Annotated in this window: 57 protein-coding genes and 2 tRNA genes (2 of these 59 running past the window's edge); 22 read left to right on the top strand and 37 right to left on the bottom strand. The window is 58.9% G+C overall.

The window, feature by feature from the left end; translation table 11 throughout:
• From WYS_RS09885 to cas1, 7 genes are all read right to left on the bottom strand, one after another.
• Positions 1 to 252, bottom strand: partial view of a fibronectin type III domain-containing protein gene (locus WYS_RS09885; RefSeq protein ID WP_394296332.1) — the 5' portion only. 615 nt of this gene lie to the left of the window's left edge; only the first 252 of its 867 coding nucleotides appear in the window; the start codon lies at positions 250 to 252; the stop codon falls past the left edge of the window.
• A 417-nt stretch (positions 253 to 669) separates the two neighbouring features.
• Positions 670 to 1,071, bottom strand: coding sequence for a hypothetical protein (locus WYS_RS09875; RefSeq protein WP_019178008.1), 402 nt, complete (start codon positions 1,069 to 1,071; stop codon positions 670 to 672).
• 271 nt (positions 1,072 to 1,342) lie between these two features.
• Positions 1,343 to 1,657, bottom strand: coding sequence for a hypothetical protein (locus WYS_RS16100; protein ID WP_147654325.1), 315 nt, complete (start codon positions 1,655 to 1,657; stop codon positions 1,343 to 1,345).
• A 72-nt stretch (positions 1,658 to 1,729) separates the two neighbouring features.
• Positions 1,730 to 4,600, bottom strand: a complete 2,871-nt coding sequence (locus WYS_RS09865; protein WP_019178006.1) for a hypothetical protein — start codon at positions 4,598 to 4,600, stop codon at positions 1,730 to 1,732.
• Positions 4,601 to 5,009: 409 nt separating this feature from the next.
• The gene (locus tag WYS_RS09855; RefSeq protein ID WP_019178004.1) at positions 5,010 to 5,585 is read right to left on the bottom strand and encodes a hypothetical protein; all 576 of its coding nucleotides are present in this window, start codon (positions 5,583 to 5,585) and stop codon (positions 5,010 to 5,012) included.
• 132 nt (positions 5,586 to 5,717) lie between these two features.
• Positions 5,718 to 5,903 (bottom strand): hypothetical protein, encoded by a 186-nt coding sequence (locus WYS_RS09850; protein ID WP_147654324.1) that lies wholly within the window; start codon positions 5,901 to 5,903, stop codon positions 5,718 to 5,720.
• 632 nt (positions 5,904 to 6,535) lie between these two features.
• On the bottom strand, positions 6,536 to 7,762 hold the full coding sequence (cas1, locus tag WYS_RS09845) for a CRISPR-associated endonuclease Cas1 (RefSeq protein ID WP_019178002.1): 1,227 nt from the start codon (positions 7,760 to 7,762) through the stop codon (positions 6,536 to 6,538).
• Positions 7,763 to 8,696: 934 nt separating this feature from the next.
• On the opposite strand from cas1, the gene WYS_RS09840 reads away from it, so the two are divergent.
• Positions 8,697 to 9,584 (top strand): tyrosine-type recombinase/integrase, encoded by an 888-nt coding sequence (locus WYS_RS09840; RefSeq protein ID WP_236993858.1) that lies wholly within the window; start codon positions 8,697 to 8,699, stop codon positions 9,582 to 9,584.
• A gap of 39 nt (positions 9,585 to 9,623) precedes the next feature.
• Here the strand turns inward: WYS_RS09840 and WYS_RS09835 are convergent.
• Together WYS_RS09835 and WYS_RS09830 are read right to left on the bottom strand one after the other, a co-directional pair.
• Positions 9,624 to 9,696, bottom strand: a tRNA-Val gene (locus WYS_RS09835).
• Positions 9,697 to 9,817: 121 nt separating this feature from the next.
• Positions 9,818 to 10,171, bottom strand: coding sequence for a hypothetical protein (locus tag WYS_RS09830; RefSeq protein WP_019178000.1), 354 nt, complete (start codon positions 10,169 to 10,171; stop codon positions 9,818 to 9,820).
• A 179-nt stretch (positions 10,172 to 10,350) separates the two neighbouring features.
• On the opposite strand from WYS_RS09830, the gene WYS_RS09825 reads away from it, so the two are divergent.
• Both WYS_RS09825 and WYS_RS09820 read left to right on the top strand, forming a co-directional pair.
• Positions 10,351 to 10,596: a hypothetical protein gene (locus WYS_RS09825; protein ID WP_147654323.1), complete on the top strand. Its 246-nt coding sequence runs from the start codon at positions 10,351 to 10,353 to the stop codon at positions 10,594 to 10,596.
• A gap of 18 nt (positions 10,597 to 10,614) precedes the next feature.
• Positions 10,615 to 11,595, top strand: coding sequence for a bifunctional N(6)-L-threonylcarbamoyladenine synthase/serine/threonine protein kinase (locus WYS_RS09820; protein WP_019177998.1), 981 nt, complete (start codon positions 10,615 to 10,617; stop codon positions 11,593 to 11,595).
• On the opposite strand, the gene WYS_RS14995 is transcribed toward WYS_RS09820, so the two are convergent.
• The 4 genes from WYS_RS14995 to WYS_RS09800 all read right to left on the bottom strand — a co-directional run bounded on the left by WYS_RS14995 (position 11,596) and on the right by WYS_RS09800 (position 14,608).
• Entirely contained in the window at positions 11,596 to 12,954 is a 1,359-nt protein-coding gene (locus WYS_RS14995; protein ID WP_019177997.1) for a DHHA1 domain-containing protein, read from the bottom strand.
• 6 nt (positions 12,955 to 12,960) lie between these two features.
• Positions 12,961 to 13,416, bottom strand: coding sequence for a 30S ribosomal protein S15 (locus WYS_RS09810; protein ID WP_026068997.1), 456 nt, complete (start codon positions 13,414 to 13,416; stop codon positions 12,961 to 12,963).
• Positions 13,417 to 13,550: 134 nt separating this feature from the next.
• Positions 13,551 to 13,943, bottom strand: coding sequence for an NUDIX domain-containing protein (locus WYS_RS14990; RefSeq protein ID WP_019177995.1), 393 nt, complete (start codon positions 13,941 to 13,943; stop codon positions 13,551 to 13,553).
• Complete coding sequence (locus WYS_RS09800; protein WP_019177994.1) at positions 13,940 to 14,608, bottom strand: fibrillarin-like rRNA/tRNA 2'-O-methyltransferase; 669 nt, start codon at positions 14,606 to 14,608, stop codon at positions 13,940 to 13,942. The genes WYS_RS14990 and WYS_RS09800 overlap by 4 nt, the downstream gene beginning before the upstream one ends.
• Positions 14,609 to 14,749: 141 nt before the next feature.
• Here WYS_RS09800 and WYS_RS09795 point away from each other — a divergent pair, with 141 nt between their 5' ends.
• From WYS_RS09795 to WYS_RS09785, 3 genes are read left to right on the top strand one after another with little or no spacing between them, the layout of a single operon-like run.
• A complete protein-coding gene (locus tag WYS_RS09795; protein ID WP_019177993.1) occupies positions 14,750 to 15,208 on the top strand; it encodes a hypothetical protein in 459 nt (152 codons plus the stop codon).
• Between the two features lie 57 nt (positions 15,209 to 15,265).
• Positions 15,266 to 15,559: a hypothetical protein gene (locus tag WYS_RS09790; protein ID WP_019177992.1), complete on the top strand. Its 294-nt coding sequence runs from the start codon at positions 15,266 to 15,268 to the stop codon at positions 15,557 to 15,559.
• Positions 15,560 to 15,561: 2 nt separating this feature from the next.
• Positions 15,562 to 15,810 (top strand): hypothetical protein, encoded by a 249-nt coding sequence (locus tag WYS_RS09785; protein ID WP_019177991.1) that lies wholly within the window; start codon positions 15,562 to 15,564, stop codon positions 15,808 to 15,810.
• Between the two features lie 9 nt (positions 15,811 to 15,819).
• Here WYS_RS09785 and WYS_RS09780 read toward each other — a convergent pair whose 3' ends face one another.
• Complete coding sequence (locus WYS_RS09780) at positions 15,820 to 16,182, bottom strand: Hsp20/alpha crystallin family protein (RefSeq protein WP_019177990.1); 363 nt, start codon at positions 16,180 to 16,182, stop codon at positions 15,820 to 15,822.
• Positions 16,183 to 16,298: 116 nt separating this feature from the next.
• Here WYS_RS09780 and WYS_RS14985 point away from each other — a divergent pair, with 116 nt between their 5' ends.
• Genes WYS_RS14985 through WYS_RS09765 form a run of 3 tightly spaced genes read left to right on the top strand, consistent with a single transcriptional unit; the run spans position 16,299 to position 18,249 of the window.
• A complete protein-coding gene (locus tag WYS_RS14985; RefSeq protein ID WP_019177989.1) occupies positions 16,299 to 17,069 on the top strand; it encodes an inositol monophosphatase family protein in 771 nt (256 codons plus the stop codon).
• Positions 17,066 to 17,872 carry an NAD(+)/NADH kinase gene (locus tag WYS_RS09770; RefSeq protein WP_019177988.1) on the top strand — a complete coding sequence of 269 codons (807 nt, stop codon included), beginning with the start codon at positions 17,066 to 17,068 and terminating at the stop codon, positions 17,870 to 17,872. The genes WYS_RS14985 and WYS_RS09770 overlap by 4 nt, the downstream gene beginning before the upstream one ends.
• Positions 17,869 to 18,249 carry a Mov34/MPN/PAD-1 family protein gene (locus tag WYS_RS09765; RefSeq protein WP_019177987.1) on the top strand — a complete coding sequence of 127 codons (381 nt, stop codon included), beginning with the start codon at positions 17,869 to 17,871 and terminating at the stop codon, positions 18,247 to 18,249. Before WYS_RS09770 ends, WYS_RS09765 begins: the two co-directional genes overlap by 4 nt.
• Before the next feature lie 10 nt (positions 18,250 to 18,259).
• On the opposite strand, the gene glmU is transcribed toward WYS_RS09765, so the two are convergent.
• Both glmU and glmM read right to left on the bottom strand, forming a co-directional pair.
• A complete protein-coding gene (gene glmU, locus WYS_RS09760; RefSeq protein WP_019177986.1) occupies positions 18,260 to 19,486 on the bottom strand; it encodes a bifunctional sugar-1-phosphate nucleotidylyltransferase/acetyltransferase in 1,227 nt (408 codons plus the stop codon).
• On the bottom strand, positions 19,483 to 20,784 hold the full coding sequence (gene glmM / locus WYS_RS09755) for a phosphoglucosamine mutase (RefSeq protein WP_049796325.1): 1,302 nt from the start codon (positions 20,782 to 20,784) through the stop codon (positions 19,483 to 19,485). The genes glmU and glmM overlap by 4 nt, the downstream gene beginning before the upstream one ends.
• A gap of 365 nt (positions 20,785 to 21,149) precedes the next feature.
• Here glmM and WYS_RS09750 point away from each other — a divergent pair, with 365 nt between their 5' ends.
• Positions 21,150 to 21,365 carry a hypothetical protein gene (locus WYS_RS09750; RefSeq protein WP_019177984.1) on the top strand — a complete coding sequence of 72 codons (216 nt, stop codon included), beginning with the start codon at positions 21,150 to 21,152 and terminating at the stop codon, positions 21,363 to 21,365.
• Positions 21,366 to 21,436: 71 nt separating this feature from the next.
• Here the strand turns inward: WYS_RS09750 and WYS_RS09745 are convergent, their stop codons facing one another.
• From WYS_RS09745 to ppk1, 4 genes are read right to left on the bottom strand one after another with little or no spacing between them, the layout of a single operon-like run.
• The gene (locus WYS_RS09745) at positions 21,437 to 21,889 is read right to left on the bottom strand and encodes a DNA polymerase ligase N-terminal domain-containing protein (RefSeq protein WP_019177983.1); all 453 of its coding nucleotides are present in this window, start codon (positions 21,887 to 21,889) and stop codon (positions 21,437 to 21,439) included.
• A 45-nt stretch (positions 21,890 to 21,934) separates the two neighbouring features.
• The gene (locus WYS_RS09740; protein WP_019177982.1) at positions 21,935 to 23,500 is read right to left on the bottom strand and encodes a Ppx/GppA phosphatase family protein; all 1,566 of its coding nucleotides are present in this window, start codon (positions 23,498 to 23,500) and stop codon (positions 21,935 to 21,937) included.
• Positions 23,497 to 25,770: a YfcE family phosphodiesterase gene (locus tag WYS_RS14980; protein WP_019177981.1), complete on the bottom strand. Its 2,274-nt coding sequence runs from the start codon at positions 25,768 to 25,770 to the stop codon at positions 23,497 to 23,499. The genes WYS_RS09740 and WYS_RS14980 overlap by 4 nt, the downstream gene beginning before the upstream one ends.
• Entirely contained in the window at positions 25,757 to 27,901 is a 2,145-nt protein-coding gene (ppk1, locus tag WYS_RS09730) for a polyphosphate kinase 1 (protein WP_147654322.1), read from the bottom strand. The genes WYS_RS14980 and ppk1 overlap by 14 nt, the downstream gene beginning before the upstream one ends.
• A 235-nt stretch (positions 27,902 to 28,136) precedes the next feature.
• On the opposite strand from ppk1, the gene WYS_RS14975 reads away from it, so the two are divergent.
• From WYS_RS14975 to WYS_RS14970, 7 genes are all read left to right on the top strand, one after another.
• Positions 28,137 to 29,699, top strand: coding sequence for a PAS domain-containing sensor histidine kinase (locus WYS_RS14975; RefSeq protein WP_147654321.1), 1,563 nt, complete (start codon positions 28,137 to 28,139; stop codon positions 29,697 to 29,699).
• A 74-nt stretch (positions 29,700 to 29,773) separates the two neighbouring features.
• A tRNA-Leu gene (locus WYS_RS09720) sits at positions 29,774 to 29,857 on the top strand.
• 267 nt (positions 29,858 to 30,124) lie between these two features.
• The gene (locus tag WYS_RS09715) at positions 30,125 to 31,459 is read left to right on the top strand and encodes a Fic family protein (protein WP_019177978.1); all 1,335 of its coding nucleotides are present in this window, start codon (positions 30,125 to 30,127) and stop codon (positions 31,457 to 31,459) included.
• A 232-nt stretch (positions 31,460 to 31,691) separates the two neighbouring features.
• A complete protein-coding gene (locus tag WYS_RS15695) occupies positions 31,692 to 32,030 on the top strand; it encodes a tyrosine-type recombinase/integrase (protein WP_238540777.1) in 339 nt (112 codons plus the stop codon).
• Between the two features lie 260 nt (positions 32,031 to 32,290).
• On the top strand, positions 32,291 to 32,833 hold the full coding sequence (locus tag WYS_RS09700) for a hypothetical protein (protein ID WP_019177975.1): 543 nt from the start codon (positions 32,291 to 32,293) through the stop codon (positions 32,831 to 32,833).
• A gap of 527 nt (positions 32,834 to 33,360) precedes the next feature.
• The gene (locus WYS_RS09690) at positions 33,361 to 33,834 is read left to right on the top strand and encodes a hypothetical protein (protein WP_019177973.1); all 474 of its coding nucleotides are present in this window, start codon (positions 33,361 to 33,363) and stop codon (positions 33,832 to 33,834) included.
• A gap of 609 nt (positions 33,835 to 34,443) precedes the next feature.
• On the top strand, positions 34,444 to 35,520 hold the full coding sequence (locus tag WYS_RS14970; protein WP_019177972.1) for a GTP-binding protein: 1,077 nt from the start codon (positions 34,444 to 34,446) through the stop codon (positions 35,518 to 35,520).
• Positions 35,521 to 35,577: 57 nt separating this feature from the next.
• Here WYS_RS14970 and WYS_RS14965 read toward each other — a convergent pair whose 3' ends face one another.
• The 5 genes from WYS_RS14965 to WYS_RS09660 form a co-directional block, all read right to left on the bottom strand.
• Positions 35,578 to 36,177 (bottom strand): PH domain-containing protein, encoded by a 600-nt coding sequence (locus tag WYS_RS14965; RefSeq protein ID WP_081579941.1) that lies wholly within the window; start codon positions 36,175 to 36,177, stop codon positions 35,578 to 35,580.
• A 117-nt stretch (positions 36,178 to 36,294) separates the two neighbouring features.
• Positions 36,295 to 37,398 carry a sensor histidine kinase gene (locus WYS_RS14960; RefSeq protein WP_049796324.1) on the bottom strand — a complete coding sequence of 368 codons (1,104 nt, stop codon included), beginning with the start codon at positions 37,396 to 37,398 and terminating at the stop codon, positions 36,295 to 36,297.
• A 60-nt stretch (positions 37,399 to 37,458) separates the two neighbouring features.
• Complete coding sequence (locus WYS_RS09670) at positions 37,459 to 38,787, bottom strand: MFS transporter (RefSeq protein WP_019177969.1); 1,329 nt, start codon at positions 38,785 to 38,787, stop codon at positions 37,459 to 37,461.
• Between the two features lie 67 nt (positions 38,788 to 38,854).
• A complete protein-coding gene (locus tag WYS_RS09665; protein ID WP_019177968.1) occupies positions 38,855 to 39,202 on the bottom strand; it encodes a DUF1634 domain-containing protein in 348 nt (115 codons plus the stop codon).
• 1 nt (position 39,203) lies between these two features.
• Complete coding sequence (locus WYS_RS09660; RefSeq protein ID WP_019177967.1) at positions 39,204 to 40,037, bottom strand: sulfite exporter TauE/SafE family protein; 834 nt, start codon at positions 40,035 to 40,037, stop codon at positions 39,204 to 39,206.
• 78 nt (positions 40,038 to 40,115) lie between these two features.
• On the opposite strand from WYS_RS09660, the gene WYS_RS14955 reads away from it, so the two are divergent.
• Both WYS_RS14955 and WYS_RS09650 read left to right on the top strand, forming a co-directional pair.
• Positions 40,116 to 40,976: a THUMP domain-containing protein gene (locus tag WYS_RS14955; protein ID WP_019177966.1), complete on the top strand. Its 861-nt coding sequence runs from the start codon at positions 40,116 to 40,118 to the stop codon at positions 40,974 to 40,976.
• A gap of 348 nt (positions 40,977 to 41,324) precedes the next feature.
• Positions 41,325 to 43,577, top strand: coding sequence for a C1 family peptidase (locus WYS_RS09650; RefSeq protein WP_019177965.1), 2,253 nt, complete (start codon positions 41,325 to 41,327; stop codon positions 43,575 to 43,577).
• A 125-nt stretch (positions 43,578 to 43,702) separates the two neighbouring features.
• On the opposite strand, the gene WYS_RS09645 is transcribed toward WYS_RS09650, so the two are convergent.
• The 7 genes from WYS_RS09645 to rsmA all read right to left on the bottom strand — a co-directional run bounded on the left by WYS_RS09645 (position 43,703) and on the right by rsmA (position 50,719).
• Entirely contained in the window at positions 43,703 to 44,281 is a 579-nt protein-coding gene (locus WYS_RS09645; protein ID WP_026068994.1) for a 50S ribosomal protein L15e, read from the bottom strand.
• Between the two features lie 304 nt (positions 44,282 to 44,585).
• Entirely contained in the window at positions 44,586 to 44,996 is a 411-nt protein-coding gene (locus WYS_RS09640) for a hypothetical protein (protein WP_019177963.1), read from the bottom strand.
• Between the two features lie 102 nt (positions 44,997 to 45,098).
• Complete coding sequence (locus tag WYS_RS09635; protein WP_019177962.1) at positions 45,099 to 47,534, bottom strand: DNA-directed DNA polymerase; 2,436 nt, start codon at positions 47,532 to 47,534, stop codon at positions 45,099 to 45,101.
• Positions 47,535 to 47,538: 4 nt separating this feature from the next.
• Complete coding sequence (locus tag WYS_RS09630; RefSeq protein ID WP_019177961.1) at positions 47,539 to 48,729, bottom strand: redox-regulated ATPase YchF; 1,191 nt, start codon at positions 48,727 to 48,729, stop codon at positions 47,539 to 47,541.
• A 97-nt stretch (positions 48,730 to 48,826) separates the two neighbouring features.
• On the bottom strand, positions 48,827 to 49,180 hold the full coding sequence (locus tag WYS_RS09625; RefSeq protein WP_019177960.1) for a hypothetical protein: 354 nt from the start codon (positions 49,178 to 49,180) through the stop codon (positions 48,827 to 48,829).
• A gap of 130 nt (positions 49,181 to 49,310) precedes the next feature.
• Positions 49,311 to 49,775, bottom strand: coding sequence for a hypothetical protein (locus WYS_RS09620; protein ID WP_147654320.1), 465 nt, complete (start codon positions 49,773 to 49,775; stop codon positions 49,311 to 49,313).
• A gap of 146 nt (positions 49,776 to 49,921) precedes the next feature.
• Positions 49,922 to 50,719, bottom strand: coding sequence for a 16S rRNA (adenine(1518)-N(6)/adenine(1519)-N(6))-dimethyltransferase RsmA (rsmA, locus tag WYS_RS09615; RefSeq protein ID WP_019177958.1), 798 nt, complete (start codon positions 50,717 to 50,719; stop codon positions 49,922 to 49,924).
• Between the two features lie 112 nt (positions 50,720 to 50,831).
• Between rsmA and WYS_RS09610 the strand changes: the two genes are divergently transcribed.
• Positions 50,832 to 51,761, top strand: coding sequence for a helix-turn-helix domain-containing protein (locus tag WYS_RS09610; protein WP_019177957.1), 930 nt, complete (start codon positions 50,832 to 50,834; stop codon positions 51,759 to 51,761).
• A 60-nt stretch (positions 51,762 to 51,821) separates the two neighbouring features.
• The gene (locus WYS_RS09605) at positions 51,822 to 52,607 is read left to right on the top strand and encodes a hypothetical protein (RefSeq protein WP_026068992.1); all 786 of its coding nucleotides are present in this window, start codon (positions 51,822 to 51,824) and stop codon (positions 52,605 to 52,607) included.
• Between the two features lie 30 nt (positions 52,608 to 52,637).
• Here the strand turns inward: WYS_RS09605 and WYS_RS09600 are convergent, their stop codons facing one another.
• From WYS_RS09600 to WYS_RS09580, 5 genes are all read right to left on the bottom strand, one after another.
• The gene (locus WYS_RS09600) at positions 52,638 to 53,186 is read right to left on the bottom strand and encodes a DUF655 domain-containing protein (RefSeq protein ID WP_019177956.1); all 549 of its coding nucleotides are present in this window, start codon (positions 53,184 to 53,186) and stop codon (positions 52,638 to 52,640) included.
• A gap of 31 nt (positions 53,187 to 53,217) precedes the next feature.
• On the bottom strand, positions 53,218 to 53,538 hold the full coding sequence (locus WYS_RS09595; protein ID WP_019177955.1) for an RNA polymerase Rpb4 family protein: 321 nt from the start codon (positions 53,536 to 53,538) through the stop codon (positions 53,218 to 53,220).
• A gap of 10 nt (positions 53,539 to 53,548) precedes the next feature.
• Complete coding sequence (locus WYS_RS09590; protein WP_019177954.1) at positions 53,549 to 53,842, bottom strand: 50S ribosomal protein L21e; 294 nt, start codon at positions 53,840 to 53,842, stop codon at positions 53,549 to 53,551.
• 3 nt (positions 53,843 to 53,845) lie between these two features.
• Complete coding sequence (locus tag WYS_RS09585) at positions 53,846 to 55,087, bottom strand: tRNA pseudouridine(54/55) synthase Pus10 (protein ID WP_019177953.1); 1,242 nt, start codon at positions 55,085 to 55,087, stop codon at positions 53,846 to 53,848.
• A 225-nt stretch (positions 55,088 to 55,312) separates the two neighbouring features.
• Complete coding sequence (locus WYS_RS09580) at positions 55,313 to 55,549, bottom strand: hypothetical protein (protein ID WP_019177952.1); 237 nt, start codon at positions 55,547 to 55,549, stop codon at positions 55,313 to 55,315.
• A 418-nt stretch (positions 55,550 to 55,967) separates the two neighbouring features.
• On the opposite strand from WYS_RS09580, the gene WYS_RS09575 reads away from it, so the two are divergent.
• Positions 55,968 to 56,096, top strand: partial view of a metal ABC transporter solute-binding protein, Zn/Mn family gene (locus WYS_RS09575; protein ID WP_049796323.1) — the start only. It continues 1,995 nt past the right edge of the window; the window shows 129 of its 2,124 coding nt (coding positions 1–129); the start codon lies at positions 55,968 to 55,970; the stop codon falls past the right edge of the window.

Raw genomic sequence — 56,096 nt, 5'->3', positions numbered from 1 at the left:
CGGTGGTGACATCGATGCTTCTTCTCCAGAAGTGGTCGATCTGTAAATCATATAGGGGCCGAGATGCGAATCGCCATTGCTCATTGGGGCGCTCCATGTAAGGCTTATTCCTCCAATGTTCGATGTGACCACAAGATCGATTGGAGCAGAAGGCACGGCTTCGCTAGCCTGGACATTGGATAGTGGAAGGAAAGCGAAGAGCAAAATGAAAAAACACAATACGCAAGCTAGCGATTTGATTCCTGAACCCATAAAGCCCACTTCACCTTGTTTATTATCTTTCCGTTCTTATCTCGTGAAGTGAGGGCTATTTTTGGTATATATTGGTATTCTATTGATATTATAGTGATATGTTAGTTGTAATAATATGTTAATGTTCATGGGCCAGTGCTAACCCTGTGTGGGAACTGCTATCCTTCATGCAAGGACGGGTTCGTAGGTTATCGCTTGAAGCTCTCGAAAAAGGTCCGAGAACTCCATCTAGCATTTCCAAGACATCCGGAGAAAATTTGTCCCATATATCACGTGCTTTGAGCGAACTCACCGAGAAAGGATTGGCCGAGTGCATGACCCCCGGGCAATCGAAAAACAGAATATATCAGATAACCGAGAATGGAAAACAGGTCCTAAGAGAGCTTCACAAGATAAAGTGACAATGTTCTTTTCGATCTAATTTGGGCATTCAATCGATTTGTTGCACACGATGCATTTCCAGCTTCGTATATCCGTTTTCGAATCCTCCTCATATTCGAATAGTCCACCGCACCAAGGACATCGAATATCCACCAATTCAAACTCACTGTCGCTCAACGACCCACAAATGCGCAGGAAACGCAACAGCATTTTGTATGAAGCTATAAAATTGCCCAGGGCACCGTAATCTATCAATTCCGCTCGCTCTTCGGCGATTTGCCTATCCAGCTTTGCCAATTGGAGCTGCTTGAACTTCTCCCGCACCTCCGGATCGTCCATCAGATACTGTTGGTCCTTTCGTTGCATCTTGACCGAGGCTATAACGGGAACGGGCTCATCAATCTCTCTAGCATCTTTTACTTCGACATCTTCCACCATATTAATCCTCCTCGAACGGCACTTAGAGCATTGCCTAGCTTTACCTTCCGATGAGCGTGAGTTCCATTCATGTCCGCATTCCATACACCTTAGTCTCATCATATCCCTCAGAGCATTACCGGATGGCAGTTAGCTATCGCCCCTCCCTTGTCCCACGCAGCATTAGGCGGTGCTCGCTCCCACTTAAGCATAAGTGCTTGAGATAGCTGAGATATGCTCATAATGTGCTCATCGCTCATCTCATCATCTCGACCGAATCGCTTCATTCCGCTCAGTCCGTTATGCACAGATGGGCCTCTGGCATGTTGTCCTTGCTTACGAGCTTCTCCTGGCCATCGATGCTTACTTTTGCTTCCTCGTAATCCGGATGCCCTATAATTTTGAGAGCAAGGTGGCTAGATGCCAGTATCCGAGCTTCGTTCATCTCATTGATTTCTGGAAGTCCGAGGATCGGACGGCACTTGCCGCCCCGGCATACCTGGACTTCCGTCCCTCTGAAGGTATCACAACTCACTCGAACGAAGCGAACCAAGATATCCTTACCGCAGGGCACTATGGGAGTAACTCTGGCGACCTCTCTGGACATGATAAAAATATGCGCCTTCTGGGTATATAAAAGATGATTAATTAGAGCGTCTTCGAATATATTTGTTGCCGATTAATCCACTACATTGCGTGATAATCTCAGGGCCTTGAGCAGTTTCTCTTTGGAGCGACTCTGAAACCTCAGGGATTTTCCCTTGCGTATATCTGCTCGCCAACGGAACAGCACTCTCCGTGAGATGCCCATTTTCTCCATAACCCCTGGCTTGACATTCATTATGAGGCCCTGGGCCTCCTGTTCGGCGTCCCCGCCTACTTGTGTGACCCCGTACCTCTGAAGGTCCTCCGAGGTAACCCCAAAGTATCTCGACATCTCTAAGTTCTTGGACTCCTTGCCGATGAACGAGATGGACCGAACCACAATGTGCTTTCTTTGGAGGAAGCCGACGTCCCCATCGAACTTGGATTCGGGGTGAGTTTGGTAAGCTAAGAGGACATCGTCCAATGGTTTCCAGTATTGTTCGCCCTGCATGACCCTGCCGGAGCTATAGTCGATGAATGGCGAGTGGATGGCTTCCTGGGCTTTCTTTCGGAATGGTGCGATGGGTTTCACGACCTTCCCGGAGCGGGGGTCTCGGACATTGGCTGCACCCACGATGGCGAAGTTGAATGGTTTAATCTTATGCCGATAGTCCTTACCCTTATTGATTAAGTTGAGCCGGTTGGCCAGTACAGGTGAGGTGACCGAGAAGTTGGAGACGGCGTAGGTGTCGCCATACTTGTTCCATAGTTCTTTATCCGTGACCAGGCCGTAGTGCTCGTCCAGGATATCTTGCCACACAGATTCAGCCCATTTGTTGTTATCGACCCAGGGGAACGGATTCATTATGTGGCCCAGCCCATGGCTGGATGCTTTGCGTATCATCGGTCTGCCGTCTTTCAATTCATATAGCACGTATCTTTTGGCGGAGATTCCATAAAAGTGCAGGTCCACCGGTGCCTTGGTCTTTTCGTCTGAGTTTTCCTTTTCCAGCTTGAACAACTTGTCCGAGAAGGAGTAGGGAGTGAGTTTTTGGAAGAAAGCCTGTATCTCGTCCACATGCTCAGCGGGCACCGCCATGCTGTCGGTGTCGCAGAAGGCATAGTGTGAACCCCTCCGAGCGAGTAGGGCCTCGGTGATGGCCAGGACCAGACGGGCCGCCCCCGTAATCAGGGTCCCTACAATGGGGTCGAAGTAAGGTCCCGGGTTTTCCGGTTTATCGACCTTGGCCTCGAACGGTTCCTCCGGACCGTATACCTGCATGTCTGCCTCTTCACTACCTTCGTTAATCTGGAGGAAGATGCCGTAGCTGGTCGAGTTGAGGAGTATCTTTACGGCCTTCTGGAGGGAATTGTAATGCTCGTACTTCCCAGGGTCCAGAGTCTTGTCGATGGCCTTCATGTTGGTCTTCAGCTCATGCCGGTAGTCGCCCATCTTCAGAAAGAAGTCGTCCTTTGCAGGGTCGATGCGCTGGCCGCCCACCAAGGCGACAGGTGTTAACCCATCCTGGACCCCCACCGGCTCGAACCTTATCGCCTTCAGTATCTGGGGAGATTTTCCGGTCAGGAGCTTGGAGGCCACCACGTCGGCCATAGTGTACCAAAGGGGCTTTTCCGACGTCACGTGGGCGGTGCCCAAATTGTAGCTCCCCTCGTGAAAGTCACTGCGGACCGTCAGGATGTCACCTTCTGGTCGGACCAAGCATATGACATTCAGTTGCTTCCAGGCCGCTGTCGAACGGAAGCTGTCGATGTGAACTGCGTCTACGAATTGGCGGGCCTCCTCGGTGGCTTCGACCCAAGCGATGTGGTCGCTTATCACGAACTTCCAGATGCCCATGATGATGCACATGGTCGGGTACATACTCAGGAAATCGAGGAGCCGAATCTCCACCGGTTGTAATCGGATGCGCACCTCGGAGCGCCCTCCGAAGTAGGTCCCCATAACCTTGCCCAAGAGCCAGCAGGGGAAATCCGGGTTCTTATCTAAGAATGACTCCACCCCCATGGCTCGCAGGTAGGCCTTCCCGATGGAAGCGGGAGAGGAAAGTCGGGAGACGGGCACATTCAGGTGATAACCTCCGTCACCGGAAGAGTCTAATCCGCCATTCCATTCTCGCATTACCATTTGGAACAGTTGGTTGGTAATCTCTACATCGTTGAGGTTATATCGAATGTATTCCGAAGTGATTTTCCCATGCTCTTTGACCTTATCCTTTTCCTTGGCCACCCCGAACCGTTTGCAGGCAGAATCGAGGGTGTGGGATTCGTTGGTCAAGGCGAAGGTAGCGGTTCTAAGATCGACGAAGTGACCCCGGAACCGGCGGCTTCCACCTCCTTCCCTCCTCTCCCTCTCGGTGAGCGGTAAGCCACTGGTGAACTTGATTTGAGAATAATGACTGTTGACATGTTTCACGACGATGTTAGGATATCCATCAGCCATCTTGAAGGAAAAGCCACCTCTGTTCCTCTCCCGTGCAGGGCTTGACCGTACTGCTATTCTAGAGATATCGAACGGCAGGTTGAACCCGATGCACGGCGCTTCGTTGTCGTAAATCTCCGGGAGGAACACCTGCTCCCTGAACTCGGTGACGGTGATTAGCTCATGATTGGCAGATGCTGCTACTGATTTGAGGATGGACAACTCTCCTTCGTTAACTGCAAGAGGGTCATAGAAAAGCCAGTGGCGCTCTATGACGTCTCTAGTAACCAATGCGGCCGAACCGAACTTAAGCGACTGAATCTCGTCGGCTGTGGTCTCAGCATCAATAACCAGATACCGGTCGAAGGAGGGAGATGGAGCAGCGTTATTACCATTGAAAGCACTCTTTTGGTCCTTGGTTTTGGTAAAGCAGCGAACGGCTATGTCCTTGGTTTCGTGCCTGGGGGTCTCGCCCGCTCGTCCTTCCCGTGGTCCTTCTGAAGTGCCCCTAAGCACAGCCTCCACCGTCCCGAAGAAACTTTTCGGAGAGCCGACGCATTTCCTTCGTAATTTCGCTCACCTCGGAACGCCCCTCATCGTCTGGCGGCAAGAGTGAATTCGATGTCAGGGTCAGCGAGTCCGACATCCCTTGCAGTTGGAATGCTATCTGTTTCTTCGGCGACAAGTTAGTTTTTAACCACTCCGAGTGCCAGTATCTCTGCTTTTTGGACAAGGTCCCATGACAGTTCTTGCACGTGGGGATGGTCGAGGAATGGTGCTTCCTTCCGGCCAGGTGGTGCTGTTCAATGTTGTGTGGGTCTCCCTGATACCCGCAGACCACGCAGTAGTTGCCGGTTTGGACGAGTTGATTATAAGCCCTCATCTCATCGTATCGTGCTGAACGGTTCTTGAGATAGTCGCCGGTAACAGCCATTTAATCACCCAGCCCGTAGATCTCCCGCTCCTCCTCTTCCGGGCGTCTCTCCCAGAGGGAGTAGAGGGTTTCAGGGTCGGTCTCCAGCTCGTAGGCCGTCCCGTCGCTGGCCACTATTTTCCGCCCCACGAAGGGTCTGAGAACCTTGGAATCGTGTGTTCTAAGATAGGTTTTGACTGCATTGTGATACCGCCCTATCAACGAGGCCTGCTGGGTGTCCGGGACTAGGATGTATATCCCTCTTCCACGAGAGTAGATGAGCATGGATACTTCGTTCCTGACGACCTTTTTCGTTTGCCATCGCCCGTTCTTTTTCCGGAAACCATCGATGCTTCTCCGGGCTCTCCTGGGGGTAAGTCCATACTTTCTGGAGGCAGCATCTAGGGAAATTTTGCCAGAGAGAACCCCATAGTAGACCTTTCTCGCCCTTGACCGAACATCCTTATCTGCGGGAGTGAGCTGGTTGTAGCTCTTCTTCGATTCGGGTACTTTCTTGACCTTGCTGAGCGGCTTTTCACCCTTCTTTGGATGTCTCCTGAGTTCTGACAGGGACGCTGTGGGATGTAGCTGGTGCAACCTCCTGATCTGTCGTGCATAAGACGATTCTCCCGCCTGTCTGCTCCAGTCATCGTATGTCGAATGCCGTTGGCTGAATGGTCTAGCGCTTACGCTAATACGCCTACTTGGTGTCATGCCCCATCTCCCGCTTTAAGCCTCGACTATCTTGAGATAGTTCCCACTCACTTTACGATACTGGATTTTGGTGAATGGAGCAGCAGTGATGGCCTTGTCGAGGACATCGATTGAGCTGTAGGGCATTCTAAGAACATACGCCACAGTAACGAGAGTAGGGTTTTCGTTACCATTATCATGTACTTGGTTTATTTCGCTCATTGTGCACCTCTTTGGGGTGTACGCTGCCGGGGGCGAGCCTGTGAAAGCCCCCCGGCAGGTCAATCTGTTTTGCGATTTCCACATCGGGCGTATAGAGTATTTAAAATATTTTCTAAAACAGATTTTTGCAAGGCACTGTCACCGAAAGTTATCTTGCTTCAATCCATGCACCCAGATTGAAACAAATACAAGTCTATCACAACAGGTGTTGGGATGAGTGTATCGATTTCTTCGACCCGGCGTCCCCCCTGCTATAAATTGTTGTTTTCGTTCATTTATTCAGAGGGGAACAGAGGATAATCTTATTGGTCGGACCTATATTCTCACTTATTAATAGCAAACTGTCGATATGACTATTCGTCTTGCTCCTTCGGTTAATACATGCCTACGTTCTATTCCAGAACACCTGTTCCAATTAGGACCATCTATAAAGATAGCCTAGGGGTTTGATGAAAAACCAACCAATATCCAGTAGCATTTTAACAGGTGTTATTATATGATAAGATAGATATAAATCCTAGGCTAGCCATTCTCCATATGTTCAGACACAGACGCCAACACCTGAACTGAACATACGGGCCGGGAGTTTTTTGTTCGCTCCTCCCGGCCCACAAACACTTTTCCCAAAGTAGCTAAGTTCGACCACTTTGCTCTCCTAGCCTACCTCGGACCTTACCGTACACTCGGAAGGACTCGTTGCTCTTCGCTCTCTTCTTTAGGTTGTGCAACGTTCCCTTGCTGAACCCCATCTTCTGCCATTGTGCATAGGTCATGTTCTCAATTGTCTGTCGCAGCTCGGCGGAATCGGTCCTATCCATGTTCGGTGCCGGAGACGCCAAGTCTAGAGTGGATCGTTTTCCGACGATGTAATCGGCCAGTTCCCCGGTCTTCTGGCCGATTACGTAACCCCATTCCCAAGACTTGCCCTTGAAATCCACCTTTGAGGTCAGCACCGAATTGATTTCCTGAAGGAGCTTCTTTACCCCCTCTGGCCGGATACGCAGGACGTAATTGTCGGTGCGAATGAAGTCCTTCTTCTCGAACACGTTACGCTCCAACGCACTGATTACAGCCACGTCGGCCATCCAACGGAACGGTTCCTGTAAGTCATAAGCCAAGGGTGATTTGCCCGGAGCCGTCTCGTGCACGAAGCCTATGTACGGGTCCAGGCCGTTGGCGTTGATGGCTCGCCAGCATTGGGCCTCAATCAGTGAGTAGCCGTAGTTGAACAATGCGTTTATGGGGTCCACGGCGGCCATAGGCCGTCCGGTCTTGCCGAATACTCGGCCTTCGAACTCCCACTTCTTGTCGAAGGTTTCGGCCACGATGAGCCAGTAGTTCCTGGCTACCATTCCTTCGACACCACGAATTTTGGCAATCGAGTCAGCCTCAGGCAGCTTGGATTGATACAGGGCGAGTTCATCGAAGCAGGACTTTTTGGAGTCCTTAAGCTCAGGATACCTTTGGACCATCCAATCCAAGGTCGCTATCGACATCCTAATCTTCGCATCGATGATTTTTCGAGCGATTTCAAGCCTTCGTTCGCTGCTGAAAGCTTGGTACTGAGCGAGACGGGTGCCTCCGGCCTTGGGCTCAGGAATGGTGATGCTTGCCAATAACCGGCCGTCCCAGTTTAAGATGGTAAGCTGTATGTTCTGCTTGGACAGCCACTTTAATGCCTCAAGGGTGATGTTGCCCGAGTGCCCGTAGATCACGATATTGTCGTACTCATCGTACTTGGGCTTTAACTCGTATTCGCAGGGATTGGCTCTCTCGAACTCACACCCGTCCCTGATTAGCAGTCTTGCGTTCTCGACTCTTAGGCTAACACCGTGACCCGATAAGTAAAGAGTTCTCATTCGAATCTGCCCTCCCCTAGCTTGCTAGCATTTTCACTAATTGTGATGACAATTTGTACCACCAAAATCTCCTCCAACTAGCTGTAAAACTAGTATGTAATTGAGGATATTTTAGACTACTGGCTGGTTGAAAAACCCGCCAAAAGAAGAGGTCGGTGTGCTATAGTTTGACAGTGACAAATCGGTACGATAACTACTACCCCGCACAAAAGTGCGAGGGGCCGGATTTGAACCACTTTTAACGAGTCCACTTGAAAATAAGGTTATCAACCACTTTCGAGGCCCAGTTGTGTACCCTCGATAAGCGGTCCCTTATCGGCGTGTCCGGTATCGTAGTGATACCGGACTTTGCGTTCTCGACCGGATTAATTATTAATTCCCCCGCTCGATTAATAATTAATTGCCAGACTGCTTTTTTGACCATAAATCATTTAAATACGGGACTACTAAACAGATTTTGAGATTTAATCGATTGGAAATAATTGATTAATTTCCTAATGAAGTCGAATTCGATCTTTGATCGAAAGAACGACTTTCAATAATGGAACCAGATAAAAAAAGAGAATGACACAGGATTAGCGAAAGCGCTCGCTTTCGAGCTAGGCGCGGGAGCCACGGATGGGAGGGTCGCAGGAGGACAGAAAGCAATCGAAAAAATCCGAATGCTTATCGGCCCAAGTTTTAAAAGAGCGACAACGCCCTCTCGCTCCCGAGGCGAGGATATCATGATGAACAACTCGCCTCCGCTAAACCTCGTTCCTGTCGTAGCAAACGGAAACAAAACAGTCGGGGACGTGGTCCAGCGGATAAACGCCCGAGAGGTAAGACCATGGGTCGATACCCCTTCGTGTGCGCTTATCGACGATACCTGAAACATGCCCGGGCTCGTTTGGGCGAAGGGACGATCGATGAACGTGAGCGCAAACTGCACTTCATGGCATCGATCATCCACAAGCTCTACAGCTCGGGTAAGATAAGCACCTCGAACCCTTCCAAGTTCACGGAGGACGACATCATCGAGATATTCCTGGCGCTGAAGAACCGTGACGTCAAAGGCAAACCGCCGAAGCGCTCCACGCTCAGGAAACAAATGCAGCTGTTGAAGGACGTGTGCTTGGATTGTAAGAACAGAATAGTCGAGGACATGCTTAAGGACGGACGCATACGTATCGGACAGGACAAACAGGAACCGTTCTCCCTGTATCGTGAAGATCTGGTTACGGTCCTCCAGGCTTGCAAGCAAGTTGGTGGCTGGAAAGGCGAGGCCTGTCGTTTCGCCACCGCCATGCTCACCTTTCTTCGCCTGCGACCGGGAGAGCTGCAACTCGCCTCGCTACGGGACCTGGACACGAGGAAATGGACCTTCCTTGTCTCTAATCCGAAAGGAGAATGCATCTACGGCGAAGTGAAGCGCCTGCCGATCCCGGACGTCCTTAAGCCATTCGTCCTTGATTTCCTGAAGGCTAGGCAAGAGATGCTATCGTCCAAGGGCATCAAGAGCGCCGAGCCGCTGATTCCAGCGGTGTCTTGCAAAGGTGTCAACAACTACACTCAGCAGTCTTTCGGCCGGTTGAAGAAGCAGGTTATGCAGGAGGCCGGGATCACTTTCAAGTGGAAGGACTTCCGGCCCACTGGCGGACAGCTCGCCTTGGACGAGGGAGTTCCGATAGAACAGGTATCGCAATCGATGAGGCACGCTTCGACGAAAACTACCGAGCGGTATTACTGCCGCTCGCGAGCTGACCCTGCGTTCGCCAACGTCAATGAAGCGTACAACCGCATGTTCCTTGACGAACTGGCTATAAACGGAAAAACCGTTTGAATTGAATTTCAAAAATAGTTATCTGGATAGAGTGATGAGTGGGCTCAGCCGGATTCGAACCGGCGATCTCCTCCGTGTCAGGGAGACGTCATAGCCACTAGACCATGAGCCCGTTCTTGCGGGATTTTTCCATATATCGTTCGGGTCTATATCCTTTTCGCTCGGTCCAGACTTGTGGATGTCCGACGTGGATTCCTAGAATCAAGGATGACATAGCGCCTCGGAAAGCGAGCTCACTCCCACATCTTGCCCTTTACAAAGGTCAGCTCCACCTTCCCGCACTGCGGGCAAACATGCTTCCCCTTGGTGATGTCGTTGGAGATGTCCTCTCCCACCGGCACCGCCTGAAGGCGGTCGGTCCAGAACTTCCTGGAGAAGTCAGAAGAGCCGTAGAACACCATCTCCGAGCGGCATCGTCGGCACGACTGGGGCGGGTGCCTCTGGTCCCGCAGCCCGAAGCTTTTGCACTTGGGGCATATGGCCGGGGCCATGTAGTAGTCCCCGGCGTTCTGGAAGCCGAAACCGGTGTAAAGGTCCTCGGACCTGAAGCCGCAGGCCTTGCATTGAGCCTTGAATATCTGTCCCATTTTCCCATCCGTTCCCGGCATCGGCGTATCTGCATAAAACTGCTGGGTTCGACCCTGTTTCCGGGAGCCGGGGTGGGCCTCCGGCGCCGGCCGGGAGGGGCGCGGGCGATATAGAACAGGCCGTTGGCGCTCTTTCCAAAACCTATTAATCCACCCCCTATAATTGGGGTTTGATTTGGATGCCAGAGATTTTGCTGTTCACCAAGCCAGGGTGTCAGAAGTGCGATTACATCAAAGAGCGGCTGCCGGCCGGCCTCAAGGTCGCCACGGTGGACACCTCCACCGCCGAGGGGCTCGCCGAAGCGGCGTACTATGAGATCCTGGGCAAGCACACCCCCATACTGGTCGTGGACGACCAGGTCGTCGAGGGAGCGATAAACATCATGACCCGCCTCAACGATCTCGCCGGCAACGGGAAAGCGTGATCTCGGCATCTTCCTGAAATGATCTGCCTGGGCATCGAGGGCACCGCGCACACCTGCGGGGTGGGGATCGTCGACGATAAGGCCAATATCCTGGCCAACGAGCTGGACATGTACCGCCCCGAGAAGGGGGGAATCCACCCGAGGGAAGCGGCCAACCACCACTCTGACGTCGTGGTGCCGCTGATCAAGAAGGCCACCGAGGTCGCCGGCATCAAGCCCCGCGACATCGACGTCATATGCTTCTCCCAGGGTCCCGGCCTGGGCCCCTGCCTGAGGACGGTGGCCACCGCCGCCCGCGCCCTCGCCATATCGCTCCACAAGCCCCTGCTCGGCGTCAACCATTGCATCGCCCACCTGGAGATCGGGGTGGCCAGGAACGAGGCCACCGACCCTGTCCTGCTGTACGCCTCCGGCGGCAACACCCAGGTCATATCCTTCACCAACGGCCGCTACCGCATCTTCGGCGAGACTCTGGACATAGGCATCGGCAACATGTTCGACAAGCTCGGCCGCGAACTCGGCCTCGGCTACTACGCGGGGCCGACCATCGAGAAGCTGGCCCGGGAGGGGGACAAGCTCATCGATCTCCCCTACTCCGTCAAGGGCATGGACCTGGCGTTCTCGGGCATCATGACCGCCGCCCTGGCCCACCGCGCCAGGGGGGCGAGGGTCGAGGACATCTGCTTCTCGGTGCAGGAGACCTGCTTCGCCATGCTGTCCGAGGTTACAGAGAGGGCGATGGCGCACATCGAGAAGAAGGAGGTGCTCCTCGGCGGCGGCGTCGTGCAGAACAAGCGCCTCCGCGGGATGGTCGAGACCATGGCCCGGGACCGCGGGGCCAGCATGTTCGTCCCCGAGCCGAAGCTGTGCACCGACAACGGGGCCATGATCGCCTGGACCGGCCTCCTGATGCACAACGCCGGTGTCCGCATGAGCGTGGAGGACACCAAGGTCGACCAGCGCTTCCGCACCGATGAGGTAGAGGTCACCTGGCGCTGATCACGCCGCCGCTTTCTTCTGGGCCTTCTGCTCCCCTATCGTCTTGTCCAGGGCGTCGAGGAACTCCTCCTCCTTGCCCTTTGGCACCGTGGCCCCCGAGGCGATCTTGTGCCCTCCGCCGACCCCGCCGACCTTAGCGGCGCTCTCGCGCAGCGCGGCGGCGAGATCGATCCCCCTGTCCAGGAGTTCGAAGGTGCCCCGGGACGATATCTTGACCTCCCCGTTGGTGGCGGCCAGGGTGATGGTCGGCTTGTCGCGGTCGCCGAAGTACTGCATGGTGACCCCGCACAGAATGCCCGACAGTCCGAGGTTCTCGTTCCAGAAGTACTGGATGTTCTCCGCCTTGCTGACGCCGTTCTTGACGACCTTGTCCAGGCCTTCCAGCACCTCGGAGCTGTAGCCCTTGCGCAGCTCCCTGGCGCCGTTCATGGCGTCCCGGTCCCCCAGCGCCATCGCCAGCCCGGTGCTCTCGTTGTTGGAGCGGCCGCAGGCGTTCATCAGGCTGGCCAGGTTCTCCGCGTCCATCTTCCAGGAGGGGAAGTAGTACCGCTCGCGGACCACCTCCTCCAGTGTGCTCATGGGGGTGCCCTGAGCTGCCAGCTTGAGCGCGAGCAGGGAGGACAGCTTCATGCGCTGCTCCTCCTTCAGCGAGGCGAGGTCGGCAGCGGCCGGCACGCCCGCCTCTTCCAGGAGCGCCTTGGCGCCCTCCTCGCTGCCGCTGATGCCGATGACATAGGGGTCGGTGCTGTTGACCAGTCCTTCGAGAAGAGGGCCGTCCGGGAGCAGGGAGCCAGGGCGGGCCTCGATGATGCCCTTCTTCGCGCCCTCCTCGAACAGCCATTTGTTCAGGCCGCTCAGCCCGCGAATGGTCTGCCGGTCCCCGGCGATCCCGCCGAACGCCACCGGCAGGAGGTCCCAGTTCCTTTCGTCCACGCTGATGGCGAAAAGCTCGCATACCGCCGAGGCGGAGGCCGAGGTCATGCCGTCGATATTGGCCAGGTGGGGGTTCACATGCACCACCTTCTCTGAATCCCTGAGGGGGAGGTGATGGTCCATCACGATGACCTTGCAGGGGAGCTTCTCCAGCGCGTCCAGCTGCGAGGAGCCCATATCCGAGACTACCAGGAGCTCGGTGTCCGGGTCGACCTCCGATATCACCTTCTCGGTGAGGCTCTTGGTCATGGTGGCGTGGAAGCGCTTCCCGGCCCGCAGCAGCGTCCCGCAGACCACTCCCGCCGAGGATATGCCGTCGGCGTCGTAGTGCGAGATGACCCGGACCTCGGAAAAACGCTCCAGCTCTTTGGTTGCAATAGAAATGCGGGAAAGGAGTTTGTCAGGGAGCTGGACACTAGGGTCCATCCGCCCTCACTCGATCAGCAGCTCAGCGTTGGCGATGGAATACTGCCAGTCGGCAGGGATCCTGCCCTCGCGCTTGTAGTACTTCACGACGCGCCTGATCTTGGACTCCACCAGCTGCATGTTCCTCTTGTTGGCGATGTCCTTCTTGTTCTCGTTCAGGTGCTGCTGCAGGCTGATGGCCTTGCGCATCAGGGCGATGAGCTCGTCGGGAATGGCGGGCTGAAGCTCGTTCGCCTTCAGGATGTCCGACACGGTCGAACCGGTGGCGAGCTTGACGTCGGGCACGGCGTGCTGGTCCCTGAGAATGAGGCCGATGCGGGCCGAGGTGACGCCGTCCTTGCCCATCTTTACTACCAACTCTTCTATCTCTTCCTTGCTGAGGGGCACCCAAGCTGGATTCTCGGTGATCTGCGGCCGGGCGGACCCGGACTTGCCCCTTCTTCTGGCATGCATGCGAGCCATATGATGAACCTCCAATGTAGTGAATCTGTTAGCGTTTAGTGGTGGCGAGGTTAAGCCAATCCCCGTCCTCATATTTATGTTGTTCGAACTCGGGGGCACCCCTGCCAGCAGGCGAGCGCAGGCCTACGGACAGTTCACGCCGACGTGGACGGCCCTGGGGGAGCGCCGCCCTCTCCACGACGCTGAGAGGCGAGCCGCCCCCTCGCCCACTCTATCAGGGGCAGGTATTGGACCCGGGGGAACGACAGCTCCTGCGGGAGGTCCTCGAACAGGCGCCAGTCCATCTCCCCCTGGCCGGCAGCCGCTCCCAGCTCCCCGGCGAAGACGGTGCCCTCCTCGCCCTCCCCGATCGACGCGACGGGGACGAAGTCGCACCCGGTCTCCTCGCGGAACTCCCTGCGCATGGCGTCCTCGTCGCTCTCCCCCTCCTCTACCTTTCCGCCCGGCATCTCCCAGCCTCCCCGGCGGGGGTTGAAGTTCATGAGGAACCGGCCGCCGCTGAACGCTATCCCATACACGTACCTCACGGCTCTCCCACCGCTATCATGGCGTGGTCCTTCTCCATGGGGTCCAGGCGGACCACCTCTCGCACCTTCAGCCCCGCCTCCCGGAGCTGCCGGCGCGCCTCATCATAGGTCCTCTCGGGGTCCTGGGTCACGTCCTCCGACCTCGACTTGATGACCAGAAGCCCGCTCCTGGCCGAGAACGCCTTGTAGTTCCTGAGGAAGATCTGGGCCTGCCCCTTCTGGGCGATGTCCTGGTAGACGATGTCCGCACCGGGGACGCCGAAGGAGTACTCCCGGGGCTTGGTGGCGTCGGCCAGGAACGGCACCATGTTCGGCCGGGACTCGCACACCGGCACCAGGTCGCGGAAGGAGCGGGGGGAGATCTCCACGCAGTATACCGCCCCATCGGTCACGATGTCGGCCACGTGGGACGTGGTCGTCCCGGACGCCGCCCCCAGGTACAGGACCTTGGAGCTCTTCCGGAACGGGAAGAAGGTCCCGCCGGCCCTCAGGTATGCGGCCAGCTTGCTGCGCGTGGGCACCCATTCCCGGTACTCCGCGCCTCTCCAGCTGATCAGCCGCTCCCCGTACACCGCCCTTCCCGGGGCGGAGTTCCTGGTGTACAGGCGCTCCCGGTCGGAGTACACTCCCTCTTGCTCGGTCGCCTCGATGGCTGCCCCGCTCATATCCGTCAAAATAATGCCCTGGCATAAATAGGTGAGGTATCAGCCTCGCTCGAAGCGGCGGCCCGGCATCCAGACCGGGGGCCCTTTGCTGGCCATCTATATGGTGCACCTTTTTATGTTGAGTTGTCAGTCCCTTTACCGTTGGCCGAACAGGACGACAAGGACCGGCAGATCAAGGAGCTCGCCGAACGCATCAGCAGCCTGGAGAGTTCGCTCAGGGACATCACCAGGCCGTATGCCGAACTGGTGGAGCAGCTGTCCCAGTTCCAGGGGGTGGTCCGGAAGTACTTCCGGCTGCTCGACCTTTATCAGAAGCACGGGGTGATCTCCGTGGACGTGATCCTCCCCCAGGTCAAGGACCCCATCTCCAAGGAGATCATGCGCATCCTGCTCGACCACCCCGGCCACAACATCACCCAGATCGCCGACGAGCTCAGGGCCCGCACCGGCTCCAGCTCCCGGAGGATCGTCCGGTCCAAGCTGGAGGAGCTGGTCAAGGAAGGCCTGGTGGTGGAAGAGAGGGGCAGAAGGTCGAACGCCTACAAAGTGTCCGAGCAGGTGATCCGGAAATGGTCAGAAGTGCTCGGATTGACCAAGTAAGGTGAACGCGGTTAACATGCACGAAGAGCAAGAGAACGAGATGAAGGAGGACGCGACATGAGCGACAGCGAGATGCCCACGGAAGAAGAGCTGCGAGGGATATTCAGGGTCTTCCAGGAGGAGCTCCCGGACCTGCTGGGAAAGCTGACCAAGATCCTGTACGGGGCCCAGGAGAGCGAGGACTACGGGAAGGCGGTAGGGGCGTTCTACAAGACCCTGGTGGAATCGGGGATGACCAGCGAGCAGGCCTTCCAGCTCACCCGGGACTACATGAGCAATATGAACATCGGGAACATCGTGAGGGGCATGTCCTCCGACGAGGACAAGCGGAAGGGGCACAAGGAGGATTGAGCATGGACGCCAAGGACCGCGCCGCGGTGCTGGTGGCGGTCTCCAGCGCCCCCGTCCTGAGCGTCAAGCTCTTGGTATCGTACCTCCGCCTCAAGCGGGCGGCCAACCGGGCCAGGGGGCGGTTCTACAACGGGCTGATAGCGTCGGGCATGCCCCCGAGGGAGGCCAACCGCCTCGCCGACGAGTATGCCTCGGCGATCAGCATCCGGAACATGCTCGGCGAGGCCAAGGGGCCGGGCCGGGAGCCCTGATGCCGAGGCCTAGAACCTCTCCAGCTCGATGCGCTCCTCCTCTTCTTCCTGCGCCATGTCCAGGGTGCCGGAGCGCACCTCGACCCTCTTCCCCCTGATGGGCACCTTGAACGGTATCTCTATCCACAGCATGCTACCGTCGAAGGCCGCATCGGTCTCGTCCACGTTCACGGGGTGGGCGAGGAAGTAGCACCCCCCGATGTTGGCGTCCTCGCGGACCGCGCGGATGCACACGCTCGTTTCCGAGACCTCCAGGTCGATGTCCTCCGTCTTGACCCCTGGCAGCTCCATCTGGATCTTGTACCTCTCCCGGTCGTGGTCTATAACCACTATCGGTGATATTATCGGCATGTACTCGTCAGGCATCGCCATCCCGCTCCAGCATGTGATGCTTGGCACTTGCTGGAATAAAACATTTTTTATGGGATGGGCGCGACGCTGGGCCCCGCTCGAACATGTTAAATCGTTGGTGGCGCGTTACACGGACAATGCGAGAGGCGCTGAGGAGCATAGCCATGCGGGTCCGGGACGCGATACAGGACCTTCCCGACGGGTTCGACCGGGGCGAGGAGCTGTATATCGGCGCGGACGGCACCCCCACCTCGGGCATCGACAAGGTGGCCGAGGACGCCATACTGCGGGCGGTCGACGAGCTGGACCTGGAGGCCAACGTCCTGAGCGAGGAGTGCGGCCTGGTGGACCGTGGGTACGAGGATACTCTGGTGATCGACCCCATCGACGGCACCCACAACGCCGTCATGGGGGTCCCCTTCTACAGCGTGTCCCTGGCGCTGGGCAAGGACACCCTTCTGGGCGTCCGCGACGCCCTGGTCCTGAACCTGGTCAACGGCGACCTGTTCCATGCCGAGAAGGGCAAGGGGGCGACCCTGAACGGCTGCGAGCTAAGGGTGCGCTCCAACGCCGGACCGCCGGCCATGGTGTTCTACATGGGGCGGTGCGTGCACCCCCGCACCTTCGAGCTGGTTAAGCGGGCCTCCCGCGTCAGGGCGATGGGGTGCGCGTCCCTGGAGATGTGCCTGGTGGCCCGGGGGCACTTCGACGGCTACTACTTCAACGCGGAGTTCCATGCCAATTGCATAAGGGTGGTGGACATCGCCGCCAGCTCCCTCGTGCTCAGGGAGGCGGGCGGGGAGCTGGTGGACCTGCGGGGGGACAGGCTGGACATGCCCTTCGATCTTGCCGCGAGGAGCAACTTCCTCGCTTACGGCGACGAGAGGACCAAGGAGATATTGTTATGAGGTTGGGGTTGACAGCGAACGCGGAAGTGCCCGAGGCCCTCAAGCTCGCCAGGAAGGCCATCAGCGAGCTGAAGGGCCAGGACCTGGTGCTGGAGTCGGGCATCGCCCGGATCTTCGGGAAGGAAGGCAGGCCCATCGAGGAGATGGACATCGACGCCCTGGTCACCGTGGGCGGGGACGGCACCATACTGCGCTCCCTCCAGAGGACCGAGGCCCCCATCTTCGGCATCAACGCCGGAGTGCTGGGCTTCCTGACCGAGATGAACGAGGACGGCATCGAGAAGGGCATCAAGCGCATGCTGGAGGGCGACTACTTCATCGACGAGCGCATCAAGCTCAAGACCACCGTGGCGGGGGAGAGGCAGTTCGACGCCACCAACGAGGCGGTCGTCCACACCGCCCACATCGCCAAGATCCGCCACTTCCACGTGTACGTGGACGACCAGCTCGCCCTGGACGTCCGCGCCGACGGGATAATCGTGGCCACTCCCACCGGCTCCACCTGCTACGCCATGGCGGTGGGCTCGCCCATCATCGACCCCCGCGTGGACGCCTTCGTCATCGCGCCGATGGCGCCGTTCAAGTTCGCCGCCCGGCCCATGGTGGTGCCGGCGTCCAGCAAGGTCCGCATCGAGGTCGCCAAGCCCAAGCCGTGCATGTGCGTCATCGACGGGCAGCAGGAGAAGGAGATGGAGGGGCTGGAGGCGGCGGAGTTCTCTATTTCCGAGAACAAGGCCCGCTTCATCCGCTTCGAGCGGGACTTCTACACCCGGATACGCGAGAAGATCGTGTGCATGCTATGAGCGAAAAGAGGAAAGTGTGGGGGATCGAGGCCGACGTCCTGGACATGGTCAACGACGCCGCCAAGGGCTCGTTCCCCCACGAGTTCGCGGCGGTCCTGCGGGCCGAGAAGGGCATCATCACCGAGATCCTGCTCTTGCCGGGCAGCATATCCACGGAGTACTCTGCCACGGTGACGCTGCACAACCTCCCCATCGACCTCAGCGTGGTGGGCACGGTGCACTCCCACCCCGGACCGAGCAACCGCCCCTCCGAGGAGGACCTCCACCTCTTCGGCAGCTTCGGCAACACTCACATCATCACCTGCCTGCCCTTCGACATGAAGAGCTGGCGGGCCTACGACTGGAAGGGCGACGCGGTCGAGCTCGAAGTGCTTTGATCCAGCAAGCTCACAGCACCTTGCTGCCCGGCCCGATGCTGCCCTTCACCGCCGCCCCCGGCCCGATGACCGAGTTCTCGTGGATGATGGTCCCGGCGTCGATCATGGCGTTGATGCCGGTCTTGACATCGTCCCCCATGATGACCCCCAGCTTCCGGCGCCCGGAGTCGATGAGCTGCCCCTTGATGGCGACCTTCACCGGGCGGTCGTCGAAGCGCAGGTTGGCCACCTTGGTGCCGGCGCCGAGGTTGCACCTCTCCCCGATGAGGCTGTCCCCCACGTAGTTATGGTGGGGCACGTGCGACTTGGACATGATGATGGAGTTCTTGACCTCCACCGCGGCGCCGACCTTGACCCCCGGCCCCAGGCAGGTGGACGGGCGGATGTAGCAGTTGGGCCCGATGTCGCAGCCCTCCGAGATGTACACCGGCCCCTCGATGTACGCTCCCGAGCGCACCCTGGCCCCATTCTCCACCACCACCTCTCCGATCAGTGTCGCCCCCGGCTCCACGGTGCCCTCCACCCTGCCCCTGACGCGGGCCATGAGGATCTCGTTCGCTCTCAGCATATCCCATGGGCGGCCCACGTCGATCCAGCCCTCGCTGATGTTCTCGACGAGGACCTCCTTGTCCTTCGCCAGCGCGTTCAGGGTGTCGGTGATCTCGTACTCCCCGCGCTTCGATTTCGGGGTGGCCTTGATGCCCTCGAAGATGTCGGTATTGAATACGAACACCCCGGCGTTGATGAGGTTGGTGGGGGGGTTCTCCGGCTTCTCGTGGATCTTGATGAGGCGGCCGCCGGACTCCTCGATGACCCCGAACCTCTGGGGGTCCGGGACCGTGACGGTGCCCATGACCGCGCTCCCGGAGGACTTGAACTTCTCCAGCATCCTCCTGATGTCGTCCTCGAACACCACCACGTCGCCGTTGACGCACACGAACGGCTCGTCGATGACCCCGGCGGCGCACCCGATGGCGTGGGCGGTGCCCAGGCGCTCCTTCTGCTCCAGGTACGAGATCCTCAGCCCGAGCCGGGAGCCGTCGCCGTAGTACTCCTTGATCTTGTTGGCCTTCCACCCCACCAGGATGTGGATGTCCTTGATCCCCTGGGACGACAGCGCCTCCAGGGTGTGGGACAGGAACGGCCTCCCCGCCACCAGCAGCAGCGGCTTGGGGATGTTGGAGGTGAGGGGGCGAAGCCTGGTGCCCTCTCCCGCGGCAAGCACCAGCGCCCTCATCTCAGGCACCCCTCCACGATGTTCAGCCCCACGGCCTCCAGCCTCTTCAGCTCCTCCCGGTCCCTCGCCTCCACGGTCATGCGGACCTTTGGTTCCGTGCCCGACAGCCGCACCAGGAACCACCCGTCGGGGAACTCCGCCCGGAACCCGTCCAGGGTGAGCAGGCGGTCGCAGTCGAGGCCCTGCATGGCCGCCGCCAGGCCGTCTTTAATCCGGCTTTTGCGGGAGCTGTCGAACTTGAAGGAATGCCTCGCCGCCGGGAACGAGGGCAGCTCGTCCAGCAGGTCCGAGATCTTGGCCTCCGAGGCCATCCTGGCCAGGAGGGCGCCGGCGTACACCCCGTCGGGGCAGTAGGTCTCCTTGGGGAATATGTAGGTGCCCGAGGGCTCCCCGCCGAAGTCCAGCCCGCTCTTCTTGAGCGCTTCGGCGACGTACACGTCCCCGACCTTGCACCTCACCACCTCGCCCACCAGGTCGTCCAGGACCATGGACGCGTCCATCGGCGCCACGATGCCCTGGGCCTTCATGGCCGAGGCGAACAGGGCGATGAGCCTGTCACCAGAGATGAAGCGGCCGCGATCGTCCACCGCCACCATGCGGTCCCCGTCCCCGTCGTGCGCTATCCCCAGGTCCGCCTTCCGCTTCAGCACCGTATCCTTGAGGTCCTGCAACGCCTCCTCGGTCGGCTCCGAGGTCCGCCCGGGGAAGAAGCCGTCGGGATTGGCATTCAACGTCACCAGGCCGCAGCCCAGGGTCCGCAGGGCCAGCGGACTGACCGAAGTAGTGGCCCCGTTGCCGCAGTCCAGAACGACCTTCGAGGACGCCGAGCCGATCGAACGCACGATCGCGTCGATGTGCCGGTCCGCCGCCCCTTGGAGCGCCTGGACGCTGCCGACACGTCTCCAGTCCTTGCGGTCGGCCTTCTTGCCCAGTATGCGCTCCTCCACCTCGTTCATCTGGAGGGAATCGAACGCGGACCCGTCGGGGTTCCAGATCTTGACACCGTTGTACTGCGGGGGGTTGTGCGAGGCCGTGACCATTATGCCGCAGCGATGGGACGCGGCCTCCCTTGCCAGAGTGGGCGTCGGGACCATGCCCGCGTCATGCACCTCCGCGCCCACCGAGGTGGCGCCGGCCACCAGGGCGCTGGAGACCATGTCCCCGCTGGTGCGGGTGTCCCTGGCCTGCACGATGTCGGGGTACTCGCTGCCCACCGCCTCGCCTATGCTGACCGCTAGCTCAAGGGTGAAATCCTGACCTACCTCTCCCCGAATCCCCGAAGAACCGAACAAGGACATCTTTTCAAGCTCACCCAGGTAGTAGACGCGGGAGGCATATAATTTTTCTGTGGCCGTCCGATTAAAATAATGGGGGATGGCGTTATATATCGGATATCGACATATCGGCATAACACGAGCCGAGGTCTGGCATCGTATCCGGCCGCTCAGCAACTAGCAACATGGTTGATTCTCCGCGGGAAAATGAGCCAGAAGGAACGCTATCCTACCAGTTTTTAAGTATATAATGAGTTTTCAATGCCCCTTTGGTGATACTGGATGCGCAACATTATGAGAAAATTATTATATATGGGTCTGGGCCATTACAATCTGGGTCGTATGGCCAACATGGGCCCAATATAGCACAGGAGGGAAAATCATTGGTCATGGAACAGATCGGTGTCGAGAAGGCCAAGGAAATCGCCAAGAAGAAGGGCCTGAAGCCTGGCAGGGTTAAGGGAACGAACGGGATTCAGTTCACTAAGGGATCCAACGACCGCCTTGAGATCATTCCCTGGGAAGACTTTGAGAAGACCCTCAAGTCCAGGGGCCTCGGCGTCTACGAGTCCGGCGGCTGGATGAAGATCATGAAGAAGGCATAAGCCCTTCCGTATCCAACACTCTTAAGTAATGAGGCCCGCGGGCCTCCCTAATTTCCTTTCACGCTTCTAGCTTATTTGGTCCTCATCAGGAGCCAGTTCTTGTTGTCCTGCTCCTTGCCCTTGAACCTCACCAGCGCATAGGTGCCCCTCAGCCTGCTGCCGCGGAGCTCGAACACGATCTTCTTGTCGTCCCGCTCCAGCACCTCCAGGCCGCCCCGGTCCAGTATCTCGACCTTTCCGGCACCATATTCGCCAGGAGGGATGATCCCATGAAAATCGGCATAGGCCACCGGGTGGTCCTCGGTCTGCACCGCTAAGCGTTTAATTTTCAGTTCCTCCGGGACGCCCTTGGGCACCGCCCAGCTCTTCAGGGTGCCGTCCATGAGCAGCCGGAGGTCGTGGTGATGGGAGGAAGCGTAATGATCGTGCACCACGAAGAACGGCTCCTCCGATCCTCCGCCTTCCGACGGCTCCGGGGTCTTTGAGAAATCGCGCTTGGCCTTGTACTCCTCGAGCTGCGCCATCACGTCAGGGATGGCATCGAGGCCGAATAATCGTTTCTGCTGCAGCTAGGGTACTCTGATGATGTCCACCCTGAGGTCGCGGTCGAAGGCCCGCTTGAACGCCTTGGCGTCGCTCTCCACCCCCCATATCTCCAGGGAGGCGTCCCCGGCGGCAGCGCCCTCCAGCAGCACCGTGTCCTTGCCCTCCTTCTTGAGCGCCACCGATCTCATCAGCCCGGTGTGGCTGCGGTCCAGCTCCTCCGCCAGCCGGAGGAACGCGGACAGGGTGATAATGACCTGCTGGGCCCGCAGGTCCAGCCCCTCCATCTCGGGGTCCTTCTTCTTAGGCACTTTCTTCCGATGGTACCTGGTGAGGTTGGCCATGATGGCGATCTCCCGCTCATCGAAGCCCAGGAGGTCGGCGTTCCTCACGATGTAGTACGAATGCGCCTGGTGATTGGTGAATGAGATGAAGTCCCCCACGTCATGGAGATAGGCAGCGTACTTCAGCACCTCTCGCTCCTTGTCCCCCAGGCTGTGCAGGCCGGCCTGCTTGGCGCTGTCGAACAGGGCCAGGGCGAGGCGGACCACCGTCTCGGCGTGCGGCTCGTCGATATTGCAGGAACGGCCCAGCTGCAGCACGCTGGTCTCCCGGACCGACATGCGCCCCGCATGGGGATAGCCCTCGATCTTGGAGAGATAGTCGACCAGCAGCCCGTCGCGGACCCCCCGGTCGCTGACCACCAGCTCGTCGATCTTCAGCTCCTCCATGATGGTCTCCAGGATGGCGGCCCCGCCCACGATGATGTCCGCGCGCTCGGGATTGAGGCCGGGGACCTTCCTCCTCTCCGCCAGAGGCAGGGACCTCAGCATGGCGGACACTTTCTTCAGGTGGGCGAGCTTCAGGGAGTTGACCTTCCCCCCGCAGGTCCGGGAGGCGATATCGGCCAGGTTCATCACCGTGCCGGAGCTGCCGATGGCCATGTCCACCTTGCTCAGGGAGATAGAGTGCGCCGAGTGGACCAGCAGGCCCCGCACGTGCTTGCGCATCTTATTGTAAACTGAGTCATCCACCGGGCCCTCCCGGTCCCCCTCCTCGACGTACATCCCGGTGATCCTGATGGCGCCGAGCTTGAGGCTGTCCAGGTAGCTGTAGTTCTCCTGGGTGCCGATGGCCAGCTCGGTGCTCCCGCCCCCCAGGTCCACGAACAGGGCGGTGCGGTCCGTGAGCTCCACGGCGGAGCTGACGCCGAGGTAGACCAGGCGGGCCTCCTCCACACCCGAGATGATGCCCATGTCGATCCCCGCCTCATCGTGCAGCCGCTCCACCAGCACGGCCTGGTTCTTGGCCTCCCGGGCGGCCGAGGTAGCCACGGCGATGATCTCGTCGGCGCCGTAGGTGCGGGAAAGCTCCGCGAACTTGCGGCATACATGGACGGTCCGGTCCATGGCATCCCGGCGGAGGGTGTGGTCGATGAACTCGTTCTCGCCCAGGCGCACCACCTCCTTCTGCTGGCTCAGCACGGTGTAGGAGAAGTTGGGATTGAGGCGCACCACCAGCATGCGCACGGAGTTGGTTCCGATGTCCAGGAACGAGACCACATGGTCGGCGCGGGGGACTGACTGCATCATGATATCGACAACCTCTTGTCGAAGGTCCTCTCGAACAGGTCGCCCTTCCTCAGCCCCCACTCGATCTCGGGGGCGGCGTCGGCGTCCGACACCACTGTGAGAGCGACCCTGTCACCGGCGATATGGCACTTCACCTCCTTAACTACCCCGCCGTGGGTGCGGTCCAGGCCGTCGGCGATCCTGAGAATTGAAGCGAGCTTCAGCACGATGCTGCGGGCCTCCTCGTCCAGCTCGGCGAGATCGGGCTCGTCGCCGCCGGGCATGCGCTTGCGGTGGTAGCGGGCCACCAGGGCGACGGTCCTCCGGTCCTCGCTGCCGAACGGTAGCTTCTGCTCCATGATGAGGCGGCAGGAGGCCTTGTGATGTCCCTTCCCTCCCTCCGAAAGACCGATGTCGTGCAGCAGGCACGCCGCCTCGAGAAGGTCCTCCTCTCTCTTTCCCAGGCCGTGGAGGGGCCCCAGCTCGCGGAACAGCGTCCTCGCCAGCCTCGCCACCTGCTCCGAGTGGGGGCGGTCCGGGTCCAGCTTCCTGGCCGCTTCCAGGCCTCCTTGCCCCTTTTTGGGAGGCTTCCCCCTCTCCCCCAGCGCCTCGCTGCTGGTCAGCCCTCTGCGCAGCGCCTCTCCCAGCTCGGGAGGGAGCCCCTTCTCGCTCATGGCCCTGACCGCCGCCTCCACGTCGTACCCGACCCGGCGCTGGCGGACCGAGAAGTCCCCGGTGTCCAGGATGGCGTACGATGCCCGGGGGTCGTGGTCCCCGGGCCTGCCGACGCTGCCGGGGTTGAGGAACAGCACTCCCTTGACCTTTCGGACCAGGGGCTTGTGCGAATGCCCCACCATCACGATGTCGGCGTCCGCTGTCCTGGCCAGCTCGGCCAGCCGGGCCTCGCCGGTCTCCGGCCCGATGTGTTCGTCCGGGTCCGCGGGGCTCGCGTGCACCAGCAGGAGCCTCTTCCCGAGCACCTCCAGGCGCAGCTCCGGCGGCAGCGACCCTATGAACTTCAGGCTGTCCTCCGACAGCTCCCCGGCCGCCATGGACACCACTGTTTCCTTGGCGGAACCGGCCTTGGGGCGCTGAGAGCTCCGGGCCGCATCCAGGACCTTGAGGTCGAAGTTACCGGCCACGCTCAGGAACAGGTCGCCGCTCAGCTCCCTCACCACCTCTTCGGGGTACGCACCATACCCCACCATGTCGCCCAGGTTCAGGAAGCCGGCGACCCCGTTCTTCCTGGCGTCGTCCAGCACCGCCCTCAGGGCGTCCAGGTTGCCGTGGACGTCGGAGATGACCCCCAGCCTGGCGGGCCCGTGGACGTCGGCCAGGGGGATGGAAAGGTCCTTTGACGCCAGTCCGGAGCGGAACCGCTCCACCGCCTGCTCGAAGAAGCGCCGGGACCGCAGACCGCCCCACAAGGGGACCAGCTCCCCGTACAACTTGTTCCGCTCCTCCTCCCGGTCCTTCCTTATGGCTTCCAGCCCCCGCTCCACCGCCTGCGCCTTCTCCCGGGGAGCGCGGACCTCTTCCTCCAGGGCGTCGAGGCCGGAGAGCCAGACGTCGCAGTCGTGCATCTCCCCCAGGGTGTCCTGGACCCGCTTCATCACGCCTATCTCCTCCTCCAGCTCGTCGTCGAAGAGGGGCTTGAACGCCTCTATGGTGTAGCGCAGCCTCTTGGCAGCGATGCGCATGGCATGGTGCCGCTCCTTGGCATCAGGGTCGCCAACGCAGTCCTCCAGTTCGAGCAGCGCCTCGGTCCGCGAGAAGACATTGGCCAGACCCACGGCGAAAGATGCCTTGCTCCGCACGTCGGCGTGCCCGGAGCTCAGCTTCTCCACGGCCTTCTCCAGGAAGGCCACCATCTCGTCCAGCGACCCATCTTCCTTGAGATCGTCCAGCCAGCCGACCAGCTGAGGCTGCAGGTCCTTCCGCCGGGCCTTCTTAGATTCCAGTATGACCTCCAGGCCCTCGCGGGAGGCGTCCCCGGATCGCTCCATAAGCTCCTGGAGGTACCCGGCCTGCACGTCCAGGTCCCTCGCCTCCCCGAGAGCCCCGGTGATGCCCTTGACGCACTTCTTCCACCGGCCGTACTGGCTGTCCTTAAAGCAGGAGCTGAAGATGGGCAGCCCGGCCCGGAGGCGGCGGGATGCCACCCTCATGTCGTGGACGGCGTCCGCGTCCATCTTGCGGATGTCCTTGGCCAGGCCCTCCAGCTCGGCGGCGTGCTCCAGGAGCATGGACGCGCCCAGCAGGCAGAAGCCGGGGTCCTCATTTTTCCCCATGCCAGATCCCCCTGTTCTCCAGCAGCCACACCTGGGAGTCCAGCGGCTCCTCGCCCTCCTTCCTCTGGACCCTGGCCCAGGTCCCGTCGCCGCGCAGCTCCCGCGCTTTCACGTTGTCGTGCAGGTGGACCTGGAGGATGTATTTCAGCACCGCTTCCCTGATCTTCTTGTCCCGGACCGGGAAAAGCTCCTCCACCCTGCGGTTGAGGTTGCGGGGCATCAGGTCGGAGGAGCCGAGATATATCTCCTCGTCGCCGCCGTTCTGGAAGTAGTATATCCTGGAGTGCTCCAGGAACCGGGAGACGATCGACACCACCCGGATGTTGTCGCTCACCCCCGGCACCCCCGGTTTGAGGCAGCACAGCCCCCGCACGTTCAGATCGACCTTGACCCCGGCCATGGAGGCCCGGTACAGCGCCTGGATCATGCCCTTGTCGATGAGGGAGTTCAGCTTGAAGGCCAGGTAGCCGTTCCCCATCTCCTTGTGCACCGCTATCTCCCTCTCGATCCTCTCCTCGATCCCCCTGCGGATGCCTCCCGGGGAGACCAGGAGCTTGCGGTACTCGCCCTGCACGCAGTAGCCGGTGAGGCTGTTGAACAGGTCGGAGACGTCCGAGGCTATGGCGGGGTCGCTGGTAAGATACCCGATGTCCCCGTAGATCCTGGCCGTCTGGGTGTTGTAGTTTCCGGACGACAGGTGGCAAATGCGGACGATCCCGTTCCTGCTCCTCCTCACGATAAGGCACATCTTGGCGTGCACCTTGATGTCCACCGCGCCGTACACCACGTGCACGCCGGCATGTTCCAGCTGCCTAGCCCAGGAGATGTTGGCGGTCTCGTCGAACTTCGCCTTCAGCTCCAGCACCGCGGCTACCTGCTTGCCGTTGCGGCGCGCCTCCATCAGCGCCTCCACCAGGGGGGAGTTGGAATCGATGCGGTAGAAGGTGATCTTGATGGCCATCACGTCGGGGTCCACCGCCGCCTGCTTCAGCAGCCCCACGATGGGCTGGAAGCTGTCGTAGGGATGGTACAGCAGAACGTCCCGGGAGCGGACGCTCTCCAGGATGGTCTTCTCGTCCGCCAGGGCGCGGGGGATGAAGGGGAGGAAGGGGGAGTCCAGCAGATCAGGCCGCTGAAGCTTGTGGAGCTGCCACAGGTCTGCCAGGGCCAGGGGGGCGGAGGAGCGGTACACCAGCTGATCGGACAGGCCGAGATTGCGGGCCAGCATGTCCGCCATGCGCCCGGGCATGCCCTCGTCCACCTCCAGGCGGACCGGCTCTCCCACCCTCCTCGACTCCAGCCCCTCCTCCACCGCGGTAAGAAGGTCGGAGGTCTCGTCGAGCTCGATCTCGATCTCGGCGTCCCGGGTGACCCTGAAGGCGTGGGCGGCGACGACCTTCATCCCGTGGAACAGCAGGTCCAGGTTCGCTTTCACCAGATCTTCCAACAGTACGAAGTGCTGGTCCGAGGACCTGGCCGGCCGGCCGTGCTCCACCCGCACGAACCGGGGGAACAGCCCGCCCCCGGGCACCTTGAGCCGGGCGAACTTCTCGCGGCCGCTGTCGTCGTGGATCACCACCGCGAGGTTGATGGCCCCGCTGGATATGAACGGGAAGGGGTGGTTGACGTCGAACGCGAGAGGGGTCAGTATCGGGAACAGGCTGCCCTCGAAGTACTCCCTCAGCCCGGCCCGCTGCTCCTCGTCGAGGTCCGTCATGCGGTGGATGTGGATGCCCTCGGCGTCAAGCTTGGGGAGGAGGTACTTCCCCCAGGCATAGGCATATTCGTCCACCAGGCGGTCGACCTCTTCCTTGATGGCCTCAAGCTGCTCCTGGGGGGTCGTTCCGTCCGGGGGCAGCTCCAGGGCGCCCCTCTCCGACTGGCGCCTCAGGCCCGGCACGCGGGACATGAAGAACTCGTCCATATTGCTGCCGCAGATGGCCAGGAACTTCGCTCTCTCCAGCAGGGGGTGGGTATCGTCCATGGCCTCTTCCAGGACCATCCGGTTGAACCTCAGCCAGCTGAGCTCCCTGTTCAGGTAGAGCCTGGGGTCTTCCAGGGAAGTGATGCCGTCCACACCTTCGCCCGCTTCCTTGTTCCTCGGCACGACAGGACTATCTGAATCCGCCATTATTAGAACTCCCCATCTCGGTCCCTAGATGCCGGGGCGAGGATATAATCCTACCACGATGGTGTTCCCAGCGTTGCTCCGAAGTCGGTCCTGAAATATAGTCAAGACAATATAATTCACGCAGTCTACGTAGAAATATTTCGGCGGGAACGGATGCAGCCTAGCTGCACACTAAATATATATGCTATCTTACAAAATCGTCTGAGAAGGTCATAATTTCACGCTCGGTGGGAAGTTGAGCGAAGACGATCATAGCAAGATAGAGCGATTGCGGCCGGTGCGGTCCCCTGTCGAGGAGGAGAACGCGGAGCTGCGCAGAGAGCTGGAGAGGATCCGAAGCGAGCTCCGCCATGCCGAGGACAGGTTCCACGCCATGGCCGATACCGCCTTCGAGATCACCATCGTCCACGTGGGCGGGACCATAGTGGACGCCAACGAGGCCACCCTGGAGATCTCGGGGTACTCCAAGGAGGAGGTGCTGGGCAAGAAGGTCTTCGAGTTCTACACCCCCGAAACGCAAAGGATGCTCAAGGAGAAGCTGCGGTCCCCCGACCCCGGGCCGTACGAGGCCGAGCTGCTGAGGAAGGACGGAAAGATCATCACGGTGCAGGTCCGCGGGAGGGACATAATCTGGAACGGGAAGCCCGCCCGGGTGGCCTCGGCCCAGGACATCAACGAGCAGGTGAAGGCGAAGAAGGCGCTGGAGCAGGAGCGGATGTGGCTGAAGGCCATACTGGACACCCTGCCGGTCGGCGTGCTCCTGGCCGACGCGCGCGCCGCCATCTTCGAGGCCAACGACCTGGCCAGGGAGATCATGGGCGAGGTGGAGGTGCAGGGCCGCCGGGGCTTCCGGGGGTGGTGGGCCAACAGCGGGATCGAGGTCGCCTCGTCGGACTGGGGCTTCATCAGGGCGGCGGTGGAGAAGGAGAGCGTCACGGGGCAGCTGATCGACATCCAGCGGTCGGACGGCTCCAGGGGCACCATCCTTGAGTCGGCGGCGCCGCTCAGGGACCCGGCGGGCAAGATCGCCGGCAGCGTGGCCATCGTGCAGGACATCACCGCCCAGAGGAAGCTGGAGCGCGAGGCCGTAGAGGCGAAGGAGCGGGCGGAGCTGTTCATCGACCTCCTCATCCACGACATAAACAACATGAACGCGGTGGCCTCGGGCTATCTCCAGCTCATCGACCACAAGGGCGAGCTGGGGGACCGCTCGATGCTCCGGAAGGCCCAGGGGGCCATGGATGAGATCGACCGCCTCATCGACACCGTGAGGAAGATCAAGACCCTCGACCGGCCGGGGGCCCGGCATCGCCTCCTGGACCTGGGGCAGGTCATCGGGGAGGTGGTGGTGGACCGCATCAACGAACCGGGCAACACCGCGTCCATACGCTACGAGTCGAAGGAGAGGCGGATGGTCCTGGCCAGCGACCTGCTGAGGGAGGTGTTCGCCAACATCATCGACAACGCGGTCAAGCACGCCCCCCGGCCTGTGACGATCGACGTGAGGCTGGGAGACCACTTCCACGAGGGGAAGGAATATCACCTCGTGTCGATCGAGGACGACGGGCCGGGGATACCGGACGAGATGAAGCCCCGGCTGTTCTCCAGGCTGCAAAGGGGGAACACCAGGGCCAAAGGGTCGGGGTTGGGCCTGTACCTGGTGAGGAGCCTAGTAGAGGACCTCGACGGGATAGTATGGATGGAGGACCGCGTCCCCGGCGACCATACTCGGGGGTCGCGGTTCGTGGTCCTGCTGCCGGTGGCCCACCTGAGCGATGCCAGCATTGACCAGGAATGACCTCGGAGCGGTCCTTGCATGCAGAGAGTCGGAGCAAGTTTTATATCCAAATCCAGTATAAGGTGGGAGTACAAGCAGGGGTAGCCAAGCTTGGCCAACGGCGTAAGATTCAGGGTCTTATCCTTAGTGGTTCGGGGGTTCAAATCCCTTCCCCTGCACTTAATTTTCATTTCTAGCCCATCGCTGAAAGGGCTGTTTTACACGTGTTCGATCGTCTAATGTGGCGTAAGAACCTGAATCCACTGCTCAAAAGCAACCAAGTAATAGTCCAAGACCTAAATACCAATCTGTGCTAAAATTTGCTAAATTAGCATAAGAAACATCACTAAATCGTTTGAAGCTCATTTGCTAATTTATGCTAATTTGTGTTAAATTAGCAGATAACTTCTTAATCCAGTAATAGTATCTACAAATTTGAGTTTCTTATGAAAATGCCTCAAAAGCCAAAACCATTAGGAAAAATATTCGAAGAGAAAGTAATGGACCATTTAGATTTATTGGACGATAAGGAAACTCAGGACTTGACTAAGCGATACAATGAACAATATGTCCACTGGGATGAATTAAGATATAAAGACCTTCCAAAAGACCATGAAATTGTTTGGGCTCTGATGAAGCTTTCGAGAAATAATCAATCTAAGCATGTCAAATTTAAAGATATTAATCTAGAATATAATATGACTAATCAGTCTCAACGGATAATTCACATACTAGATACAGGGGCTTCAGGTCTGTTGGTCGTGGACGATCCCTTAAAAGAGCCGGAAATGGCCAGGTATGTTGTGAGTTCTCTGATGGAGGAAGCAATAGCATCCAGTCAACTTGAGGGGGCAGTTACAACAACAAAGGTAGCTAAACAAATGCTACGCGCGAAGAGAAAGCCCCGCTCTCCCTCTGAGCAAATGATTGTGAATGATTATCTCACGATGCAGAGGATTAAGGAGATTCGGGATCAAACACTAACTATTGATACAATTCTTGAATTGCATAAACTGGTCGTTCACGATACTTTGGAAGACCCATCGTTTGAAGGCCGTTTCCGAGAGGATGATGAAACCGTGGTCGCAGACCCTCTCGAATCAGACAGGATATTCCACCACCCTCCATCACATAAGAAGATTCCAGAGTACATGGAAACCCTATGTAAATTTGCTAATGATGAGAAAGATAGTGATTTTCAGCACCCTCTTGTAAAGGCAATAATTATCCATTTTATGATTGGGTACATTCATCCATTCGTAGATGGAAATGGAAGATTGGCCAGAGCACTAATGTATTGGTATGCGTTAAAGCGCAACTACTGGCTATTTCAATATATGGCAATCTCTAAGGTAATTAAACAGAGCAAGGGAAAATATGGGTTGGCATATCTGTACTCTGAGACCGACAACAATGACATCACGTATTTCATAAATTACAATTTATCTGTAATGGAAAAGGCCCTTGAGAACACTAGGCAGTATATCGCTCGCAAGCAAAGGGAGCAAAAGGACGCCATGATGCTGGTCGAGTCCCATCCAGAGCTTAACTTCCGCCAGGCGGAAATACTCAAGGATATGATTAAGCACAAGGGGGAGCCCGCAACAGTTGCTGAAATAATGTCAAAGTTCAATGTGGTCCATCAAACCGCAAGAACTGATTTACAGCTACTTTCTAAGCTTGGATTTCTGAAGATGAGCAAAATTGGGAGAACTTGGTACTTTTTCTATCAAAGTGATGATAACTATAAAAACGAAGAAAAGAACACAAGTAGAGAATAAAGAAAAAGCTTCAGTTAATATTTCACTTGGTAATGGCAATCCCAAGACCGCTAGCTGAGCCGGGTATCAAATCCTCAATGTACTTATTATCTGTTAGCGGTGTTCTGTACCGCAGGGACCCGCCTCGCAGAGCTAACGGGCCTGAACTTGGAGGACATCGACTTCACCGTAAGCAGATACGCATAAAACACGCCAAAATCGACAAGGAAAGGGAAGCTCCCTTATCTGCCGAGTGCGAGGGCGTTTTAAAGCAATACATCGATGCCTTCCACGGCCCGAAGGCAGGCCGAGAACCCCGTTGTTCAAGTCGCAGAGGGGGAACAGACTGTCATGCCATGCCGCAGCCGATGTCATAGCGAAGTGCGGTGCGAGGGCTGAACTACCGCAGAAGATAATCCCTCACGTTCTCCGTCACTCCTTCGCCACGGCAATGGTAGGGAACGGTTGCGACATATGGCACCTGTCCAATATGCTGGGGAATAACGATATCGGGACGACCCAAATCTACCTCCACGTCAACAACGAGAAGCTGAGGGAGCAGTACGACAAGGGAGTGCCCCGTTTGGCGTAAACGATAACCATCATTTCAAACCCCACCTATTCTTTTTTGTGTGGCTATATAACTATTGATAGATGAATCTAAAATTGCAGACCCTGCGATGAGGATGGCAGGATGCTAATTAAATTTTACGAAGGATTGTATATAAAATTATATATAACTCCAATTTGATAAGAAACAGATTGGAGGTAACAATAAAGAAAAAGTTTTTCACTTCAAAGTTGATTATAATTTGAAGGTACATTTGCATTTGACATCGGAGAGGGGAAATTATGAAAGAACAGCACCAGCGAATTGTAAAAGCAGGTTTGTTTTTTGGAATTAGCACGGGCTTATTTTTAGCTTTAATAGTCGGAATATTATTCGAAATAAGTTCTCAAGATGGAATAGACGGACTTTTGTGGGGACTGGGATTGGCTTTGGCCGTAGGACTTGTTTCCGGTGTTCTCTTCGGCCTATGCATGGCATTTTTATCAAAGTACCACACAAAAAAATTTGAACCTTTACGCAGGCAGATGGCAAGGGAGCATAGAATCGTTTTTGAAGGTGAAGCAAACCACTTTATGAACAAAGAGGGCGTTGGCGGCTGGCTTTTTTTAACACCTGAGTTCTTGTTTTTTAAGTCGCATCGATTCAACATTCAAAATCATGAACTGACGATACCCATGAGCCTGATAAAGTCTGCCACTCCCTGCAAGCTTCTTAATTTCGCAACCGGGCTGAAGGTTGAAAAGATAAATGGCACATGGGAAACGTTTGTAGTGAACCACAATAACGAATGGGCTGTAAGGATAAACAATTCGATTGTAAGATAGGGGCATAAAGAAAAATGACTTATGTCCCCAAGGGGCGAAAGGCGAGGTCAATGGGACTGTGGAATAGCGGACGAGCGGGGAGGTAACAAGACATGAAAATGACCCGTGAGAAAAATACATGGATATGGTTTGTAGTGGTGGTCCCAATCAGTTCTGCGAACATGCTGGCAATCATCCTGTTGAATCTGAATGTATTTCAGATGGTCATCACTGCAACGATTTCTATTATTATCATTCTCGCTCTCTTTCGGATATTGGAAAAACACGGTTATCGGTTATCTTACCACTGCGATCAAAAATGACGATAATAGATCCTGACCTGATCACCTATAACTAACCGCTTGGATCAGCAGGTACTTGATTGCCGGGTGCCTGCCACTTTCCGTCATTCGGCTGTGATAGAATGAAAAATCGCAATCAATTAATTATCGTCATTCTAATTGCCATCGTATTCTGTGCCATCATTGCAGTGTACGCTTTAGACAGAGGTTCGGAGGATGACGGTAACAATGTCTCTTTTGTTATAGATGAAGAATGATGTGAGCATCTGTCAGGCAGAGGAGTTCGAACGTGCGGCGATGAGCTCTTATGATGCCCGAGCTGATCTGTTCGTGAAAAAAGTACTTTCCAACGACGATCGCGATGGCGATGGCGTATCCACATTGGACAATTGCCTTAAGGCCTTATATGATAGATGCCCCTCTGGAACTGACTTCCCCGGTTTTGTTCTTTCTTACTTGCAGGAGAATTTCAAATACGTGTCCGATCAAGAGTTGTACTCCTCTTTCGATTGGGCGGCTTACCCTATAGAGACGTTGTCGCTGAAAGAAGGTGACTGTGAGGACTTCGTGATACTGTTCGTTGCTCTTTTGGAACGCGGAGGATATGATTGTGGGATAGCGTTATTCCATGACCATGTTGTGGCCATGGTGGCGGTGGAATGCGATACATCTTCTAGTGTGGATGCTTTCTCGCCAATGTCTGTTGGATATGGAGGATAGACTTATTATGCATTCGAAACCACGGAAAATTGTCCTCCCGGATATACTTTCGAGGAATACTCTTCTGCCGACATCCCCTTCCAAAATACTTATACTTGTGAAATAGCAGACTCGCGGACCTGGGTTCGTCACCATGAAAAACGTGATCGAACCTCTATCTATACCTACGTGGGCAGTCAAGATCAAGATGGCATGCAGGGATAGGTGAAATCGTCCGGTCGAACGAGGTCCTGCGGAGCGGCCGCGGAGGGTCACTCTCGACCCTCTCAGTCACAGCGGGCTTGACCAATGCTAGCTGCAATCCGATAAAAGAAGTGAGGGGGCGGGCGGCTCAGGCCACCCTCCCCCGGCGGAACTTAGGCTCTAGTGGGCTTAGGGATTCAATGGAGCTGTCCGCGCTGTTCTGCTTGGTCGACGGGGGCACCCGAAATCGATGGACGCATTGATCGCCCCGGAAACCACCCACGAGTTGGAGAGATAATGTTTTAGTTTAGTATTTAATGTTTGATATTAGAATAAACTATTATAGTTCTGAATCTAACATATCTCTCAAACATCCATCAGTCAAGCATATATCCGCTGAGCTTTCTGCGCTTATGGGCGGAGTCCATGGTCACGAGGATAGTGCTGATAGGCGGATTCCTGGGTGCTGGCAAGACGACATTGATCAACAAGGCGGCTAAGCAGATGGTCGGCTCGGGCAAGAAGGTCGCCCTCATCGCCAACGACCAGGGCGAGGCCCTGGTGGACACTCAGTTCAGCAGGGGCAACGGATACCAGACCGCCGAGGTGCTGAGGGGCTGCTTCTGCTGCCGCTTCCCCGACCTCATGCAGGGGGCTCGCGGGCTCATAAGCGAGTTCAGGCCGGACATCATAATCGCGGAGCCGGTGGGTTCCTGCACCGACCTGCAGGCCACCGTGGTGGCGCCGCTGCGCTCCCTTTACAAGGACGAGTTCGCCGTCGCTCCCCTGATGGTGCTGGTCGACAGCTCCCGGCTGTCCTCCGACGAGATCGAAGCAAAGTCCATCGGCGGCTACCTGCGGAAGCACCAGATCGAGGAGGCTGAATATGTGGTGCTATCCAAGGCCGACATGATCCCCAAGGCCCGGCTGGAAGAGCTGATCGCGGAGGTGAAGAAGCTCAACCCCGCGGCTAAAGTGATCGGGTACTCCGCCATCACCGGGCAGGGGTTCGACGAGATCCTCGGCATCATCAACTCCAGCCAGATCAGCAACGGATCCCCCGTGGACGTGGACTACGACACCTACGCTGACGCCGAGGCCGAGCTGGGCTGGTACAACGGGTATCTCACCTTCAGCGTGGCGAAAATGGACGCCTATGACCTCGGGACCAAGGTGCTCCGCTACATCGCCGAGCGCTACGATCCCCAGGACATCGCCCACGCCAAGGTGCTCCTCCGCTCCGGGACCAGCACGGTCAAGCTGAGCCTGATCCTCAGCAACCTCACCGTGGACGGGGTCAAGGGCTCCCGGTACGCGGAGGGCGAGGTGGAGCTGTTCGTCAACGGGCGGGTGGTATCCTCGCCGGAGGCGCTGCGGACCAATATCCAGAGCGCGGTCAAGAGGGCCTTGAGCGAGGCGGGGGTCCAGGACTACAGGTTCACCGACGACTGCTTCTCCCCCGGCCGGCCCAACCCGACCTACCGGATGAAAGCGGGAGTATGAGCGCTCCGTCAAACCTCTTCGATCACTTATTACTCCTCAAGAAGAGAGGCCAACACGTCACTTCTGTCTCGGCCCCGCGCCCGCTTCCAGGAGCTCCCTGATCTTGACCAGCTCCTCCAGGGCCCTTTCCGATGCTGGCAGGGCCGCTTTCTCGGCGCGCCCCTCGCCGGACGCGGGGATGTGGTCCAGGACGAAGGTGCGGTAATCATAGTAGTTCTCCAGCCCCTCGATCCTGATCTCCGGGTCGGTGCCCTGTGCCCCGCTGGAGCCGGCGGTCTGGATCTTGAGCGCGCTCAGCCCGAACAGCCTCATGACCGGACCCTGGACGATCTTGATGTGCGTGATCTTGCTGTACGGCACTATGCCGGTGGCCCGGAACATGATCCCCCGCCCCCACTCCATCTCCGTCTCGGTGAAGCGGTACCACAGGTAGCGGTGGGACAGCACCGCCCAGACTGTCGATGGCACCAGGATCACGATGTTGATGGCCAGCGCGATGAGGGCGCCCTCGGCCGAGCCGTAGAGAACAGCGGCCACGAGTATCGCTACCGGCACCACCGCCAGCAGGACCACGCTGAGCAGGTTGTACCGCAACAGCGCCGGCACCGGCCTTATCTTCTCGTTCAATATCACGTTCTGGCTACGTTCGCTCCCCATCTACATCCCCCCATATCGACGCGCATCGCCGGCGAGCGGGATGCCGCCGCACGATGCTGCTCTGGAATGTACGTCATCGAATAATATAGCGATGCCCGCGGACACCATCCCGCTCCGTCATCGGGACTGGCCCGCGGCGGCGGGGATCAGTATCTGAAATCTCGCTCCCTGGGAATGGTCCCCCGGCACGCGGTCCTCCACCCAGACCCTGCCGCCCAGCTCCTCGGCGATCACCTTGACGAGGTACAGGCCCAGCCCGCTGCCCTTGCCGCTGGTCCCGCCCCTCGTTCTTCTCTGGAATATCTTCTCCTTCAGTTCGTCGGGGACCCCCGGCCCATCATCGATTATCGAGATCAGGTGGTGCCTCTCGCCCTCCCCGGCCACGGTGGTGAGCTCGATCCAGATGTGGACGGGCCCGCCGGTATGGACCACCGCGTTCCATAGGATGTTCTGGACCGCGTCCCTCAGAAGCCTCGGCGCGTTCACTATCTTCCCCGGGACCGGCTCGTACTCCACCTCGACGGGCCGCCCGGGGGGCGCCTCCATGTCCTTGATGAGGTCCAGCAGCAGTTCGTTCAGGTCGACCTCCCCTCCCCTCCTGGCCCTGTCCCCCGCCAGGTGAAGCTGCTTGACCGTGCCTATAAGCTCGGTGCTGTCCTCCAGCGCCCCCATGGCCTTGGGCACGCTCGCCTCCATCTTCCCGGCGTCGTCCCCGGCCAGCTGCAGGTAGCCGAGGGCGGCGGCGTTGTAGTTGTTGATGTCGTGGGTGAGCAGGTCAACGTAGAACTCTGCCCGGGCCCTCTCCCAGTTGGCGTCCTTCTCGAGCCCCCTCAGGGTGGCGTTGGAGGCCGTCAGCTCGTCGGTCACGTCCCGCAGGCGCATTTCCAGTTTCTTCCTGCGGACGCCCAGGAACCCGATGGCGCAGATGAGGGCGATGGTCATAGCCCTGTTCGCCAGCGAGAAAGGGCTTTGCAGCTCCGGGGAGGCGATGATGCCTATGGCCGTCAGCACCAGGGCCGCCCCCCACACTGCGTACAGCAGGCGGGGGCTGAGGAACCACAGGCTGATGAGCAGAGGTACGGCGTACAGCATGGGGACCGTCAGCTCCCAGGGCGTGGTGATCTCGGCGAGGAATATGACCAGCATCATCAGTGCGGTGATGGCCACGACCACGTTCTGGTCCGAGAGCGGTCCGGGGGGTTTCGCCCTGTCTCTGAGCATCCATGATATCGAGGGCAGGTACAATCGGTTAATATTGACGCCCCATCAAAGCTCGCACCCTCATCCCTGGGCCGCCGCAGCGCTCTCCGCCTTCGCCGGCTCATCTCCGAGGTCGATCCTCAGCAGCATGCCCAGCCCTACCGCCAGGAACGCCGAGGCCAGCACGAACACCACCATATATCCGAAGTACTGCGCGACGAACCCGCCGATCAGTGCTCCGGCGATGGTGCCGACCCCCTGCATGGCATTGTACATCCCGGAGGACTCGGCGCGGCGCTCCTCCTTGCATATGTTGGACACGATGTGATTCCCTGCCACGGAGATATTGGCCCAGCAGAACCCCACCAGGCCGTGGAGGACGCAGAACGTCAGGAGCAGCAGCTCGTACGGCATGCCGACCATCGTCACCAGGAAGAACATCGGGAACAGCACCCCCCTCCCCGCCACCGCCGCGGCCTGCAGCCTCTTGCTGCCGACCTTGGGGACAAGCCTGCCCGCCCGCGAATAAGCCAGAGCGGACACCAGCGAGGAAGCCATATAGATGAGGAACACGTTCGAGCTGCTCATCCCCGCCTCCTGCTTCAGATAGATGGGCAGAGTGACGTAGAAGCACAGGAACCCCGTGGTCATCACGAAGATGAACGCGTAGTACCTCCGCAGGTTGGCCGGGAAGTTGTCCCGGCGCAGGCTGTGGGTGCCGATCTTGAGCACGTACATTATGCGCTGCGGGAGGTACCTCGCCCTCTCGAAGGTGAACAGGGGCACCTTGCTCAGCGCGCCGCTGAGGGTCCGGCGGTCCACCTTCTCCTCCGGCTCGGGGACCCACTTGTAGGCCAGGAACACGGAGACCAGGGAGAGGCCGGCCGCCAGGAGGAAGAGCGCGCGCATGGGGGTGGCGGGATCACCCTCGGTGAAGGATGTGAGCCAGACCGTGCCCAGGGCCAGGCCGATGAGCCAGCCCACCCCGCTGACCTTGCTGAAGTCGGCCAGCCGCTTGGCCCATTCCTCTTTCTTGTACGATTCCAGTATGAGGACCGTACCCACCGGCACCGACGCCGTCGACAGCATCCCCAGCACGAAGTTGGCCAGAAGGTACTGGGGGACCGAGGTGGAGAACCCCATCATGAGCATGGCCATGGCCATCCCGGCGAAGCCGATGAGGACGAACATGCGCCGCTTCTTGGCCGCGTCCGACAGGTTGCCCCACAGGATGTTCGAGGGGACCGAGGCGGCGGAGGTCACCGCGCTGATGAGGCCGACCTGGGCGATGCTGCCGGACAGCGCCTCGGTGATGAACAATGGGATTAGGGGAGAGGTGCTCCCGCCGGCCATGTTGTTCGGCAGGAACGAGTAGTACCACTTCTCATCGTTCTCTCTGCGCTTTCCCATCCCTGAGCAACTCACTCAAGCATCTGTCGTCGGTTCAAGAATGTTTCCATCTGGACGTCATGGTCCGCTATCCTGTCAGGACGGCCAGGCCGATGAGCGCGAGCACCGCCAGCGATACCAGGACGTAGCGGGGCTCCCGGTCCGAGATGAACACGATGAGGGCGGCCACCACCCTGGTCAGGGGCGTCGCTATGAGGAATATGATCCCCAGGTCCAGCACGGCGATGGGGTTGCCCTCCATGATGCCGGAGGCGATCTCCCCCAAGGTCATATCTACTTCCTGATGCTCCACCGGGGACAGGGCGAAAAGGACGAGCCCGAGGACCAGGGTGGCCACGCTCAGGACCATCCCCGCTTCCAGGACGAGGCGGGTCCACCTGTTCAGCCGGGTATGCCGGTACGCATGCTCGTCCATGTCACACCCCCACGCTTATCCCGGCCGCACGGAGGAACATGAGCAGGGAGACGATGAGCAGCAGGGCCGCGAAGTACTTCCGCAGCGAGGCCACGGCGATGCGTCCGGACACTCTCGTTCCCAGGGTGGCGCCGGCGAAGACCCCCACGGCCACCGTCGCCGCCAGCACCGGGGATATGAGGCCGTTGGCGTAGAAGACGGCCGCGCCGGCGAGCGCCGTCACCCCGATCATGAAGTTGGAGGTGGCGGTCGCCGCTCTCAGGGGCACCCCCATCCACAGGTTCATCGCCGGCACCTTCACCAGCCCGCCCCCCAGGCCCAGCAGGCCGGCCATGTTCCCGGCCAGGAAGCTCGCCCCCAGCCCCCGGCGGAGGTGCCGCACCTCGTAGCAGACCTCCTCCCCGGTTCGCTGGTCGACGTAGCGGCCCGAGAGGCCGGAATAGCAGCAGTCCTGGGCGGGAATGGCGGCCTCAGTCTTCCTGAGCATGGAGTACGCGCTGTATACGAGGATGGCGCCGAAGGCCGCCGCCAGGGCCGCCTGATCGAGGTACACCGCGATGATCGCGCCGACGATGGAGCCGGCGGCGGTGAAGGGCTCCATGACCATGCCCAGGCGGATATTAACCAGCCCGCTGCTCAGGTAGCGGGAGGCCGCGCCGGTGGACGAGGCGATGACCCCGATGAGGCTGGCGCCGATGGCCTCCTTGATGTCGAGCCCGAAAGCGATGGTCAGCACGGGGATGATGACTATGCCCCCTCCTATGCCGAACAGCGCCCCCACCAGGCCGGCCACGATGGCGGCGATGAAGATGCCCAGGGCGATCAGGGGGTCCATGGGGTGGACGAACGGCTGGCCGGTAGATATACTCTCGGAACCGCAAAAAGATAATACCGAGGCAGGCATCATCCCGGCGTGGACGTCATCCTGGTTCGCTACGCCGAGGTCGGGCTGAAGAGCCCCAGTGTACGGCGGTACTTCGAGACCGTTCTGGTCGACAACATGCTATCATCCCTGGCCCACAGCGGGCTGGAGGCCCTGGTGGACTCGGCCCAGGGGCGGATATATGTGACCACCGACCGGATCGACGAGGCCGTCACCGTCCTCAGGAGGGTCTTCGGCGTCGCTTCGGTGTCCCCGGCGCTCATCTCCGGGAGCGAGATGGCGGAGATGCAGGAGGCCGCGGCGAAATACTCCCTCGGCGTGCTGAAGGAGGGGCAGACCTTCGCCGTCAAGGCCCGAAGGGAAGGCAATCACCCCTACAAGAGCATGGACGTGGGTCGCGAGGTCGGCTCGGCCATCTTCCTGGCCAACGAGGACCGCGGGGTGAAGGTGAACCTGTCCCATCCCGACATCACCTTCTATGTGGAGGTCCGGGGGAAGAAGGCGTACATATTCAGCGAGTATATCCCCGGGCCCGGGGGCCTGCCCATGAGAAGCCAGGGCAAGGTGGTGGCGGTAGTGGAGAGCGAGAGGGACGCCCTGGCCGCATGGATGCTGATGAAGAGGGGATGCCGCGTGACCGTGGTCACCTCAAACAGGGACGGCCCGGTAAGGATACTGGAGAAGTGGGCCTCCAAGCTCAAGGTGACCACCGACCGCAGCGTGGAGGACGTGCTTCGGAACAGCAAGGCGTCCGCGGTGGTCTTCGGGTACGGCCTCGGGAACATGGATAAGATTAGGGAGGTCCGCTTCGAGCAGCCTGCCTTCTACCCGCTCATCGGAATGAGCGAGGAAGAGATCGCCGAGCGGATCAAGGGCATTATTGATGGATGAAGCCTGCCTGCGGAGGCCGTCGAGTGGAGGCAGCGCCTTCGCTCTATTCCGCTCAGGCGGGACGCCCCCGGCGGGGGAGAGGCGTTCGCATCTGCATATTTCATCCGTTCCATTCTATATTATTGGACTTGATTCGATTAGTTAGAAAACCATGTCCTCGATGGCCCTCTCGGAGAGATGAGCATGATCCCGCGCCCCCGTGTCCTGACCGCCGCTTTTGCTTTGATGTTGACCTTCCTGTTCCTGGCATCCCCGCTCGGCCCCGCGATGGGCTCGGCTCAGTCTTGGGAGGACGACGGAGGCGTTGCTCTCGAGAGAACGCCGGCAACATGGACGTCCACACGCGCAATGGACATCTCTCTGATGGAATCACTGAGGCAGGCGGTCGGGGAGCGGGACCCTGATAAAGATTATAATGTTATCATAGACGGGCACGGCACCGGCCTGGCCCCGCCGACCGCGGAGGCCTGGGAAGATATGGTCGGGAACGTTATCGTACTGGATGGCCTGGCCGAGACCCTGGGGAGCGCTCCCGCTTCGGTGGACCTCTCGGCCGACCCGTGTTTCCCTCAGGTCGGCAACCAGGGCAACCAGGGCTCCTGTGCGGCCTGGGCTATGGCCTATTACTGCTACGGATATCTAGAGGCCAAGGACAACGGGTGGACCGAGGCCTCCATCGGGAACGCATCGCAGCTCCTCTCGCCGGCATGGGCCTATAATCGGGTCAACGGGGGGACGGACTCTGGTACGGTCATGAGCCAGATCGGGGACGTCATCACGGATTGGGGGATCCCGACCCTTTCGGCCATGCCCTATGATGACACGGACCTCCTGAGCTGGGGCGATGAGGCCGCCTCCCGGGAGGCTCCCCTGCACCGCGCCTATGAGACCGTGATGGTCCCCCTTAACGAGGACACCGTGGATATCTTAAAGGCCCTTCTGGCTTCCGGGACTCCCGTGACCTTCGGACTGGCCGCTGATAATTTCGAAAATTTCGGGGACGACCTCGTGCTGTCCTCGGCGGAGTACGATGCCTCAATGGCCCTAGATCATGCCCAGACCCTTGTCGGCTACGATAGCTCCATCGCCGACGATGGCGATGTAGGAGCGTTCAGGGTGGTCAACTCCTGGGGTTCCTCGTGGGGCGACAACGGATACTACTGGCTCACCTACGAGGCGCTGGAGGAGATCGGGGACGGCATAATGCTCACCTATATTGTCGACCGGGAGGACTATTCCCCGAGCCTTCTGGCAGTATGGCATCTTGACGGCCCCACGGCCAACGACCGCGAGTTCGAGATCGGCATAGGTGGTCAAGCCTCGCCCTTGGGGAAAGTAGCTCCGCTGTTCGTCCCGTCCAACCAAAGCCATTCGCCATTCATGTGCCTGGACATATCGGACCTTGAGGGCCTGTACAACACCGACCCGGCCGAATTCTTCCTGAGCGTCGGTCTTGGGACAGGATATGTGCAGATCTCTTCGTTCCGCGTGGAGAGGTATTCAGCGACCTATGTCCCGGGTTCGCCTTCCCAGGTCTCTCCCCAATCGCCCGACGCGGGCGCCAACGTTCCGGGCACGGTAAGGGCGTTCCTCTATGATTACCCATCCACTTCCCTGGATCAGGCTACCGGCACCTCCCTGACCTTAGGGACCACCGGCGCCGCTGGCTGGTTCCCCTTCAGCGGCGAGTCCTCCGAGGGCGGTACCTCTGCTCAGAGCGGGGACGTCTCCGACGGGGGAATGACGGAGATGACTGTTATCGTCAGCGGTCCGGGGGCCATCTATTTTGACTGGAAGGTGTCGGGGGATAAAGGTACGGATGAGATGACCTTCAAAGTGAACGGGGCGATCGTCGATTCAGCTACTTCTACGGCGTGGCAAAGCAAGAGCATTGCTCTAGAAAGCGGCACCAATGAACTGACGTGGTCGTACGAGCGCAACGGCAACGGCGGCGGCTGCGCATGGGTGGACAATATATACTGGAGCACGGTCCAGGATACCGCCCCGCCGACACTAACCATCGATTCGCCCTCGGACGCCCAGATCCTCAGCTCCGGCAGCGTCACGCTCGATTGGAGCGGCCACTCCCCTGCAGGCATAGATCGCTGCGAGGTCCGTGTGGACGGAGGGGACTGGAGCATCGCAGCCTCGCCGGCACAGCTGGAGCTGGACGACGGGGACCACACCGTAGAGGTCAGGCTGTCGGACAATGCCGGAAGGACCGTGGTGCGCGAGGTCTCGTTCACGATCGACCGCTTCCCTCGGGGCACGATCTGCGGGACCCTCGTTGACCAGCAGGGCCGTCCAGTGGAAGGGGCGACGATCACTCTCAGCGATGGGCAACATGCAATGACCGATCCCAACGGCTCCTTCTCCTTCCAGGCATCTCCGGGCGACTACACTGTCTCGATATCCGCGGCCGGCTTCGATGATCGGACCATGAGCGTGTCATCCATAGGCGGCGAGGTCAGAAGTCTCGGGGCCGTGAGCCTGAGCGCCTCCAGTGACCCTGATGACACGATCTGGACGTACCTGATTATCGGCATCGTCGTAGCGGCATTGCTCGTTATGGCAGTGGTGCTGGTGCGGGCCAGGAGGTGAGCGCTCCAGACCTGGCCCCCAAGGCCCGGGCCCCTCGCCCGTTCCCTGGCATAGTTCAGCGAATCAGGTACGATCGTGGGAGAAATGTAAAAAAGGGAAAGGGGATTTTGGAAGGCGTTTGGGGCTTACTTGCCCTGATGCTTGTGGGCGTTGATGGAGGGGCGGACCTTCTCGGCGCCCTTGCCCTTCCACTTCAGGCCGCGGCCGGCCTTGCCAGCGGCGGTGAGGCCGCGGAAGGCCCTCTTCTTGTGCTGGGGCTCGCAGATCCAGTTGATGGTCTTGTCCGCCTTGATCACGGGGTGGTGCGGGTCTACCATGATGATCTCGTACCACTCGTGCAGGCCGTCCATGCCCACCCAGTAGGAGTTAAGGACCTCCAGGTTGGGGTACTTCTTGGATGCGCGCTCCTCGGCGATCCTCTGCAGGCTCTTGCCGGCGGTGATTTTGTTGATGCCGCGGCGCTTGGCCCTCCTGCCCTTGCGGATCTGCCTCTTTCTCAGGGAGCCCTTGCGGACCCTGCCGCGAACGACGATGAAGCCCTGCTTGGCCTTGTAGCCGAGCTTGCGGGCCCTGTCGAGCCTGGTGGGGTGCTCGATCTTCATGAAGTTCTCGTCCTTGCGCCACTGAATGAGGCGCTCCCACTGCAGCTGCTTTACATAGCTGTCAGAAGGCCTGTCCCAGGCTTCGGCTATAAAATGGTACATGTTCTTGCCCTGGACGGTCTTCTTCTGTTCCTCAGTTTCATCGACCGCGGGCTTCTCGACTTCGTTGGTTGTCATATGTGTCACCTGCCGCCGCAGCGGCGTTTAAGGATTCACCCCTGTAAGGGGGCACATCTCCGACGAGATATGGTCTCTCGTGACTAGGGCTCGACACATCAATCCATATTATATAACTTTTCGTTCAGGCCGAGGCCCGCCGGGCCGGGGACGGCATGGATAAAGCCTCGAAGCCGTCGGCGGTGAAGAGGGCATGGGGCCGGCGCGGGGCGGCCGGGCCGCGGCGTACCTACTCGGAGGACGCCAGGGAGGTCTCGATGAGATCGAGCTCGGCGTCCAGCTCCTCGAAGGCGCCTTCCTTGAAGCATTTGACGGCGCTGAGCTGCCCTTCCAGGTAATACCCGTTCGACTTCAGCTCCCTCAGCGCGGCGGTCCTGCTCTCCAGCACCGCCAGGTCGCACTCGCCCCCCTCCTCTCTCAGGAGGGGGATATGCACTTCGAGGGAGAACAGCCTCTCGCCGTCCTCCGAATGAACGCCCAATATGGCCACGGTGCCGGCAAGGATGACCTGGAGATCGACGTCGCCGGCCCTTTTGACCGCTTCCTTCAATTCCTGCACGTTCAAAATCCGCCGTTCGCCAGTCTGGTCAAGGGAACCGTCCTGGGACCACTCTCCGATGATCTCTACCTTCCCGATCAAATCCGAAACCCACCCGTGGCACGTTATGTTGGGAAGTTAAACGTATCTGTCTAGGGTTTTGAACTTGATAAGGAGACTGTTGAGTCCAGAGCCCCCCGGGCATCACATAAAATCTCGCAGGTCGAGGCTCTTGCTGGTCTTCTTGGCCGACCCTTCCTTCTTCTTCCTCGGCGGCTCCGGCCCGGAGGAGAAGGCGCTGTCGAAAAGGGTCACCTGCTGCGAGCCGGTCATGAGGTCCTTCTCGCCCCAGCCGAACACCTCAGTAGCCCTGGCGGCGGTCTGGGCGATCCTCTCGGCGTAGTACTTGCAGTCCGGCTTGTGCTCGAACGTGCGCCCGCTGATGTACGGCTCCACCTCCTGCGGGGTCTTTCGGGAATCGGTCACGATCCAGGAGACCTTCATCCCCGGGATGAAGTCATAGCCGAGATGCATCATCTTCCTGGCCGCCTGGACGTTGGCCTGGGAATCGGGGTCCTTGTAGGAGTTGAAGGACTTGCAGGTACGCGATATGACCAGCTCCTCGATGGGGGCCTTGCAGTCCATGGCCTTCTGCACGGCGTCGCGGGCCACCTTCACCGCCTCCTCCGGCTTGCCATCAAGGATCTTCTCGAACACCGTCATCAGCACCTCGCTCTGGAGGTCGAAGGCATCGCTCCTCCTGGTCTCGTAGCCGCGGATCAGCAGCTCCTGGTCCGGCCACACTGAGCGGCCTACATAGCGCTTCTTCTTGCCGTGGGAGAACAGCGGTTCCAGTACCTTCTGGAACTCCATCTGGGAGACCTCTCGGGAGAACCGGTCGGCGATCTCCTGCCCGAACTTCACGGTGTCTTCCAGATTCTTATGAGGTGACTCTACAAAAATAGAATCGGTGTCTGAATAAATGACCTTGTGGCCCTCTTCACCTAGCCTGGCGATGAGGGTCTTGACGGTCTCCCTGGCGAACGCGGTGATGGCGCTCCCGATGTTGCGGTCCGTGAAGCGGTAGAACGAGGAGGCGAACACGCCGTACACGGCGTTCATGAGGACCTTGACGGCGTTCTGGAGACCGTCGTAGTAGCGGTACTCGTCGGGGTCCTTCGTTTCCCTCATCATCTTCTTGATGTCGTCCCTCTGCTTCATCAGCTCCCGGAGGATCTTGGGCAGCAGCCCCTCCTTCTGCTCCCTGGAGAGGAAGCGCGCCCCGTTGGGCGCCTCTATCGTTCCGACGTCGCTCAGCGTGGTGAAGCAGATGTTCTTGTTGATGATGAGCGAGGGGTACATCGACTTGAAGTCCAGCACGATGACCCAGTGGTACAGCCCCGGCTCGATGGTGTGAACATACCCGCCCTCGATGGCCTCCTCGTCGTCATCGAAGTTGCCGGTTAGTGGCACGCCCACCGGGCCGAACGGCTCCGGAACGCGGTCGGCCTCCCTGATCAGGATGGAGTCGATGAGGGACGAGTTCCCGGAGGTCTGGACGTCTTCCATGGGCAGCTTGGACACCGCTGCCAGGTCCATGGTCTTGCGCAGCGTGCCCACGTACTCCAGGATGCGGAGGGCGAGCTCGGCGTCCTTCTGGCAGTACCTCATCACCTTGGCGCGGTCGTCCCTCCATTCGTCGTCCATCTTGGACGGCTCCACGTCCAGCTTCTCCTCGCCCAGGCACAGCTTGGCCACGTGGTTGAGCGTTTCCTGCTTTGGGCGCAGCGCGATCTTGGCGGCCCACCACGCATCTACTACCAAACGGCCGTTGCAGCGCCACCCCCGCATCCCTACCTTTCGAGGCTCGCTGAGGTCCCGCCCCCACGCCAGCTTCCCGGCCCTGGACACCTTGCCCCTCTCGAACAGCGTCGGTATGTCGTAATTGTCGATGTTGTACCCGGTGATGACGTCGGGGTCCTCGTCCTGGATGACCTTGGTGAACGCGTCTATGATGTCCTTCTCCTCACCAGTGATCGGTTCTCCCAACCGGAGCTCCCCGCCCTCGCGGATGGCGTAGCATATCGTGAGCACGTTGCCGTCCTTGATGGAGTTCTCGATGTCGAACGACATCACCTTGAGGTCGGGGTTGAACGGCGGCAAGGTGTCGAACCTCGGGGCGTTCTTTCCATCGACAGGGTCGATATCCACTACCAGGTCGGTGAGGTACTCCCCCACCGCCTCCTGGCCGTATATCCGGACGCAGGCGCCCAGGTCGAAGTCGTAGATGAACCGGTGGTGGAACGGGATATCGGCGGCCAGGACGTCGTAGTCCCGCCTCAGCCGGGAGCGAAAATCGGGCACAAGCCAGGGGAATCGCACCACCACTCTCGCGGAAGGCCGCAGTTTTCCCTTGTAGAACACCTTCCTCTCCTCGACCCTGCGGACATCGGGGTCCTTGCGCAGCTGCTCGATGGTCGTGGGGGATGGCTCCACGACATCGAAGTACGGCTCGAAGCCGGTGTACCGAGCGGTAATGGAGCGTCCGTCGTCCAGCGTGCCGTACAGCTCTATGGTGAGCTGGTCGTTATCCACCCTGCGATAGGTGGCCGATAGAAGGCGGACGTCCCATTGGCCCAAAGCATCACTTCCTGGAGACGATCGTGATCACGTCATCGCTTTGCAGAACATAATCGTTGCCGACCGTCCTGTGCGTTCTCACGTTGATCGCCCGGATAAAGTTTTCTCCCAGGTCGGTGTGGACCTTGTACGCCAGCTCTTTTGCCGTGGTCCCTTTCGGCACCAGGAAGGCGTCCGGCAGCACCCGCCCGTCGTGGTCGGTGAGCTTGGCCTCGTCCTCCACCGGGTACACGATGATGAGGTCGAGGAGGTCGAACGCCGCCTTCTCCAGGCATTGCTGCACCCCGGTGCCGCGGAACCGCTTCACGTGGGCCTCCATCATGCCCAGGGCGTTCTTCTGGCCGGCGTTGAGCTTGGACGGGTCCGCTATCTTGAAACTGTCATCGCCCGGAAGGTAGCTGACCAGCTTGGCCTTGGCCGCTTTCTTGAGAGCAAGCTCGGTCTCCGCGCAGGTGGGCACGGCCATGCCGTCCGCGGCCTCCGCGAGGCGCTTCAGCGTGGCGTCGTCGGCCGCGTCGGCCTTGTTCATGGCGATGATCAGGGGCTTGGAGTACTTGCGGATGGCGTGGGAGATGTTGAGCATGACCTCAGGGTCCCAATTCATGGGGTTCTCCGGCGGGTGGACGTCCCGCAGGGCCGCGCTGATCTGGGCCTCGGTGACGCCCAGTCCCGTCAATCGATCGTGGATGACCGGCTCCATGGACTGGTTGGTTAGGTGCGCCTGCCTCGCCGCCTTCTCCCAGCCCTTGTCCAGGATGCCTCTGATCCAGAACGCTATCTCCCGTTCCAGGAACTTGACGTCCTCCACCGGGTCGTGCGAGCCGGGAGGCACGGAGTTGCCCTCGAGGTCCGTCGCTCCTGAAGCGTCGACCACGTGGATGAGCACGCTGGCCTGCCGTAGATCGTCCAGGAACTGATTGCCCAGGCCGCGCCCCTGCCAGGCGTCGGGGACCAGCCCCGCCACGTCCAGCAGTTCGACCGGCACCAGCCTGGTGCCGTTCTCGCACCCCGCGTTGCGGGGCACGCACTGGGTATCGAAGTCGACATGCGGGCACTTGCCGCGGACGAACGCGACGCCCTTGTTCGCCTTGATGGTGGTGAAGGGGTAGGCGGCGATCTCGGCGCTGGCCATGGTGGCGGCGCTGAAGAATGTGGACTTGCCCACATTGGGCTTTCCAACTATACCGATCTGCATGTTCTCGCCGATGGTATGGCTGGAGAATAGAAATATTATCGCTTGCCTGTGCCGTACGAGCGCCCGCATTATGAATGGGGAACTGGAGGCGCGGGCCTCATCCTATCGGGCAGGCCACGCGCTTCCAGGGGCCGCGGGAGACCTCCTGCAGCGTTCTCAGCTCCTCCACCAGGGACGCGTACCCGCTCCGGTCCTCCCATTCCGGGCTGTGCTCGAGCCTCAGCTTGGACCCGTCCCGCCGGTAGGCGTGGAGGATCCCGTTCTCGCTCCTTAGCTCGGGCATGAACTCGGGGCTGAGGCCCTTGTCCACGGCGTAGCTGAACGCCCTGCGGAACATCCCCAGGCTGGGGTCAGGGCTCCTGCCGTCCCAGCTCCCGCTCCGCGCGCTCGTCCCCTCCGGAAATACTTCCCCGCATCCAGCTGCCTTCACGTCCGCGTAGCCGCTTGTCATGTGATCGCTCCTGGCCTTCCGTCGTAGGACCACATGTTCGGATGGTCTTGAACCTGCCCTAAGGACAAAATATAGAGATAGTCCAGAACATATCGGTACGAAAGAATATGTTCTGTAAGGAGCCTCCTTCTCATTGGCCCGCCACCTTGCCTCGGGCCTGCATGGAGCAAGGAGCCCCCGGGGGCAGCTCCAGAAGCTCGTCGAGCAGTGCGGCGTAGCCGGTCTCGACCTCCCAGAACAGGGAATGGTCCAGTCTCAGCACGTGGCCGTTACTGCCGAACGCGTGCACCGTACCACGGATGATCCTGAAGCGGGGGATGAGGTCGGGGGGAAGTCCCCTCTGCCGGGCCAGCTCTACCGCTTCCTCGATGAGCTTCCGGTTCACGTCCAGGGGGACCGGCATGGTCCTGCCGCTGATACTGGGCGGGTCGAACAGCGCGCCCGTTTCCATATCCTCAAGGAAGTCGCTGTCCAGAGGTAGGTGCAGATCGAAGAACCGCTCCTCCAGGGGCGGAACTCTTATCCGCTCCCGGGCGAATCGGGGAGCCCGCGGCCTTTCCCGCATCGTCCCCGCAGACCTATACATTCCCGGCATAGTGAACCCGCCATTTCTCCCATCCGTCACATAATCCGGGTGCAGGTTCTTAGAGCTGGCCTAATTACAACCGGTACGGAACATGCGGGACAATATTGTCAGTACAGGCATTGGCCTCTCCTGTGGTCTGCCCCGTACCGGCCGGGTCACTTTTTCCGCACATCGTGCACGGCGTCGGCCAGCTCTCCGATCTGCTGCGGGGCCAGGGCCTCCACTCTCAGGTCGACGTAAGGGAGCGAGGCCTTCTGCTCCGCATCGACCATCCCGATCATCTTGAGGATGGTGCCTATCTTTTTGCGCCGGTGCTGGAACAGCGAGTCCACCAGGCTGAGGAACAGCTTCTCGCTCTTCACCGCGAACGGGGCCGGACGCGGCACGATCTCGACCACCGCGGAGTCGACCTTAGGAGCTGGCCAGAAGCGGGACGCGGGCACGCGCTCGAGGATGCGGCAGTCCGCCCGGTAGAACACGTTCACGGTGAGGCGGGAATAGTCGTCGGTACCCGGCCTGGCCACCATGCGGTCGGCGAACTCCTTCTGGAGCATTACCACGGCTTTGTCGAACCTGTAGTCGAGGAGCTTGAAGATGATCGGCGAGGAGATGGAGTAGGGGAGGTTGGAGACCATCTGGTCGAACGGAGGGAAGTCGACCTCCAGCGCATCGGCCTCCACCAGCTCGACGTTCTCCGGAAGCGTGCCTCTGAGGTACTCGGCCAGCTTGCGGTCGGCCTCTATGGCCACGACCTTTTTCGCCTTGGAGGCGAGGCGATGTGTCAGGACCCCCAATCCCGGGCCGACCTCCAGGACGATGTCGTCCTTGCCGATCCCGGCGAACTCCACCTGCCGGTCGGCCACGCGGTCATCGGTGAGGAAGTTCTGCCCCTTGCCCTTGGTGGGCGTCACGCCCAGCTTCGCCAGCGTCTCCACGATCTCGGAGGGGTTCATTCTCAGCCTCGACCACACCGGTTGGACGGAGATATTATTATCGGTTTCTTTTGGAGAAGGTTAATGAGATGAAATCGACAATTCTTTATATGGTTTTGTCGATTACATCTCGATGCGTTCGTTCACCAGCAATGAGCTGCGAGTCTTTCGTTCAATCTGCCAAGGTGACGATACTGTAAAGAAGATCAGCAAATCGACCGGCCTGTCATTGAAGCCCGTCTATAATCTCCTGGGTGAGTTGGCGGACAAGGGCATCGTTAACATCACGGCAGGCAAGCCCCGAAGGTTCAAACCTGGGGGCGATTTACATGCTTCTGCGCTGAGGCGGTTCCTGATCGAGGATGAACATCCGATCGATTCCATCGTCGGTTCAAAATTTCTCATTCTTCTTTCCATCACTCATCATGGCAAGACTGAAAAGAAGATAGCAGAGGAGACTGGGCTCAAGCCATCTTCCGTCCGTCGGCTGATACTTCAGCTGCAATATTATGGCCTGGTCGACAAACATGGAAATGAGACATTGCTCTCCCCGTCGGCTAGGTCAATGAATGCCCTGTTGAGTGATTTCTCGGCAGGTTACGCCTCCATGATGGTGCGGCAAAAATCCAAAGACGGCATATTGCTCTGGGATGATGGCCTGCATTTCCTCTTCTCTGCGACAGAGCTCAACGATCCCTCTGGAGTGATGGTGACAGGCATCTCGGCTATGGCAGCGTATGGGATCGATTTCTTCACGCCGAAAGAATACTACTATTTTACATATGGAGCTAAAAATGGAGCTAAAAAGTTGGATGCAGTAGACATCGCGTTGCACGCGATGTTGGTCGATCCGACCAGCCCTCGTGCCATTGGTGATGCGATGTTGCTCTTGAAGAAAAAAGGCATAAAGAAGGAATTGCTGCTCCGCGAAGCCGAGTGTGTAGGCCTGAAGAAAAGAGCCCTGCAGATCGTTGATTTTTTCGAGGGCAAAGATATCGACGACCCCACATTTCCCAGTCAGGCTGACGTTGAATCACTGTTCATGCAGTATGGGGTGGCATGATGGTCCCTCCGCTCTCGAGAGGGCTCACGTCCTGGAACTGTTCAGGAAGGCGGGAAGGCTATGCTCCACCAACTTATCAGTGTATATGATCGGAGGCGGTGCGATGCCATCAGGAACGAAAAGCGCACCACAAAGGACGTAGACCTGATTCTCCCGAGCCAGTCTCAAGCTGCTGAGATCACTTTAGCCTTCAGCAGCCTAGGCATGAATGTGAACCTACGCCCGGTTCCTGAAGTTAAAATCACTCAAAAGGAGACCGTCGTCAGCAATGCTGACATATTCGTCGGCAAAATATGTAATGGGCTCCGATTCTCGGACGGGATGAGAGACCGAGCGGAGCTTTTTGAGAAAATGGGCAATATCGATCTCTACCTTCTCTCCAGGGAGGACATATTTTTGCTGAAAAGCGTGACCGATCGCTCAAGGGACATAGATGAGATGGCGATCCTCTACCGGAAGGGCTTAAAAAAGACCATACTGTTCGAAGAATGTGCGAACCAGAATCTGCTGGATGATCCGCCGTATGCTCGCATCTGGGAAGGGTTCTTACTCGAAAGGATGAAGGAATTGACGGAGCGGTACGGCTTCAGAGTACCATGGATCCAAGAATTGGAAGATATCGCGGAGATGAAGGTCGGAGCGGCCATCGTTTTAAACAAGGTTCGTGACAGCACTGCATATATAGGTGCGATTGAACAAGGGACTGGTATCTCTGAAGATGAGCTAGAGAGATATGTCGCTCATTTGGAAGGGGAAGGCCTGATCTCTGTCGACAGAGGCAGACATCCTCACGTGCTTTCCCTTATGCCGAGCAAAAGGAAAAATCTCACGCCATGTGGAAAATGAACGAATCTCGTTCTGTCCCTGAGTTCTATATCATCTCGACACGAAGATGCGGTACTTCTGCGTGGGGTCGGAGAACTCGTCCTCGATCCTCTTGGCAATGAGCTTGTCGGGGTGCTTCAGAGCGGGGACCCTCTTGGTGATGTCCTCGTAGCTGGTGAACGCCCCTTTCTTCCGCTCCTCGATGATGGCCCACATGGTCTTCTTCCCCAGCCCGGGGATGAGCTCGAGCATGTGGAAGCGGGTGGTGATGGCCTGGGCCTCGTTGAAGAACTTGACGAAGCGGGCCTCCTGCGACCTCACAATGTCCTGTACGATGAACGGCAGTTCGGCCTGGGCGGCGGCGGTCAGCTCCTCGTACCCGACGCGCCTCTTGACATGTATGATCTTGTCGCGGAGGTTGGGCTCCTTGCCGATATAGACCTTGTCCCCGATGGTGATGATGGCGTCCTGCTTGGGGATGAGCTCGAAAAGCTTGAACTCGCTCTCCCCGATAGCATACGCTAGCGGCTCTCTCTTGAAGCTTTTGTCCGTCGAGAGTCCCTGGGGCAAATAATCTAATATCAGCGCGTAGTCCTCCATGTCAATCCCGTCAAGTGGTTTTATTGGTTCTTCACTGATACTTCTGCACGGTAGATAGTATCTGCTCGATATACTTCTTCTCCAATACCATTCTTTCCTTGGAGAAGAGCACCCGAACATCGTCGGCATGGGTCGGCATGAGGTCCACGATCTTCACCGAGAGGGCCTCGGAGATGAACCCTAGCTTCTGCAGCTCGGCCTGGAGCTTCCGCGCATCCTCCAGGCTCAGTCTGGCGACCTTCTGGGCATGGTCCTGGGCCAGCCTCTGGTCGGGGCTGAGCTCCCTGCTCTCACCGGCCTCGTCCAGGATATGCTTTACCTCGGACAGGCTCACGTAGCGCTCCTCGGGCATGGCGCTTGCCTCACTGTGCCTTTATAAGGTGCTCGGGGCGGGCGACAACGGTCTTCAGCTTGTTCCCGTCCTTCAGCTCCACCACGAAGGCGCGGCCCTGCTGGCCAGTAACGACGCCCGTCTTCCCCTGGAAACGCATGTGGGGCGTTCCATAGTGCACCGAAGGGTCGATAACGACGCTGACCTTCTGTCCCACGTCGAAGTTCCTGAACTCGTGAGTAATGGGGGTCATCCCCTTGGTGCGGGGGGTCTTGCTAAATATTTGCCTGGTCTTGCGCCTGAGGCCTCTGGAAGCTTTTACCATGTTTCATCCCTCGTTAGCGTTATCGATTATTTGTACGACGTCAAGGGCCGTCACTTCGCAGGCCACGCCGATCTCCCCGGAGAGGCTGGGTTTGGTTCTGCCGTCGTCCCCGCTCACGAACTCCTTGACATATGTCCCGGACTCCGTGCGAAGCTGCAGGACGAGGCGCTCATCGCTGAACTCCAATAGCTGGAGGTCGTGGATGCCCCGCTCTCTGGCAAGGTCGGCCCGCCGATGGGCGACCCTCGTTGGCGTCTGCTGAATGATACGCGCTTGCCTTAACGACTGGACTACCTCATTAACTTTGTCCTTATTAACTTTACCCCGGGTCCGGATCTCCGCCACATACACCTTGTCGGGGGTGGCGGCCTTGATCTGGCGCACCTCTTCCCGGGTCGATTTGCGAAGCCCTGAGAAGTCGGCGAGCCCCCTCCCCGACTCGTTCGCTAGCTCCTCGATCCTCCGCAGGTCTAGCGCGCGCTTCTTCGGCTCGGAGATCTCGATCACGAAGGGGCGGCCGGTGCCGAGCATGCGGGCGTCGATGTCCTCCCGCCCCATGCCGTGGAAGAAGTGGTCAGCGCCCTCGGCCTCCCGCCTCATGACGTCGCCGAGTATCTCCTGCACGCTCACCTGGTACATCTTGCCGGTGTCGCCGCAGCGCTTGCACCCCTTGCCCTGGCACATCCGGCAGGGCCATCTGGTCTGAGGTATCTCCCTCGAATACTTGCGGTAGCGGCCGTAGAAGAAGATGGGAGCGATGTCCAGATCCACGTGCCCGAAGCGGGTGTCGATCAGGGCCACCACGTCGGGGCTCTTGAACTCCACCTCCTTCTGCACCGCTGCCTCCACGATCTTCCCGATCTCCCGGTTCAGCTCAGCCTTGATCGGTTCGGCCTTGTCGCCCCCCACCTCAGCCCACAGCTGCTCCTCGCGGTCCTGCACCGCCGGGTCGACCTTGGTGCCGATGAGGAAAGTATCGTACTCCACGGCCCCCAGCTTCTCGATGGCTGCCTCGGCGAACCGGGGCAGGCTGTCGAACATGTCATCGCACAGCCAGCACATCTCGTGTTCTGGCGCCCCCTCGCTCCTGGCGGAGCGCTCCAGCGTCACGGCCACTCTCATGCTCCGTCCGCGTTCCTGGTTCGTGGTCCCGGTCTCGATGTGCGCGAAAAGACGGCCCAGGCAATGGTCGCACAGGTCATGCGCCTTCAAAGCCTCGTCCGCGCGGGCGACGATATTGTTCATCGGTTCACCATGCGGACCGGGGGATGCCCCGGTCCGTGTGCGGCCTATGGTCAAGAGGTATTTGTCACTTGCTCCCCTGGCGGTACATGCGGCCCCGCAAGCGCTGGTGCCTCGGGCCAGGAGTCTGTCACAGTTCACCCGCCATGAACCGAGGAATGGCGCGGACGGTGGCGGGTGCTCTTCGTTCGCTCTAAAAATGGCCTCAGCCAGTATCGTACCGCTCGCTTACCCCATCACCATGTATGCGACGTTAAGGACGAACACTGTCAGCAGTGGGATGATCGCCAGGTCCATCGCCTTCTCCACCTTGGGGGAATGCAGGACCGATGAGGATATGAGTTCTTTGGAGGAGAGCAGCAGGATGAGTGAGAGAGATACCAACGCGCCTCCTGTACCCAGTCCAATGTCGCATTCCATTGCTATGGTGCTGGTGGCAGCGAAGGTCGTGAACAGAGAGATCATTAGGGGTCGCGCTCGGTTCTATTCTTTCATCCGATTTTAATATTATCTTCATGAAATTAAAAATGATAATAGCATAAAAATCTATTTATATAGATTGACGCCGAGGCCCGGTGCGCGCAACATCTGGCGACTTATCATTTCTGGAACGGTCCCGTTCTTCGCGGACTGAATGCCTGGCCATCCACGGCCTGCATCGGACCCGCTCGCTCTCACCATGTTGCCGCCTCATCGCCGGAAGGCTGCGCAGCGATGCTCTCCCGGCTTGGCCTCACCGGGCGGCTCAAGGCATGTGCGCAGCTCAATGACCCACAGTGCCCTGAGGTCCAATTAATGTTAATAAAACAAAGATTGTTAACATCATAATATTAATAGTTACAATGATATCTAATAATGTTTATCCGTTCTAATCGGCAATTATATGACATCGAAGAAACAGATGATCTTCGCAGTAGCGATCGTGGCCATTTTGGTCACGGCGGGCGCCGCGGCCTTGCTCCTCTCGACCGGAGGCAAGGGCGATTCGGACAAAGTGAACGTGGTAGCCAGC

Origin of the sequence: Methanomassiliicoccus luminyensis B10, from assembly GCF_000308215.1 — an archaeon.
Taxonomy (GTDB): Archaea; Thermoplasmatota; Thermoplasmata; order Methanomassiliicoccales; family Methanomassiliicoccaceae; genus Methanomassiliicoccus; species Methanomassiliicoccus luminyensis.
Note: the sequence above shows the minus strand (reverse complement) of the source record. Positions and strands in the feature narration are given on the sequence as shown.

Coding starts and splice junctions, on each gene's coding strand:
- WYS_RS09700 (WP_019177975.1), top strand. CDS start 32,291: ATGAAAGAACAGCACCAGCGAATTGTAAAAGCAGGTTTGTTTTTTGGA.
- WYS_RS09840 (WP_236993858.1), top strand. CDS start 8,697: ATGGCATCGATCATCCACAAGCTCTACAGCTCGGGTAAGATAAGCACC.
- WYS_RS09620 (WP_147654320.1), bottom strand. CDS start 49,775: ATGCCGGGAATGTATAGGTCTGCGGGGACGATGCGGGAAAGGCCGCGG.
- WYS_RS14965 (WP_081579941.1), bottom strand. CDS start 36,177: ATGGGGAGCGAACGTAGCCAGAACGTGATATTGAACGAGAAGATAAGG.
- WYS_RS14960 (WP_049796324.1), bottom strand. CDS start 37,398: ATGCTCAGAGACAGGGCGAAACCCCCCGGACCGCTCTCGGACCAGAAC.
- WYS_RS09585 (WP_019177953.1), bottom strand. CDS start 55,087: ATGAACAATATCGTCGCCCGCGCGGACGAGGCTTTGAAGGCGCATGAC.
- WYS_RS09740 (WP_019177982.1), bottom strand. CDS start 23,500: ATGATGCAGTCAGTCCCCCGCGCCGACCATGTGGTCTCGTTCCTGGAC.
- WYS_RS09650 (WP_019177965.1), top strand. CDS start 41,325: ATGGACATCTCTCTGATGGAATCACTGAGGCAGGCGGTCGGGGAGCGG.
- glmM (WP_049796325.1), bottom strand. CDS start 20,784: ATGTCCTTGTTCGGTTCTTCGGGGATTCGGGGAGAGGTAGGTCAGGAT.
- WYS_RS09765 (WP_019177987.1), top strand. CDS start 17,869: ATGAGCGAAAAGAGGAAAGTGTGGGGGATCGAGGCCGACGTCCTGGAC.
- WYS_RS09670 (WP_019177969.1), bottom strand. CDS start 38,787: ATGGGAAAGCGCAGAGAGAACGATGAGAAGTGGTACTACTCGTTCCTG.
- WYS_RS09715 (WP_019177978.1), top strand. CDS start 30,125: ATGAAAATGCCTCAAAAGCCAAAACCATTAGGAAAAATATTCGAAGAG.
- WYS_RS09610 (WP_019177957.1), top strand. CDS start 50,832: ATGCGTTCGTTCACCAGCAATGAGCTGCGAGTCTTTCGTTCAATCTGC.
- WYS_RS09600 (WP_019177956.1), bottom strand. CDS start 53,186: ATGGAGGACTACGCGCTGATATTAGATTATTTGCCCCAGGGACTCTCG.
- WYS_RS09780 (WP_019177990.1), bottom strand. CDS start 16,182: ATGGCGATGCCTGACGAGTACATGCCGATAATATCACCGATAGTGGTT.
- WYS_RS09660 (WP_019177967.1), bottom strand. CDS start 40,037: ATGGACCCCCTGATCGCCCTGGGCATCTTCATCGCCGCCATCGTGGCC.
- WYS_RS09625 (WP_019177960.1), bottom strand. CDS start 49,180: ATGACAAGCGGCTACGCGGACGTGAAGGCAGCTGGATGCGGGGAAGTA.
- cas1 (WP_019178002.1), bottom strand. CDS start 7,762: ATGAGAACTCTTTACTTATCGGGTCACGGTGTTAGCCTAAGAGTCGAG.
- WYS_RS09790 (WP_019177992.1), top strand. CDS start 15,266: ATGAGCGACAGCGAGATGCCCACGGAAGAAGAGCTGCGAGGGATATTC.
- WYS_RS09820 (WP_019177998.1), top strand. CDS start 10,615: ATGATCTGCCTGGGCATCGAGGGCACCGCGCACACCTGCGGGGTGGGG.
- glmU (WP_019177986.1), bottom strand. CDS start 19,486: ATGAGGGCGCTGGTGCTTGCCGCGGGAGAGGGCACCAGGCTTCGCCCC.
- WYS_RS09580 (WP_019177952.1), bottom strand. CDS start 55,549: ATGATCTCTCTGTTCACGACCTTCGCTGCCACCAGCACCATAGCAATG.
- WYS_RS09690 (WP_019177973.1), top strand. CDS start 33,361: ATGAAGAATGATGTGAGCATCTGTCAGGCAGAGGAGTTCGAACGTGCG.
- WYS_RS09745 (WP_019177983.1), bottom strand. CDS start 21,889: ATGGCGCAGCTCGAGGAGTACAAGGCCAAGCGCGATTTCTCAAAGACC.
- WYS_RS14980 (WP_019177981.1), bottom strand. CDS start 25,770: ATGGGGAAAAATGAGGACCCCGGCTTCTGCCTGCTGGGCGCGTCCATG.
- WYS_RS09595 (WP_019177955.1), bottom strand. CDS start 53,538: ATGCCCGAGGAGCGCTACGTGAGCCTGTCCGAGGTAAAGCATATCCTG.
- WYS_RS09785 (WP_019177991.1), top strand. CDS start 15,562: ATGGACGCCAAGGACCGCGCCGCGGTGCTGGTGGCGGTCTCCAGCGCC.
- WYS_RS09875 (WP_019178008.1), bottom strand. CDS start 1,071: ATGGTGGAAGATGTCGAAGTAAAAGATGCTAGAGAGATTGATGAGCCC.
- WYS_RS09825 (WP_147654323.1), top strand. CDS start 10,351: ATGCCAGAGATTTTGCTGTTCACCAAGCCAGGGTGTCAGAAGTGCGAT.
- WYS_RS16100 (WP_147654325.1), bottom strand. CDS start 1,657: ATGTCCAGAGAGGTCGCCAGAGTTACTCCCATAGTGCCCTGCGGTAAG.
- WYS_RS09645 (WP_026068994.1), bottom strand. CDS start 44,281: ATGTACCATTTTATAGCCGAAGCCTGGGACAGGCCTTCTGACAGCTAT.
- WYS_RS09830 (WP_019178000.1), bottom strand. CDS start 10,171: ATGGGACAGATATTCAAGGCTCAATGCAAGGCCTGCGGCTTCAGGTCC.
- rsmA (WP_019177958.1), bottom strand. CDS start 50,719: ATGAACCCCTCCGAGATCGTGGAGACGCTGGCGAAGCTGGGCGTGACG.
- WYS_RS14995 (WP_019177997.1), bottom strand. CDS start 12,954: ATGGACCCTAGTGTCCAGCTCCCTGACAAACTCCTTTCCCGCATTTCT.
- WYS_RS09770 (WP_019177988.1), top strand. CDS start 17,066: ATGAGGTTGGGGTTGACAGCGAACGCGGAAGTGCCCGAGGCCCTCAAG.
- WYS_RS09605 (WP_026068992.1), top strand. CDS start 51,822: ATGCTCCACCAACTTATCAGTGTATATGATCGGAGGCGGTGCGATGCC.
- WYS_RS14985 (WP_019177989.1), top strand. CDS start 16,299: ATGCGAGAGGCGCTGAGGAGCATAGCCATGCGGGTCCGGGACGCGATA.
- WYS_RS09810 (WP_026068997.1), bottom strand. CDS start 13,416: ATGGCTCGCATGCATGCCAGAAGAAGGGGCAAGTCCGGGTCCGCCCGG.
- WYS_RS14970 (WP_019177972.1), top strand. CDS start 34,444: ATGGTCACGAGGATAGTGCTGATAGGCGGATTCCTGGGTGCTGGCAAG.
- WYS_RS09590 (WP_019177954.1), bottom strand. CDS start 53,842: ATGGTAAAAGCTTCCAGAGGCCTCAGGCGCAAGACCAGGCAAATATTT.
- WYS_RS09665 (WP_019177968.1), bottom strand. CDS start 39,202: ATGGACGAGCATGCGTACCGGCATACCCGGCTGAACAGGTGGACCCGC.
- WYS_RS09800 (WP_019177994.1), bottom strand. CDS start 14,608: ATGAGCGGGGCAGCCATCGAGGCGACCGAGCAAGAGGGAGTGTACTCC.
- WYS_RS09750 (WP_019177984.1), top strand. CDS start 21,150: ATGGAACAGATCGGTGTCGAGAAGGCCAAGGAAATCGCCAAGAAGAAG.
- ppk1 (WP_147654322.1), bottom strand. CDS start 27,901: ATGGCGGATTCAGATAGTCCTGTCGTGCCGAGGAACAAGGAAGCGGGC.
- WYS_RS09630 (WP_019177961.1), bottom strand. CDS start 48,729: ATGCAGATCGGTATAGTTGGAAAGCCCAATGTGGGCAAGTCCACATTC.
- WYS_RS09850 (WP_147654324.1), bottom strand. CDS start 5,903: ATGAGCGAAATAAACCAAGTACATGATAATGGTAACGAAAACCCTACT.